The following is a 54,935-nucleotide window of genomic DNA, read 5'->3' as shown; positions in this document are numbered from 1 at the left end:
AGCTCCAGTCGCCCCTCGCGGGCCATCGGGTGGGTGCGGGCCACCTCGATCGCCTCGTCCAGGTCGGCGCACTCGAGCAGGTCGAAGCCCACGATCACCTCGGCGGTCTCCGCGAACGGCCCCTCGGAGACCAGCAGCTCGCCGGCACGGACACGGACGGTGGTGGCCGCGCTGGTCGGCGCCAGCACGTTGCCGGTCAGGCGGCGGCCACGGGAGTCGTTCTCCGCCACCCACTTGTGGATGTCGGGCAGCTCGGTGGGGTCGGTGTCCGGCTCGCTGTCGCTGCACACGAACATCAGGTACTTCATCTGGTCGCTCCCTCGGTTTCTCGGGGTATCACCAGCATGACGATCGGCCGGAGCCGTTCCGGACACCCTCTCCCGAGAAACCCCTGTCAGTTTCCCCCGGCGGCGCGGCGGCGGGCCTCGCGGGTCTTCATGGCGTGCTCCATGAGCGTCACGAGGACCTCCTTGCTGGACTCGCGCTGCCGGGCGTCGCAGAGCAGCACCGGCACACCCGGGTCCAGGTTCAACGCGGCCTGCACCTCGTCCAACCGGTACGTGCGGGCGCCTTCGAAGCAGTTCACGGCGACCACGAACGGGGTGCCCCGACCCTCGAAGTAGTCGATGGACGGGAAGCAGTCGGCCAGCCTGCGGGTGTCGGCAAGCACCACCGCGCCGATAGCGCCGAGCGCCAGCTCGTCCCAGACGAACCAGAACCGGTCCTGCCCAGGCGTGCCGAACAGGTAGAGCACCAGGTCGTCGCTGATGGTGATCCGACCGAAGTCCATCGCCACGGTGGTGGTGGTCTTACCCTCCACGCCGGACAGGTCGTCGATGCCGACACCGGACTCGGTCAGCACCTCCTCGGTGCGCAACGGCCGGGTCTCGCTCACCGCGCCGACCATTGTGGTCTTGCCCACGCCGAACCCACCGGCGACCAGGATCTTGATCGCGGTGGGCAGTGGGGTCGCTCCCGCCGGCCGGTCAGAGTGCCCGTAGTCCATTGATTACCGCCTCGAAGATGCTGTTGTCGGGAAGACCGGCCGTGGTCTGCGGCTCGCGGACCTGCACCAGGCTGCGGGCCGCCAGGTCGCCGAGGAGCACCCGGATGGTGCCCACCGGAAGGTCGAGATGGGCGGCGATCTCGGCGACGGACTGTATGCGTTGGCACAGCCCGACGATCGCCAGGTGTTCCGGGCCGAGGCCGACCTCCGGCGTGACCTCGGCCCGGGTCGCGGTGACAAGGGAGATCAGGTCGAACGTGCCGGTGACCGGGCGTGCCCGGCCACGCGTCACCGCGTACGGGCGCACCACCGGGCCCGCATGGTCGTCCACCCACTGATGGTCTGCGGAGTCTCCCTGCACCGTCATGGGCCCTACTTCTCGCCGGCCGGCTGCTCGACGCCTCGGGACGGGGAGGCCACGTACTTGCCGACCCGGGTGACAAGCATCGCCATCTCGTAGGCGATGAGGCCGACGTCGGCGTCCTCGGTGGCCAGGACCGCGAGGCAGGCGTTGCGGCCGGCGGCGGTGACGAACAGGAACGACGACTGCATCTCGATGATGGTCTGCTGCACCTGCCCACCACCGAAGCGCTTCCCCGCGCCCCGGGCCAGGCTCTGGATGCCGGCAGCCATCGCCGCGAGGTGTTCGCCGTCGTCCCGGCTCAATCCCTGGGAGGAGGCCATCAACAGTCCGTCGGTGGAGAGCGCGACCGCGTGCTCGGCCTGCTTGACCCGGCCCACCAGATCATCCAGCAACCACGTCAGGTCGGCACTCGAAGCCGTCTTCTGCGCCACTTCGTCGTCCTCTTCTCGCCCGGCTGTTGCGCCGTATTCGTCTGGGGCTGACCGTCACACCGTGCGGAGATCCGCATCCTCGGCGGCCGGTCAGGTAGCTTGCTGGTCCTCGTCACCCGGCTCGGGCGTCGCGCTCGGCGGGGTGCCGGCTCCGCCGCCGAGCAGTCGCGCCGCGTCGGTACGACCGCGACGGGTGCCGGTCTGGTAGGAGCTCATCATCCGACGCACCTGCTCCGGGGGGCGTGCCACGTCCTCGTCGTCGGTGTCTGTCGCCGCCGGGTCGTCACGCAGCTCGGGCACGATGTTCGCCTGTCGCACCCGGACCGGCAGGCCCGAGTCGGTGCGGTCGGCCTCGGAGCGGGCCGGCAGCGGTCCAGCCTCGGCAGACGGCTCGCTGGCGCTGTCCGTCGGGCGGGAGGGGTCGACCGCGGGCAGTCCGGTGGGCACCGTGGGGGCCTCCAGGGCGGGCTGGCCCAGAACGCGCCGGGCCCGGGTGGGCAGGTCCGGCGTGCCGGTGGCCTGCGGGGTGCGCTGACGGGTGGGCAGGGCGGCGTCCACGTCGACGCCATCGGCCTGCGCTGTCACGGTGGTGGTGTCGGGCACCGGCGGCCCGTCCGGGGTGACGGGCGCCGGCGGGGCTGTCGTTCCCGGTGCCGCCGGCTCGGCCGCCACCGCGACCGGCGCGAGGACGGACGGACGGCCGGTGTCGCCGCTCGCGCCGGAGGGCAGGGCGATGGCTGGCGAGCCGGTCCGCATCGCGCCGGAGTCCTCCGGGGACGGGCCGTTGTCGGTGACCAGGTCCAGCGGGATCAGCACCACGGCTGTGGTGCCGCCGTACGCCGACTCCTTGAGCCGCACCCGTACGCCGTGCCGCTCGGTCAGCCGGCTCACCACGTAGAGACCGAGCCGGGCGGCGTTGGCGAGGTTCAGCTCGGACTGGTCGACGATGCGGTGGTTCGCCGCGGCCAGGTCCTCCTCGCTCATGCCGAGGCCCCGGTCCTCGATCTCGATGGCGAACCCGTTGGCCACCAGCTGACCGCGTACCTCAACAGTGGTGTGTGGCGGTGAGAACGACAGGCCGTTCTCGATCAGTTCGGCGAGCAGGTGGATGATGTCGCCGACCGCGCGGCCGGCGAGGGAGACCGGCCCGAGCGGCAGGACGTTGACCCGGGTGTAGTCCTCCACCTCGGCCACCGCGCCACGGACCACGTCGACCATCGGCACGTTGCGCCGCCAGGCCCGGCCGGGCGTGGAGCCGGAGAGCACGATCAGGTTTTCCGCGTTGCGCCGCATGCGGGTGGCCAGGTGGTCGACCCGGAAAAGGTCCTCCAGCTCCTCCGCGTCGTGCTCACGCCGTTCCATGGCGTCGAGCAGCGTGAGCTGGCGGTGCACGAGCGCCTGGGTGCGTCGGGCCAGGCTGAGGAAGACCTCGCGGACGTTGCGGCGCAGGTCGGCCTGCTCGACGGCGGTGCGCAGCGCGGTCTCCTGGACGGCGTTGAACGCCTTGCCGACCTGACCGATCTCGTCGGTGCCGAACTCCAGCGGGGGCGCCTCTGTCGCGACGTCCACCTCCTCGCCGCGGCCGAGTCGTTCCACCACGCGCGGCAGCCGCTCGTCGGCGAGCTGCCAGGCGGCCTGGCGGAGCCGTTCGAGCTGGCGCAGCAGGTTCCGGGCCGTGGAGATGGAGATGACGACGGAGGCGATGACGGCGAGCAGACCCAGACCGGTGGCGAGCACCAGCCGGACGACGACCATCACGGCGACGCCTGTGGCCCGGCCAACGATGCCCTCACCGCCGTCGGCCACCACGTCGTTCACCCCGGCCAGCGCCGGTTCCACAGTGCCGCGCCACTGCTCGGCGCTGATCGGCAGCTGGGTCGCCGGGCGGCCCTCGCGGATGATGCTGTCCTGTACGGCGCGCAGCCGGGTGAACGCCTCCCCCTCGACGAGCTGCTGGTAGCGGCGCTCGTCGGCGTCGGCGAGCCGGGCCCGGGTCTCCTCGCCGAGGAACCGCTCGGCACCGACCAGGCTGACGTAGCGGGCGTATTCCGGGCCGCTCATCCGGCCGTTGCCGAAGAGGCCGCTGAGCAGCGCGTCCTCCTGGGAGATCAGCTCCTTCATCCGGTTCAGCTGGATCAGGGCGGCCGCGTCGGCGGCGATCGCCTTGTCGTCCAGGCTGCCCGTGACGTCGTAGATCTGGAAGATCGACTCGATGGCTTCGGTGTAGGCGTCGGCGGCGGCGACCCGGTCGACGGAGCGGCCGAGCACCTGGGCGCGGGTCTGCTCCAACGCGTTGATCCGCGTGATCGACGCGTTCAGCTGGGCGTCGAGCGCCGAACTGCCGGCCACGTCGACCTGCCAGTTGTCGACCGAGCCGGCGAAGTCCGCCGCCAGCTTCGCGGTCTCGCGCTGCTTGGCCTCCAGCGCGGCACGCTGCTCGGCGTCGGGTTTGCTCAGGTACGCCTGGGTCAGCCGCCGCTCCAACTGGAGCTCCTGCAACAGCGGCTCACTGGGCGCGTAGACCTTGCTGTTGAGCAACTGGACACCGAGCAGGTTGAAGCCGTCGCGCAGGGTCACCCACGCCGCGAACATCCAGAGCGCGACAAGGGAGAGCAGCAGGGCGACAACCTTGGTGCGGATACTCGTACCGCGAGAACGCATTGAACCGTCCCAGGCCGGGCGTTGACTCAGCTCATCAACGGGTGATCATGAGGGCGACGTCGTCCCGCCACAGCGGGGCACACGGGGCTGAGGCTCTGCGTACGCTAGCAGTGTCCACACAACCCCTCAAGTTGTTGTTTTTGTTGCCTGGTAACCACAATCCACCACCGAACGGTCGACGCCCGCCAGGTGGACGGAGGACAGCCGGCAGGCGGCCAGCACCGCCGCGCGAACGATCGCCGTAGGACAGTACAACTCCTTGCCGTACCACAGTGGAGGGTGCTGCCGGCCCGACTGTTGGTGCAGGTAGGCGTGGCCGCGAGCCACCGCGTCGGCGACCCGCGGCGCACCCGTCGGCGCGGCCAGCAGCACCTGCAGGGCGTACGCGGTCTCCTCGGCCGTGCCGCCCCAGCGCCCCCACGAACCGTCGGCGCGTTGACTCTCCAGCACCCAGCGGGCCGCCCGGTCCACCGCCTCGGCCGCCGCGCCGCCACGGCCGAACTCCGCCAGGGCCAGCACGCAGCAGGCGGTCGCGTAGTACGGCGAGGCGTGCCACCGGTCCTGCCAGGGGCCCTCGGCGAGCTGGTGGGCCGGCAGCACGACGCTGAGCCGTTCGACGGTCCGGTGGTACCTCGCGTCCACGTCGGCCCGCGCGGCCACGTGCTGGCCGAACGCGTCGAGCACGTGGGCGTTCGTGGTGACCGAGAAGCCGTCCTCGCTCCCCGGCCAGGTGCAGAAACCGTCCGCCGTCTCGTACGCCCACAGGCCGGCCGGGTCCGCGGGGCGGCCGAGACGGGCCAGCGCGTCGAGCGTGACCGAGGTGGTGTCGGCGTCGGTCGGCAGGCCCTCGCCTGTGGCGACACCCTCGGCTCCGGTGGCGGCGGCCAGGGTGCGCAGCACGGTGGCCGGCGGGTCGACCGCGACGCCGGCACGACCAAGCCCGCTGAGCACCCAGGCCCGCTCGAACACGGTGATGGGGGTCGGGCAGGGCACCGGCCCGTCGCCCTCGCGGATCAGCTCCCGCAGGAAGGCGTGCGCGGCGGGGCCGGCGGCCGGACCGGCGGCGGTCAGCCAGGCGGCGGTGGCGGCGGGCGACGCGCCCACGGCGGTGAGGGTCGGCCCGGCGTCGGCAGGTGTCGCGCCCAGCACCTCGTAGAAGTGGGCGAGCTTCGTCGGCAGCGCCGCCCCGGCGACCACCGCGGCCCGTACCGCACGCAGGCGGTCGGGGCCGAGCCCCGCGGGCAACGCCAGCGGCGGGCGGGGCAGCCGGTCGGCGACCGCCCGGTCCAGCCGGGCGATCCGGTCGTTGATCGACTCGACGAGCGCCGGGACGATGAGGTCCAGCGCCGGGGTGTCCGGCAGCGCCCGCGCCTGCGTGGCGAGCAGCCGGCCGGTGAGCGCGTCCAGCCCGCGCGCCACCGGGGCGATCAGATCCACCCCGGACCATCCGCCGTCGGCGAGCACGGCGAGCAGCGCGTCGGTGGCGCTGAGCGTGGGCACCAGGGCGTACCCCTCGGGTGGGCCCCACCCGCCGTCCGGGCGCTGCTCGCACAGCAGGAACCCGACGCGCTTGTGGTGTCCCGGCAGCCAGGACGCGCCGGCGACCAGCCGGGCGCTCTCGTACACCGAGGCGGCGACCTGCCCCCACGGCCGCAGCGCGAGGCCGGCGATCAGCTCGCGCGCGGCGGCGTCGGTGGCCGGCTGGGCCAGCACCCGGGGGGAACCCTCACTCATCGCGTGCTCCCCAGAAGTCCGACAGCTGGTAGAAGCCGCCGGTGAAGGAGATCTGCCGGTGCAGGTAGTCCGCCTGGCGGGGGCACCGCTCGGCGAGAGCGGCCAGGTCCCCCCGGGACCGGCTGGTCAGCTCGGTCAGCCGGGCGTGAACCTGCTCCGGCGCGGTGACCAGCTGCAACGCGTTCAGGTCGCCCCACTCGTCGTCCCGGCCGTGGGTGGCGAGGTCGTTGACCAGCCGCAGCACCCGCTGCACGCCGCGCCCGACGTCCAGCAGGTCGGTCAGCTGGGCGAGGGTCCTGTCGTCACCGGTGGCGATCCAGTGGGTGACGTTGACGAAGGAGCAGGCGAGGTTGTCGGCGTTGTCCAGGTAGCGGTCGAGGTCCGGCAGACGCCGACCGGTGGACGGGTCGGTGGGCAGGTTCTTCCAGTCCCACTCGCGGGACACGGCGGCGAGCATCCGCGCCAGCTCCTCGCGCCAGATCGGCCGGTACCTGGCGAACGCCGGCACCTCGGCCAGCGCGTCGCGCAGGTCGGCCAGGAGCCGGGCGAGATGGCGCTCCGGCGGCGGGGCGGCGCCGTCGGCCACCGCCAGGCAGTCGGTCACCACCTGGCGGACGTCGTCCGCCGACCGGGCAAGGTAGTCGACCTGCCAGTCGGCCGCGAAGACCCACAGCAGGGTACGGGTGGTGATGCGCAGTTCGGCGGCGGTGTGCCACGGCGCGGTGAAGGCGATCGCGGTGGCCACCGAGCTGAGCAGCGCCGGGTCGAACGGCGCGGCGTCGAACAGTTCCGGGTGGGCGGCGGTGACGTCCTGGAGGTCGCGGACGCCGCGCACGGCGAGCGCGCACACCCGGCCCTGCTCGGCGACGGCGTCCGGACCGGTCCGCACCGGCCACGGCGCCCCGGTCACGACGCGACCGGGCGTTCGACAGGGGTGAGGATCAGCTCGGCCCGCTGCTTGGGTTGCAGCGAGGCGCCGAGCCGGGGTGTCAGGTCGACGGGTTCGCGCAGCCGGAAGCGGTAGCGGCTCAGCACGGTGCTGACGATGAGCTGCGCCTCCAGGAGGAAGAGGTACTGCCCGAGGCACTGATGCGGGCCGCCGCCGAACGGGAAGTAGGAGTAGCGGTACCGCCGCCGGGGCAGCTCCGGGGCGAAGCGCTCCGGGTCGAACAGCGTCGGGTCGGTCCAGAACGTCGACATCCGCTGGGTGACGTACGGGCTGACCAGCACGGTGCCGCCGGCCCGGATCCGCACCCCGCCCAGCACGTCGTCGCCGACGGCGGTCCGCGGGATCATCCAGCCGGCCGGGTAGAGCCGCAGCATCTCGTCGAGCACCATCCGGCCGTAGCGCAGTTGGGGCAGGTGTTCGCGGCCGACCCGGTCGGCGCCGACCACCCGCTCGATCTCGTCGGTCATCCGCTCGGCCACGTCGGGGCGGGAGGACAGCACCGGCCAGAGCCAGGAGAGCAGCGCGATTGTGGTCTCGGTGGCGGTGGAGAACATGGCGACCACGTCGCCGCGGATGGCGTACTCGTCGGGTTCGGTTCCGTCGGCCCGGGGCCGGCAGAGGGTGGAGATGATGTCGTCGCCGTCGGTGGGCCGGGCACGCGCCTCCCGGATGATCGGCAGCACCACCTCGTCGATGGTTCGCACCGCGTCGTTGAAGGCGCGGTCGCCGGGCATCGGCACGGCGTACGGCACGAAGGGCACCAGCAGACGCGGGAGCATCGCGGTGGTGACCGTGTCCAGCGCGGCGCTGATGCGCAGCGCGTCCGGCACCGAGATCCGGTCGGCGAAGAGGACCCGCATGGTGGTGCGCAGGACGATCCGGGTCAGTTCGGCGCCGCCGTCGATGGGGCGGCCCTCGCGGGCCGGCTCCAGCCACTCGTCGACGGCCTCGTTGATCGCCTCGGCCATCCTGTCGACAAGCGTCTCGGCCCGTTTGGCGGTGAACAGCGGTTGCAGCGCGCCCCTGCTGGACTCCCAGATCTCGCCCTCGGCGACCAGGATGGCGTCGCCGACGATGCGGCGGACGGGTCGCCAGAGCAGCCCGTCTCCGTCGCGTGTGTAGTTGGCAACGTTGTCCCTCAGCACGCGTTGCAGATGCTCGGGATGACTCACCAGGTACGGGCGGAACGTGCCGAGGTTCAGGCGGACGACCTCGCCGGCGGCGGCGTCGGCGAAGTTGACAAGCGCGGCGAGTGGATCACGGACCAGCGCGGGCAGGGCGCGGTGCAGCGGGATCGTCCGCGGCTCGGTGCTGAGGGGGGCGGGGCCGGCATCGGACACCTGCGACATCGAAACCACGTCTCCTCGTTGTCCCACCGCGCGCAATTGTCCACTTGGCACGGTCAGGACTGTGGGACTTTCACCTTCTGGGCGTCGGAAGCATCTCACCAAACGCGAGCCACCTCCAGACCCCCAACCGGGCGAATTCCACAGCCGCACCGGGCCTGCCGTGGTGGTGGTGAGCCATATCACTCCTGAGTGGACAGTCAGGAGTGATCGCGGCGCAGGTCGGGACCGGCCACCGACGACGCGGACGGCCCGATCGGTGATCACTCCGGCCCGGTCGCCGGGAGGCGGGCCGGCGGCGAGGCAGGGCTCCGCGCGGCCCGGGAACGGGCCGCGATCCCAGGACGTGAGCGAGGACGCACCGGTACCCCCGAATCCGGGCGACGCCGGGCACCCTGTGCCAGGCTCTCAGGCATGGACGACAAGACCATCCTGAACCGGATCTCCGAACTGGTCGACGAGGAACACAAGCTGCGCGCCGAGGCCCAGGCCACCGAGTCGGGCACCGAGGGTGAGGCCAGCGCCCGGCTGCGCGACCTCGAGGAGTCCCTCGACCAGTGCTGGGACCTGCTGCGCCGCCGGCGGGCCGCCCGGGAGACCCACGGCGACCCGGACGCCCAGGGCGAGCGCCCCAAGCCGGAGGTGGAGCGCTACCTCCAGTGACCGACGCGGGTGGGTCGGACGGCCGGCCCGTCCGACCCACCCCGGTCAGCGGATACCCGCCTCGCGCAGCAGCTCCCCGGTCAGCGCGAGCGGATCGGCCTGCTCAACGGGCAGCCCCCGGGCCACGAACCAGGCGCTCACCACCCGCACGTCGCGGGCCAGGAAGTCGGGCCCCTGCGGGTTCGCCACCACGTCGACCACCTGCGGCAGGTCGATCACGACGAGCCGGCCGGAGTGCACGAGCAGGTTGTACGGCGACAGGTCGCCGTGCGCGTACCCGGCCCGGGCCAGCACGCGCAGCGCCTCCACCAGCTGCGCCCACAGGTCGCGTACCTCGGCCGGGCCGGGACGCAACTGGGCCAGCCGGGGCGCGGCCAGCCCCGACTCGGCGTCGCCGACGAACTCCAGCATCAGCTCGGTGCCGCGCAGCTGCACCGGGTACGGCACGGCGATCCGGTCGTGCCCGGCGCCGATCTCCCAGAGTCGGGCCAGGGCGGCGAATTCGGCGGCGGCCCACTGCCCGGCGATCATCTGTCGGCCGAAGGCCGTCCGGCCGGCCATCGCCCGGTTCTCCCGGGACCGGCGTACCCGACGGCCCTCCAGGTAGCCGGCGTCGCGGTGGAACAGCCGGTGCTGGGCGTCCCGGTACCGCTTGACCGCCAGCAGGCAGGACCGGTCCGTGTCCGGCACCGCCCGACGGACCAGGTGGACGTCCGCCTCCTTGCCGGTCTTCAGCACACCCAGTTCGGTGTCCTTGGCGGCCAGCTCGGTGACCAGCCAGTCCGGGTGCGGCCGCGGCCCGTGCACGGCGTCGTCCCAGGACGACCAGTGCTCGCCGGTGTCCGGGTCGGGCTCGGTGTCGGGGTCGGCGGGCGGCTCGGTGGGCCGCCCGCGCTTCAGGAACTGTGGTTCGTCGTCGTCGAAGCGGCGCTTGCCGCGGCTGCGGCGCTCGAGCGCCGGCAGGTCATGATCGCGCACTGTGGTGAGGTTCCCTTGGTCGAGGCTGAGATAGGCAGCTGGAAGCGACCTGCGAAGACGGCCATGACCGACCCCCTCTCCTCGACCGGGCGCACGCCCGGGGTGCACGTTGCGTCGACAATGCTCGCCGCAGCCCCGCCGGCCGGTCAACCGAATTACCGCCGCGGACCGGCGGGCGCGCGTCAGCTCGCGAGCACGGTGGCGACCGCGGCGATCAGCCCGTCCACGGTGCGACTGGGCGCGAACCGCACGTCCGACCAGGTACGCCCGCGATGCAGCCAGACGCTGGGCAGGCCGACCGCGGCGGCGCCGCCGATGTCCGCCTCCGGGCTGTCCCCGACGACCCAGGCGCCACGCAGGGGCATCCTGACCCGCTGCGCGGCGAGCGCGAAGATGCGCGGGTTGGGCTTGCTGACCCCGGCCTCCTCGGAGATCACCCAGTCCGCGACGTAGCGGTCCAGGCCGGTCCGGCGGATCTTGGCTTCCTCCACGCGTACCGTGCCGTTGCAGACTACTACCGGGATCCAGCCCGCGTCGTCGGCGATCCGCAGCGCGCACGCGGTGAGCGGATCCAGCCGGGTCTGCGCGACCACCCCGTCGTGCAGCTCCTCCACCAGGTCGATCGAGGGGATCCGCAGCTCGTAGCGGTCCCGGATCGCGTCGGCCAGGTCCCAGCGGTCGGTCAGACCGTCCGCGTCGATCGAGAGCAGCCACTCGATGTCGGTGGGGGGCGCGCCGATGCCGTCCAGGAAGCGCTCACCCCAGCGGCGGAACGGCCCGGCCCGATCCAGCAGGGTGTTGTCCAGGTCCAGCAGGAGCAGTGGCACTCGGGCACCCTACGGGACCGACGTGTCCGCCAACAGATCCGGCGGGTGTCGACCTGACGGGGTGCTCAACCGGACATCGACACCCGCTGGCCACCCTGGTCCGGGAGCCGATCGGCGAGCATCGAATGGGCCGCCCGGGTGTCGGCGAGCGCGGCCGGGTCCAGCGTGGCCACGAGCACCGCGGTGCCCTCGTCGGCGCCCCGGGCCAGCGCCCGTCCCTGCGGGTCGTAGATCGCCGCGCCGCCGTTGAACCGCCACGGGTCGGCTCCCCCGACAGCGTTCGCGAAGACCACGAACATCGTGTTGTCCAGTGCCCGGGCGGCGTAGTAGAGGTCCCGGCGGTGTTCCGAGCCGGCCAGGTACCCGCTGGGGCACAGGTAGCCGTGCGCGCCGTCGAGGGCAGCGGCCCGGGCGTGCTCGGGGAAGCAGCCGTCGTAGCAGATGCCCAACCCGAGCCGCCAGTCGTCGATGAGAAGCGTGGCGCCCCGTGCACCCTCGTCGAACAGCTCGCGTTCGTCGCCCCACAGTTGCTGCTTGTCGTACCCGACACGGACCGCGCCGGCGCGGTCGACCACCAGGGCGGCGATGGTCCGCCGCCCGTCCGGGTGGCGGGCGGCGGCGCCGACGAGCACTGTGACGCCGGCCTCGCGCGCCGCGACGCGCAGCGGGTCGAGCCGGGCGTCCGCGACCGCGCCTGTCGGGTCGGCCGCGACGTCGGTGCCGGCCGGGTCGGCGGCGAGGGTCGGCGGATGGTACGCGCAGAGGTACAACTCGGGCAGCACTGCCACCCGGGCGCCCTGCCCACCGGCGCGGCGGACCAGGTCGGCGGCGGCCAGCGCGTTGCCGGCGACGTCACCGGGTGTCGGCGTGGCCTGGACGGTGGCGACTGTCAGCGGGGCGGTCGGCACGGGGTGGGGCGGGGTCACCGGCCGATGGTAGACGCAAGCGCACCAAGCCGTACGTACGGTTTGCATGGCCCGCGGTGACCTGCGACGATCGACGCGTGCCCAGAGTAAGCCAGGATCAGCTCGACGCGCGCCGGCAGGAGATCCTCGCCGCCGCGCGGGCGTGTTTCGCCAGGCACGGCTACGAGGGGGCGACGGTACGCCGCCTCGAGGAGGCCACCGGCCTGTCCCGCGGCGCCATCTTCCACCACTTCCGGGACAAGGACTCGCTCTTTCTGGCCGTCGCCGAGGACGACGCCGCCGTCATGGTCGAGACGGTGGCCCGCAACGGCCTGGTCCAGGTCATGCGCGACCTGCTGGCCCGGGCGGTCTCCCCGGACACCACAGGCTGGCTGGGCAGCCAACTGGAGGTGTCCCGCCGGCTGCGCACCGACCCGGCGTTCGCCCGCCGCTGGGCGGAACGGTCCGCCGCGATCGCCGAGGCCACCCGTGACCGCCTGGCCCGCCAGCGCGACGCCGGCGTGCTGCGCGAGGACGTACCGATCGACGTGCTCGCCCAGTTCCTGGAGCTGGCGTACGACGGCCTGGTGCTGCACCTGGCGATGGGCCGGCCGGCCGGCGACCTCGGTCCCGTGCTCGACCTCGTCGAGGAGGCGGTCCGCCGCCACTGACCGCCCCGACACCGGTCCGCCGGACGTGGCGGCGCTGCTCCACAATGGGGCCGCCGATCCCTCCGGCGACAGGAGCAGCCGATGATCGTCCATGCCGCGTCGGGCGACACCTGGGGCATCCCCGGCCCGACCTTCCTCCGGTTCTACCTCCTGGCGAGCGCCGCAGTGGTGGCGGTCGCGGTGTACCACCGGGTCCGACTGCTGGCCGGCGCGAACACCGCAGGCGCCGGCCCGCTCGGCGCGCAGCAGCTCGCGTACCTCAACGGCGGGCCGGCGCTCGCCGTGCACGCCACCCTCGGTGGGCTGCGCGGCAGCGGCGCGATAGGTGTCGGACCGGACCGCCGGCTGCTCACCACCGGCCCGGCGCCGACCGGGCTCACCCCACTGGACCAGGCGATCCACTGGGCCGCCCACCAGCGGTCCCGCGCCCGCGACCTGCCCCGGGAACAGCGCGTACGCGACGCCCTCGACCAGCTGCGCGCCGACCTGGAGCAACGAGGCCTGCTGCTGAGCCCGGCGCAGCGGGCAGCCGTCCGGCGGTGGAGCCGGGTCCTCGCCGCCCTGCTGGTGCTGGGCGTGGTGCGGCTGTTCGCCGGCCTGACCAACGGGCGCCCGGTCGGCTACCTGCTGCTCACCCTGTTCGCGGTGCTGGCGGCGGTGCTGCTGCTGTGGCGCGCCCCGCAGACCACCCGGGCCGGCCGCGCCGCGCTGCGCGACCAGCGTCGGGCGCACACCCACCTGGCTCCCGGCTCGTCGCCCGCGTACGCCACCTACGGGGCGGCCGGCGCGGCGATGGGAGTGGCCCTGTACGGCACCGCGTCGCTCTGGGCGCTCGACCCGGGCTTCGCCGAGCAGGCCGAGGTGCAGCGCCAGGCCCTCGGCGGTGGCTGGTCGTCGGGCTCCAGCGGCACGTCGGGCGGTGGCAGCTCCTGCGGGGGCGGCAGCTCGTGCGGCGGCGGCAGCTCGTGCGGCGGCGGAGGCTGCGGCGGCGGGTGCGGCGGATGACGGGCCCGTCCGGGATCGGCATCGGCTGGCGCCCGGAGATCGCCGGTTTCGTGGCCGAGCTGCCCGGCCTGCGGTTCGTCGAGGTGGTGGCCGAGTCGGTGCCCGCGTCCGGGCCGCTCCCGCCGGGACTGGCGCAGCTGCGCGACCGCGCGGTGACAGTCGTACCGCACGGGGTGCGACTCTCGCTCGGCGGCGCCGAGCCGGTCGACCCGGCCCGGGTCGCCCACCTGGCGGCGGTGGCGCAGCGGGTCGACGCCCCGCTGGTCAGCGAACACATCGCGTTCGTCCGGGCCGGCGGGCTGGAGGCCGGACACCTGCTGCCGCTGCCCCGCAGCCGGGAGGCGGTCGACGCGGTCTGCGCCAACGTGGCCCGGGCGCAGGCCGAACTGCCGGTGCCGATCGCCCTGGAACCGATCGCCGCGCTCGTCGACTGGCCCGACGACGAGTTGGACGAGGCGGACTTCCTCACCGAGATCCTGGACCGCACGGGCGCTCTGCTGCTGCTCGACGTCGCAAACGTGTACGCCAACGCCCGCAACCGGGGCACCGACCCGTTCGCGCTGCTCGACCGCCTGCCCCTGGACCGGGTCGGGTACGCGCACGTGGCCGGCGGGGCGGAGCACGGCGGCTACTACCACGACACGCACACCGACCCGGTGCCGCCGGACGTGCTGGACCTGGTCGGCGCGCTCTGCGCCAGTCGGCGACCCCCGGCGCTGCTGCTGGAACGCGACGGGAGCTATCCACCGGCGGCCGAGCTGCGCGCCGAGCTGGACGCCCTGGCCGCCGCCGCCGGCTTCCCGGCCGTGACATGACGGGCGAACCTCGCCCCGGGCTCGCCGAACGGCAGGCCCAGCTGGTCGCGGCTCTGGTCGCCGGTGGCGCGCCGCCCGCAGGGTTCGCTCCGGGTCCGCTGGCCGCCGCCCGCGCGGCGCTGCTGCGCAAGCGGGCCGGCGAGGTGGCCCGGCACTGGCCGCTGCTCGCCGCCGGCCTGGGCCACGGGTGGCCTGCGACGTTCGCGCGCTGGGCGTCCGGCCGACCCACGACCGGTTCGCTGCGCGACGGCTGGGACCTGGCCCGGATGTTGCGCGAGCGGGGTGCGCTGCCCCCTGCCGGCGCGGAGGAGCTGGCCGTCCGCGAGGCGGGCCTGCGCTACGACGGACACACGGCGCCACGTCCGCGCCGGCTGCCGGCGGTGACCCGCGCCGGCGGGGCCGTGGCGGTGCAGATCGCCGGTCGGGTACGCCTGCTGCGCCCGGCCCCACGCCCGCCCGCGCCGGCCGTAGACGTTGGCGGGGGCCTGCCGGATGCGGCAGGATCGGCGGCATGGATCTCGGACTGACCGACCGCGTCTACGTGCTCACCGGCGCCTCCCGCGGCCTGGGTTACGCCACGGCGCAGTGCCTGGTCGCCGACGGGGCGCGGGTGGTGCTCTCGGCCCGGGACGCGGACGCGGTGGCCGCCGCCGCGGAGCAGCTCGGCGGGCCGCAGCGGGCGGTGGGTATCACCGCGGACCTGGCCGACCCGCAGACCCCGCAGCGGCTCGTCGCGGCGGCGCGGGAGCACTTCGGCCGACTGGACGGCGCGCTGATCTCGGTCGGCGGCCCGCCGGCCGGCAACGCGGCGTCGATAAGCGACGAGCAGTGGCGGACCTCCTTCGAGACCGTCTTCCTGGGCACCGTCCGCGCGGTACGCACGATCGCCGGCGCGCTCGACGAGGGCGGCGCGATAGGGCTCGTGCTCTCCACCTCGGCCCGTGGCCCGGTGCCCGGTCTCGGCATCTCCAACGGCCTGCGTCCGGGCCTGGTAGGCGTCGCCAAGGACGTGGCCGACGACTACGGCCCCCGCGGCGTACGGGTGGTCGGCCTGCTGCCGGGCCGGATCCTGACCGACCGCAACCGCGAACTGTTCGCCGCGACCGGTGACCCGGAGCGGGCCCGCGCCGAGGCGGAGGCGATCATCCCGCTGCGGCGCCTCGGCGATCCGGCCGAGTTCGGCAGGGTGGCCGCGTTCGTGCTCTCCCCCGCCGCCAGCTACCTGACCGGTCTCACCGTGCCGGTCGACGGCGGCGCGCTGCGCGGCCTGTGACAGCGGGCGCGGGCCGGCGAGCCGGCGAGGTGCCGCCAGACCTGGCCCGGCCCGGCGGTGCTGCCGCCGGCCATCCCCGGCCGACCAGGGCGGAGCTGGCCGCCGCAGCTGACCGGACCATCCCCGACGTGCTCGCGCCCGGCCTCGCGGTGCTCTTCGTCGGCATCAACCCCGGCCTCTGGTCGGCCGCGACCGGCTGGCACTTCGCCCGACCGGGGAACCGGTTCTGGCCGGCGTTGCACACGGGCGGGTTCACTCCCCGACTGCTGCACCCGAGCGAACAGGACGCGCTGCCCGCCCTCGGGCTCGGCATCACCAACATGGCCGAGCGGGCCAGCGCCCGAGCGGACGAGCTGACCGCCTCCGAACTCCTCGACGGCGCCACGATCCTCACCGACAAGGTGGCCCGGTACCGGCCGCGATGGGTGGCGGTGGTCGGGGTGACCGCGTACCGGATCGGTTTTCAGCGGCCGAAGGCCGCCTTCGGGCCGCAGCCGGAGTCGCTGGCCGGGGCGCGGCTGTGGGTGCTGCCCAACCCGAGTGGCCTGAACGCGCACTTCACGCCTGTCACGCTGGGCGCCGCGTTCGCCGAACTGCGGGTGGCGACGGGCCTGCCGGACCGCCGCACGGGCTGAGCCCGCCGCCGGTCAGTTGGCGGCGGCGGGCGGCATCGCCTCGTCGGCGACGTACGTGCCCAGCGGCATGACCACCGGCTCGGGGCCCGTCGCGTCCTCGAAGGGCCGGGGCGAGTCGGCGACGGCGAACTGCGTGCGGTACAGCTCGGCGTAGAGCCCGCCGACCGCCACCAGCTCGTCGTGGCGGCCCCGCTCGACGATCCGCCCGCCGTCGAGGACCAGGATCTGGTCGGCGTCGCGGACGGTGGAGAGCCGGTGCGCGATCACCAGGGCGGTACGCCCGGCCAGCGCCACCGACAGCGCCCGCTGCACGGCGGCCTCGCTCTCCGAGTCCAGATGTGCGGTGGCCTCGTCGAGGATCACGATCGACGGGGCCTTGAGCAGCAGCCGGGCGATGGCGATGCGTTGCTTCTCGCCGCCGGAGAACCGGTAGCCGCGCTCCCCCACGGTGGTGTCCAGCCCGTCGGGCAGCGACCGGACCAGGTCGGCGACCTGGGCACCGGCGAGGGCCGCCCAGATCTCGTCGTCGGTGGCGTCCGGCTTGGCGTAGCGCAGGTTCTCGGCGATCGTCTCGTGGAACAGGTGCGAATCCTGGGTGACCACGCCGATCTCGTCGCGCAGCGAGGCGAGTGTCGCGTCGCGGACGTCCACCCCGCCGACGAGCACCTGGCCGTCGGTGACGTCGTAGATCCGGGAGATGAGCATGGACAGCGTCGACTTGCCGGCGCCGGACGGGCCGACCAGGGCGACCATCTGCCCCGGCTCGACGCTGAACGAGACACCCCTGAGCACCGGCTCGTTGACCGTCCGGTCGAGGGTGGCGACCTCCTCCAGCGAGGCGAGGGAGATCTCGGCGGCGCTCGGGTAGCGGAACCGCACGTCCCGGAAGTCGACCCGGCCGTTGCCCCGGGGCACCGGCACCGCGTCGGGCCTCTCCACGATGCCGGGTTGGAGGTCGAGCACCTCGAAGACGCGGTCGAAGGAGACAAGCGCGCTCATCACGTCGACCCGGACGTTGGAGAGCGCGGTGAGCGGACCGTACAGGCGGGTCAGCAGCAGCGCGAGGGTCACGACTGTGCCCGCGCTGACGCCTCCGGTGACCGCGAGCCAGCCGCCGAGGCCGTACGTGAGGGCCTGCGCCAGCGACGCCACCAGCAGCATCGCCACGAAGAACGTGCGGGAGTACATGGCGGACTGGATGCCGATGTCGCGGACCCGTTCGGCCCGGTCGGCGAACCGGCGGGCCTCGATCTCGGGCTGGCCGAAGAGCTTCACCAGCAGCGCGCCGGCCACCCCGAACCGCTCGGTCATCGTCGCGCTCATCTTGGCGTCGAGGTTGTACGCCTCACGTGTGATGTCGGCCAGGCGCCGCCCGACCCGGCGGGCCGGGATGATGAAGATCGGCAGCAGGACCAGGGAGAGCGCGGTGATCTGCCACGACAGGGTGAACATGACCGCGGCGGTGAGCACGAGTTGGATGACGTTGCTGACCACGCCGGAGAGGGTGGAGGTGAACGCCCGCTGGGCGCCGAGCACGTCGTTGTTGAGTCGACTGACCAGGGCGCCGGTCTGGGTGCGGGTGAAGAACTGCAACGGCATCCGCTGCACGTGGTCGTAGACCCGGGTGCGCAGGTTGAGGATGATGCCCTCGCCGATGCGTGCCGAATACCAGCGTTGGGCCAGGGACAGCAGCGCGTCGGCGACGGCGAGCGCGGCGATGAACAGTGCCAGGCGGACCACCAGCCGGCCCGCCTCGGCGCCACCCCTGTTGATCGCGTTGATCACGTCGCCGGCGAGCACCGGGGTGGCCACGCCGATGATGGCGGCAAGCACCACGGTGGCCAGGAAGATGATGATGTCGCGGCGGTACGGCTGGGCGAAGGCGACGATCCGCCGGGCCACCCCACGCTTGAGCCGGTGGGCGGAGACCTCGTCGCGGTTGCGCATCGACCGGAGCATGCTCCATCCCGCCATGCCACCGCCGGACATCGGGTTGGACACCGTTCACCTCCGGGTCGTCGGGCGGACCGCACGTCAGGTCAATTCTCCCGACGACTCTGACAACCTCGGTCGTAACCCGGATCTTCCCGTGCGGTCCTTACTATTCTCCCCGACCGGCGAGGTCGCGCAGCCGGCGGGTCTGCGCCTCGCGTTCGGCTCGCTGCTGGTCGGCGGGCGAACGCCCGGCCGCGCCGGCGAGCAAAGCCTTGATCTCCACGACGGCGTCGCGGGCGCCCGCGAGCAGGCCCGCGCTCAGGTCGCGGACCGCGTCGTCCAGCTCACCCGGCGGTACGACGAGCGTGGCCAATCCGATCCGGTCCGCCTCGGCGGCGTCCAGCCGGCGGCCTGTCGCGCAGATCTCCAGCGCCCGGGAATAGCCGACCAGTTCCACGAGGCGCTTCGTGCCAGCCAGGTCGGGCACCAGCCCGAGGGTCACCTCGGCCATCGACAGCTTCGCGTCGGCGGCGAGGACGCGCAGGTCACAGGCGAGCGCCAGTTGGAAACCGGCGCCGATCGCGTGGCCCTGCACGGCGGCCACCGTGATGAGATCGGGGCGGTGCAGCCAGGTGAAACCCGTCTGGAACTCGGCGATCCGGTCCGCGCACTCCTGCTCGGGCAGCGTGGCCAGCTCGGCGAACGACCCCGGACCGGAGGCGCCGGCCACCGACAGGTCGAGGCCTGCGGAGAACGCGCGGCCCTCACCACGGACCACCACCACCCGTACATCGCCGGGCAGGTCCCGGGAGAAGTCGCTCATGGCGCGCCACATCGCGGGCGTCTGGGCGTTGAGCACGTCGGGCCGGCACAACGTCACCGTGGCAACCGGCCCGTCGCAGGTCAGCCGGACCCCGGTCGCCTCGGCGGTCACCGGGCGGCCCGGGGCGCGGCGCTGGTGAACGACGCTGAGGGGCGGGTCACGCCTTCTTGCGGCGCCGGGCACCGCCGCGCTGACGCAGCTGCACCCCGGACTCGGTGAGCACTCGGTGGATGAACCCGTAGGAACGGCCGGTCGAGGCCGCCAGCGCGCGGATGCTCTCCCCCGAGGTGTACCGCTTTACCAGGTCCTTGGCGAGCGTCTGACGCTCGGCTCCGATGATCCGGCGACCCTTCTCAGTGCTGGTGGCTGTGCCAGTGGCTGCCATGCTGTGTCCTCACGTCCCAGACTGTGCGGTTCGGATACGGTCCCACCTATTAGACCGCCTCGAACGATCATGCGCCAGATATCAACTCTTCGCCAACCGACACGCTATGCAATGTCAGCTTCCCGATAGAGTGATCCTGGCGATCCGTCCCGCCGCGCCGGCTGGGCGTACCATCGCGGCGCGGCGACACCCGCCGACGGCCGTACCCTTCGGTCATGATCGACCTCCTGGGCACCGCGGCCGGAGCGGCTGTGGTGTTCGCCGCCACCGACATCGACGACATCGTCATCCTGACGCTCTTCTTCGTCGCGGCCCGCACCGGCGGCCGACCCCGCCCCTGGCAGATCGTCACAGGTCAGTACCTGGGAATCGGCGCGCTGGCGCTGGCCAGCGCGGTCGTCGCGGCAGGCCTGCTGGTGGTGCCCGAGCCGTGGACCGGGCTGCTCGGTCTGCTGCCGATCGCCCTGGGAGTCCGTGCCCTGGCGCGCCGCGACGACGACGAGACGCCTGCGGTGGTGGCGTCCACCCTCGGTGTGGCAGGGGTGACCATCGCCAACGGCGCCGACAACGTGGCCGTCTACGTACCTGTGTTCCGGGCGCTCGGGCCGGCCGACAGTGCGATCTTCCTACTGATGTTCGTGCTGCTCATCGCGCTGTGGTGCGCCGCCGGCGCCTGGCTCGGCGGGCACCCCCGTGTGGTCCGGCTGGTCGAGCGCGCCGGCCACTGGCTGGTACCGGCGATCTTCATCGGCATCGGTGTGGTGATCCTGGCCGGTTCCGGCGTGCTCGGCGAACTGGTCGACCTGCTCGGCTGACCGGGCCGGGGCCGGTCAGGCCAGCTCGACCAGCTCGAGCAGGTCGTCGCTCCAGGCGTCCTCGTCGCCGTCGGGCAGCAGGATCGCGCGGTCCGGCTTGAGGGCCAGCACGGCGCCCGGGTCGTGCGTGACGAGCACGATGGCGCCCGGATAGTTGGCGATGGCGTCGAGCACCTGCTCGCGGCTGACCGGGTCGAGGTTGTTCGTCGGCTCGTCGAGCAGCAGCACGTTGGCACCGGAACAGACAAGGGTGGACAGGGCCAGCCGGGTCTTCTCGCCACCGGAGAGCACCCCGGCCGGCTTGTTCACGTCGTCTCCGGAGAAGAGGAACGCGCCGAGGATCTTGCGCAGGTCGGTGTCGGACTGCTCGACGGCGGCAGCCCGCATGTTCTCCAGCACCGTCCGCTCCACGTCCAGCGTCTCGTGCTCCTGGGCGTAGTAGCCCAACCGCAGCCCGTGCCCCGCGTGCACCTCACCGGTGTCCGGGGTCAGCAGCCCGCCGAGCATCCGCAGCAGTGTCGTCTTGCCGGCGCCGTTGAGCCCGAGGATGGCCACCCGGGAACCCCTGTCCACCGCCACGTTGACGTCGGTGAAGATCTCCAGCGAGCCGTACGACTTGGACAGGCCGGTCGCCGTGAGCGGGGTCTTGCCGCACGGCGCGGGGCTGGGGAAACGCACCTTGGCGACCCGGTCGGCGACCCGTACCTCCTCGAGGCCGGAGATCAGCTTCTCGGCCCGGCGGGCCATGTTCTGCGCGGCGACGGTCTTGGTGGCCTTGGCCCGCATCTTGTCGGCCTGCGCCATCAGCGCGCCGGCCTTCTTCTCCGCGTTGGCCCGCTCCCGGCGGCGACGCCGCTCGTCGGTCTCGCGGGCCTCCAGGTACGCCTTCCAGCCCAGGTTGTAGACGTCGATCACGGACCGGGTGGCGTCGAGGAACCAGACCTTGTTGACCACCGACTCCAGCAGCGCGCCATCGTGGGAGATCACGATCAGGCCGCCCTTGTGGTTGGCGAGGAAGCCGCGCAGCCAGGTGATCGAGTCGGCGTCCAGGTGGTTCGTCGGCTCGTCGAGCAGCAGGATGCCGCCGCCGTTCTCACCCGCGTCCCGGAACAGGATCCGGGCCAGCTCGATGCGCCGGCGCTGACCACCGGAGAGGGTGCCGATGGTCTGCGCGAGCGCCCGGTCCGGCAGGCCCAGGTTGGCGCAGATCCGGGCGGCCTCGGCCTCGGCCGCGTACCCGCCCAGGGCGGCGAACTGGTCCTCCAGCGCGCCGTAGCGGCGGACCAGCTTCTCGTTGGCGTCCTCGGCGAGCTGGGCCTCGATGTCCTTCATCTGGGACATCAGCACGTCCAGGCCGCGGGCGGAGAGGACCCGGTCGCGGCCGGTCACCTCCAGGTCGCCGGTGCGCGGGTCCTGCGGGAGGTAGCCGATGGCGCTGCGCTGGTCGATCTGGCCGCCGTACGGCTGCCCCTCGCCGGCGAGCACCTTCAGGGTGGTGGTCTTGCCGGCGCCGTTGCGACCGACCAGGCCGATCCGGTCACCTGGCTGCACGCGCAGGGTGGTGTCGGACAGCAGGATCCGGGAGCCGGCACGCAGCTCCAGGCCGGTGGCAGTGATCATCTCGTGGGACTCGCTCTCGGGGTCTGGAAGGCTGACTCAGGGCACGCGAAAGCGCCGGCGGGCGGTGGGCCCGTCGGCGCGGGGCGGTTCAGCCTTCGCAGCGCGGCACGGGGACAAGTGTACCGGGCGCCCCGAGGCGGGCCGCCCGGATTAGCGATCAAGATCATCGGGTACCGGAACGCCTGTCCGGACCCCGTCCGGCACCTTTATGACGAACCGATACAGAAGCGACATTCACCGGCATACGGCGATCGGGGTCAGTATGGAACTCAACGAGCGGGCCGAGCTCGACACCTCCCAGGCCAACGACCTGGGCCGGGGCGGCGGCGGGTCGGGTGGCGGCATCGGCATCCCCATCCCGGGAGGCGGCGGCCGGGGCGGCATCATCGGCATCGTGGTGGCCGTGCTCGTCGCCCTGCTCGGCGGCGGGTTCGGTCTCAACGCCATGACCAACGGCGACGAGGGCGGCCAGGCCGGCGGCAGCGACCTGGATCAGGTGTGCTCCACCGCCAACGCCGACCGTCTCGACGACCCGCGCTGCCGCAACCTGCTCTACGTCAACAGCATCCAGGCCTACTGGCAGAAGGCGTACCCGGAGTTGGGCAACGGCAGGTACGAGCCCACCACCACGAACTTCTTCCAGGCCGCCGTGAACACCGGCTGCGGTCAGGCCGACTCGGGCGTCGGGCCGTTCTACTGCCCGGCCGACCGCAAGGTGTACATCGACCTGAGCTTCTACGACGAGCTGGCTTCCCGCTTCGGCGCCAAGGGCGAGTTCGCCCAGCCGTACGTGCTCGCCCACGAGTACGGCCACCACATCCAGAACCTGCTCGGCACCAACGCCAAGGCCGGCCAGGGCGACCAGAGCGGCCCCCGCTCCGCCTCCGTGCGGTTGGAGTTGCAGGCCGACTGCTACGCCGGCGCCTGGGCCAAGCACGCGACCGAGAGCAAGGACAAGACCGGACAGCAGCCGCTCTTCACGTCGATCACCGAGGCCGACATCAACCAGGCCGTCGACGCCGCCGAGGCGATCGGTGACGACAGCATCCAGGAGCGCTCCGGCGGGCGGGTCAACCCGGACCAGTTCACCCACGGCACGTCCGAGCAGCGCAAGCGCTGGTTCACCCAGGGCTACGACAAGGGCGACCCGAAGACCTGCGACACCTTCGCCACCGACCAGCTCTGACCTGACACGCCCACCGTCGAGGATGGAGTGGTGGTGCGACGGGCCCTCGCCCGCCACCACACTCCGTCCTCGACGCGATCGGGCGGTCAGGGCAGTTTCGAGACCTGGTAGTGGCCGATCAGCCAGTCGTCGTCGATCCGGCGAAGGAGCACGCCGAGGTTCACTGTCAATGCCGGCCGGTCGGTGAACCCGAACTCCACCTCCAGGTAGCCGAGGACCAGGTCGTCGGCGAGCCGGCGGGCCTCCCGGACGTCGTACGTGGCGGTCAGGCCGAGCGGCTGGGCGGCGTAGTAGGCAGCCACGCCGTTCCGGCCCACCGTGTACGGGCGCAGCCCCTGGAAGATCGTGTCCTCGGTGAAGCACGACGCGACGCGATCAGGGCCGTGGGCGTCGACCGCCGACCGCCACCGGTCGAGGACGGTACGCAGGATCTGGACCTCGGACATGGCAGCTTTCCGGGAGCGGCTCAACGGGGCGGCTGACCCGGGTCGTTCGGGTGCGGCGTCAACGGCGTCACCGCCTCCCGCCGCCAGGCGCGCAGCGGCATCGACGCCAGTACCGCCTCCAACTCATCCGCGTCGGCGGCCTGGAACAGCCCCCACGTACGCCACTCCCCCGGCGCCAGCGGCGGCCGCCACAGCCGCAGGAGACTGCCCCGCGCCGTCAGCTCGGCCGAGCGCGCCGCCTCTCGGGCACGCATGTCGGCCACCTCGTCGTCGGACGTGCCCGCCGGCACCGTCGTCACCATGTCAACCAGAAACTCCACGTGCCCATCCTCCGACCACCTGGGGACCAGCACGCCGGGAACCCCGGTCTTCGGCAGTCGCCGTCGACGTCCCGGTCAGTCGGGTGCGGGGTCGCGCAGCCGGATCCGTACCGCCCGGGCAGCGGCGACCGCCGACACCAGCACCGCGTGGCGGGGCTCCGGCACGTCGAGCAGCCGCTCGGCCCGCAGCGGCACCAGCGGGGACAGCCGCCGGTCGGCAAGCACCGTGTCCACCGCCCGCCGGTCACCGCCGCACACCACAGCGGTGAGCCTCGCCGCCTGCGGCAACAGCAGTCGTACGGCCAGGTCCGCCGCATCGCCGAGCGCCGCCCTGGCCTGGTTGTCGCGCCGCCTGGCGAACCGGTGCTGCGACCAGCCCCCCGCCGCCGTGCGCCCCTGCACGTACCGGGTGTCGACCTTGGAGACGACGAGGTCGGGGCCGTCGGCCACACCGATCGCCACCGCGCCCTTGCGGGCCAACAGCAGGCCGATCCGGCGGGGCGCGACGGCGGACGCCACGAACCCGGGCACGTCGACGCCGGCCGGTGCTCCCGGCGGGGCGTACAACTCGGCGGTTGTCCCGTCGGCCGCGGTGAGCAGCAGGCCGTACTCCCGGGCGGTGGTGGTGTGCGGGCCGTGCCGGTCGGCGAAGCCCTCGACCCAGCGGCCGACGCGGGCCGGGTCGACCTCGACCCACCGGCCTCCCCCGGCTGCGGGTCGACTGGTCACCGCCCGACCGTACGGCACCGCGTGCCCTCCTGGGCGGCCGGGCGGCTACCGCTCAACCCGGCAGCAGCGCCGCCACCGCCAGCGCGGCGATGAGCGCGCTGGAGACCAGGCCGGTGACCAGCCGGCCGCGCGGCCCGGTCAACGCCCGACCGACCACCGAACCGCCGCCGGCGACGAGCAGCTGCCAGCTCGCCGACGCCAGGAACACACCCGCCACGAACAGCGCCGCGGGGACGGCGCCCGGGTCGGCCGAGTCCCGACGGCCGAGCACCAGGGCGGTGAAGTAGAGCACCGTCGTCGGGTTCAGCAGTGTCAACCCGAGCAGCGCCGCGTAGGCACGCCCGGGGGTGCCCAGGCCGGCGCCGGCGCGCGCCGCCTGCGGTCGCCCGGAACGGTGGGTCGACCAGGTGCGCCAGAGACCGTGCGCGGCGAGACCGAGCAGCACCACGGCCGCGAGGATCCGCAGCGGACCGGCGACCGGCGCGATGAGCCCGGCCAGACCGGCGCCGCCGAGCGTGGCGACGGCCGCGTAGAGCCCGTCGGCGGTCGCCACGGCGAGCGCCGCCGCGGCCCCGACCCGGAACGAGGTACGGGCACTGAGCCCCAGGATCAGGATGGCGATCGCGCCGACCGGGATGGCGACGCCGTAGCCGGCCACCAGGCCGGCCAGGAACGCCCCGCTCACTGCCGTCGAAGCCGGATCGAGGCCCGCCCGTGGACCGGCCGCTGTCGACGCACGGCAGTCGCCGCACGGACAGGGACCTGCATCGGGTACGCCTCAGTCACCGCCGCATCCTGCGCCCCGCAGCCGCACCTCCGCCACCACATTTCCCACCGGGCGCGCCGTTGTCAGGGGCGGAACGCGTCGAGCGCGGCACCCCGGTGGGGTGCCACGCTCGACGGGCAGAGCCGACCGGGGTCGACTCAGACGTTGAAGCCGAGGGAACGGAGCTGGTCCCGACCCTCGTCAGTGATCTTGTCAGGGCCCCACGGCGGGAGCCACACCCAGTTGATCCGGATGTCGTTGACCAGACCGCCGCCGGGGCCGGTGGTCAGCGCCTGCCGGGCCTGGTCCTCGATGACGTCGGTCAGCGGGCAGGCCGCCGAGGTGAGCGTCATGTCCAGGGTGGCGATGTTCTCGTCGTCGACGTGCACGCCGTACACCAGGCCGAGGTCGACCACGTTGATGCCGAGCTCCGGGTCGACGACGTCCTTCATCGCCTCCTCGATGTCGGCGATCATGGCCTTGCTGACGCCCGCCGTCGGGGTGGCGGCATCGCCGGCACCCGCCGTCGCGGCACTGTCGGTCGTCACGGCGTCGGTCTGCGGCGCCGCGGTGGCGTCACCGGCCTCCGGCGTCGCCGCGGTAGCGGTGTTCTCGCTGCTCATGCCTTCACCTCCGGGCTCACGCCCACACCGGCGCGTGCCGCCGCGTCCTTGAACGCCATCCACGGCAGCAGCGCGCACTTGACCCGGGCGGGGTAGCGGGCGACACCCGCGAAAGCAACCCCGTCACCGAGTACGTCCTCGTCCGGCGTGACCTGGCCACGTCCGGACATCAACTCCACGAACGCCTCGTGCACCTCGAATGCTTCCCCGGCGCCCCGGCCGCGCAGCAACTCGTGCAGGACACTCGCCGAGGCCTGGCTGATCGAACAGCCCATCCCGTCGTACGAGATGTCGTGCAGCACGGCGCCGTCGGTGGCCACCCGGACGGTGACCTCGTCACCGCAGGTCGGGTTGACGTGGTGCGCTTCGGCGACCTGGTCGCCCGGGTCGTCGGCGTCGCGCAGGCCACGCCCGTGCGGATGCTTGTAGTGATCCAGGATGATCTCCTGGTAGAGCTGGTCGAGCTGCACCATCAGTCGAACACCTTCCGCACCTGCTCCAGACCGGCCACCAGAGCGTCGATCTCCCCGGTGGTGGTGTAGAGGTAGAACGAGGCCCGGGTCATGGCCGGGACGCCGAACCGGCTGCACACCGGCTTGGCACAGTGGTGACCCACCCGCACCTGCACGCCGAGCGAGTCGAGCACCTGACCCACGTCGTGCGGGTGGACGTCACCAAGCGCGAACGAGATGGTGCCGCCGCGACCCACCGGCACTGTCGGGCCGAAGATCCGCAGGTCGGGCACCGAGCCGAGAGCGTCGAGCGCGTATGCCGTCAGCTCCTTCTCGTGCCACTGGATCGACGCCATGCCGATCCCGGTGAGGTAGTCCACCGCAGCACCGAGCGCTACCGCCTCGGCGATCGGCGGGGTGCCCGCCTCGAACCGGGCCGGCGGTGCCGCGAACGTCGACCCGGCCATGGTGACCGTCTCGATCATCGAACCGCCACCGAACACCGGCGGCATGGCCGCCAGCAGCTCACCCCGGCCCCAGAGCACACCGATGCCGGTCGGGCCGCACATCTTGTGCCCGGTGAACACGATGTAGTCGGCGTCCAGGTCGACCACGTCGATGGGCAGGTGCGGCACCGACTGCGAGCAGTCCAGCAGCAGCAGGGCACCCACCTCGCGGACCCGCGCGGTGATCCGGGAGGTCGCGTTGACGGTGCCGAGGATGTTCGACATGTGCACCAGCGAGACGATCTTCGTCCGTTCGGTGACCAGGTCGTCCAGGCCCGACTCGTCGAGCCGGCCCTGGTCGGTGACGGGGAACCAGCGCAGGGTCGCGCCGGTGCGCTCGCACAGCAGCTGCCACGGGACGATGTTCGAGTGGTGCTCCATCTCGGAGATCACCACCTCGTCGCCCGGCCCCAGCCGGAACCGGGGGTCGCCGTCGGGGCGCAGCGAGGCGTTGGAGAAGGCGTACGCCACCACGTTGATCGCCTCGGTGGAGTTCTTCGTGAACACCACCTCGTCCACGCTCGGCGCGTTGATGAACGCGGCGACCTTCGCCCGCGCCCCCTCGTACGCCTCGGTGGCCTCGGTGCCCAGGGTGTGCACCGAGCGCGACACGTTCGCGTTGTGCAGCGCGTAGTGCTCGGCGAGCACGTCGAGCACCACCCGCGGCTTGTGCGAGGTGTTGGCGCTGTCGAGGTAGACCAGCGGGTGCCCGTTGATCTCCCGATCGAGGATCGGGAAGTCGGCGCGCACCCGGGCCACGTCGAAACGCGGCACGTCGTCGTACTGCGGCATCCCCTCAGGGATCGCGATGCTGGTCATCTCGGCAGCGCCTCTCTCGGTCAGGCCCTGGCCGTGCCGGCCCCGGCGGCGTACCGCTCGTAGCCCTCGGCCTCGAGCTTGTCGGCCAGCTCCGGGCCGCCCTGCTCGACGATCCGGCCGGCCACGAAGACGTGCACGAAGTCCGGCTTGATGTAGCGCAGGATCCGCGTGTAGTGGGTGATCAGCAGCACGCCGGTGTCGCCGTTGTCGCGGACCCGGTTGACGCCCTCGCTGACCACGCGCAGCGCGTCCACGTCGAGGCCGGAGTCGGTCTCGTCGAGGACGGCGATCTTCGGCTTGAGAAGCTCCAGCTGGACGATCTCGTGCCGCTTCTTCTCACCACCGGAGAAGCCCTCGTTGACGTTGCGCTGGGCGAACGCCGGGTCCATCTGGAGGCGCTCCATCGCGCCGCGCAGCTCGCCACCCCAGGTGCGCAGCTTCGGGGCCTCGCCGTCGATGGCGGTCTTCGCGGTGCGCAGGAAGTTCGCCACCGAGACGCCGGGCACCTCGACCGGGTACTGCATGGCCAGGAAGAGGCCGGCGCGGGCGCGCTCGTCGACGGTCATGGCCAGCACGTCCTCGCCGTCGAGGGTGACCGTGCCGCCGGTGATCTCGTACTTGGGGTGGCCGGCGATCGAGTACGCCAGGGTGGACTTGCCGGAGCCGTTCGGGCCCATGATCGCGTGGGTCTCACCGGACCTCACGGTCAGGTCGACACCGGCCAGGATCGGCTTGAGCTCACCCTCGGGCAGCTTGACCGACACCTTCAGGTCGCGGATCTCCAGGGTGCTCATTATCGGGTCACTCCATTACTCGGCGTCAGGCTGAGGTAGATGTCGCCGTCGCGGACGTCGACGGGGTAGACGGGTACGGGTTCGGTGGCGGGCAGGCCGGTCGGCTCGCCGGTGCGCAGGTCGAAGCGCGAGCCGTGCAACCAGCACTCGAGCGTGCAGCCGTCGACCTCACCCTCGGAGAGGGCGACCGCGGCGTGCGAGCACTCGTCGTACGCGGCGTAGAAGTTGCCGTCCTCGGCGTGCACCAGGGCGATCGGAGTGCCGTCGACGTCCGCGCTGATGGCGGTGCCCTTCGGCACGTCCTCGGTGGAGCAGATCCGGATCATCAGGCGCCGGCCTTGGCGAGCCGGGCCTCGATCGCCTCGCCCAGGCGCTCGCGCAGCTCCTCCACCGGGATCTTGTTGATCAGCTCGGCGAAGAAGCCCCGGACCACCAGGCGTCGGGCCTCACCCTCCGGGATGCCCCGGGCCATCAGGTAGAACAACTGCTCGTCGTCGAAGCGGCCGGTCGCGCTGGCGTGGCCGGCGCCGGCGATCTCGCCGGTCTCGATCTCCAGATTGGGTACGGAGTCCGCACGCGCGCCGTCGCTGAGCAGCAGGTTCCTGTTGATCTCGTACGTGTCGGTGCCTGTCGCCTCGGCCTGGATCAGCACGTCACCCACCCAGACGGTGTGCGCGTCGTCGCCCTGCAGAGCGCCCCGGTAGCCGACGTAGCTGCGGCAGTCCGGCACGTTGTGGTCGACCAGCTGCCGGTGCTCCAGGTGCTGGCCGGAGTCGGCGAAGTAGACGCCGTACAGCTCCGCCTCGCCGCCCCGGCCGGTGTACTCCACAGAGGTGAACTGCCGGACCAGGTCACCGCCGAGGGTGACCTGGATGTGGATGACCTTGGCGTCCCGACCCAGCTTGATCTTGAGATGCTGCGCCTGGACCGCGTCGTCGGCCCAGTCGGCCACCGTGACCAGGGTCAGCTTCGCGCCGTCGGCCACCGTGACCTCGACGTTGTCGGCAAGGGTGGCCGACCCGACGTGCTCCAGCACCACTGTCACCTCGGCGAAGCGGCCCACCTCGACGAAGGTGTGACCGAACGCCGGCTGCCCGGCGCCGTTGCCGACCACGCGCAGGCGCACCGGAGCGCCGAGCACCACGTCGGGGTCGACACGCACCAGCAGGGCGTCGGTGGCCGCGCCGTACGCCAGCGCGCTCACCCGGTCGACGGGCGTGAGCACGCTGCCGATCCGCTTGTCGTCACGGCCGACCCGTCCGACGGCCACGCCCTCGGGCAGGTCGCCGTACTCGTGCCGGACGGCGCCGGACGCGGCCGACGCCTCGTCCGACGACGCCGGCCCGTCGCCGACCAGGCCGCGGAGGCGCTTGAGCGGGGTGAAACGCCACTCCTCCTCCAGGCCGGTGAGGGCCGGGAAGTCGGCGACGTCGAACGAGCGCAGCGCCTGCGACTTGGTGCTGGGCGGCGGCGCGGAAGCCTGGGTAGTCATTTCTTCCTTGGTCTGTCATGAATCGGAGGGTCAAAGCGGGCCGGACCGGACCCGGCGTACCGGGTCCGGGCCCGTCCGAGGCCGGGCGGAGGCGGCGTCAGCCGACCGCGCCCTCCATCTGAAGCTCGATCAGGCGGTTGAGCTCCAGGGCGTACTCCATCGGGAGCTCCTTGGCGATCGGCTCGATGAAGCCGCGCACGATCATGGCCATCGCCTCGTCCTCGCTCAGGCCCCGGCTCATCAGGTAGAAGAGCTGGTCGTCGCTGATCTTGGAGACGGTCGCCTCGTGCCCCATCGACACGTCGTCCTCGCGGATGTCGACGTACGGGTAGGTGTCCGAGCGGGAGATGGTGTCGACCAGCAGCGCGTCGCACTTGACCGTGCTGCGGCTGTGGTGCGAACCCTCCAGCACCTGCACCAGACCCCGGTACGAGGTGCGGCCGCCGCCCCGGGCGATCGACTTCGACACGATCGTCGAGGACGTGTGCGGCGCGGCGTGCACCATCTTGGCGCCGGCGTCCTGGTGCTGACCCTCGCCGGCCATCGCCACCGAGAGCACCTCGCCCTTGGCGTGCTCGCCTGTCATGTAGACCGCCGGGTACTTCATGGTGACCTTGGAGCCGATGTTGCCGTCGACCCACTCCATGGTCGCGCCCTCGTGGCAGACGGCGCGCTTGGTCACCAGGTTGTAGACGTTGTTCGACCAGTTCTGGATGGTCGTGTACCGGCAGCGCGCGTTCTTCTTCACGATGATCTCCACGACCGCGCTGTGCAGCGAGTCGGAGGAGTACAGCGGCGCGGTGCAGCCCTCGACGTAGTGCACGTACGCACCCTCGTCGACGATGATCAGCGTCCGCTCGAACTGGCCCATGTTCTCCGTGTTGATCCGGAAGTAGGCCTGCAGCGGGATCTCCACGTGCACGCCCTTCGGCACGTAGATGAACGAGCCACCGGACCACACGGAGGTGTTCAGGGCGGCGAACTTGTTGTCGCCGACCGGGATCACCGTGCCGAAGTACTCCTTGAAGACGTCCTCGTGCTCGCGCAGCGCCGTGTCGGTGTCCAGGAAGAGGACGCCCTGCTCCTCAAGGTCCTCACGGATCTTGTGGTAGACGACCTCCGACTCGTACTGCGCCGCGACACCGGCGACCAGGCGCTGCTTCTCCGCCTCCGGGATGCCCAGCCGGTCGTAGGTGTTCTTGATGTCCTCGGGCAGGTCCTCCCAGCTGGTGGCCTGCTTCTCGGTGGACCGCACGAAGTACTTGATGTTGTCGAAGTCGATCCCGGTGAGGTCCGCGCCCCAGGCCGGCATCGGCTTACGGCCGAACAGCCGCAGGCCCTTCAGGCGCAGGTCGAGCATCCAGGCCGGCTCGTTCTTCTTGGCCGAGATGTCCCGCACCACCGCCTCGTTGATGCCGCGCTGGGCGACCGCCCCGGCGGCGTCCGGGTCGGACCAGCCGTACTCGTAGCGACCCAGGGCGGCGAGCTGCTCTTCCTGAGTCAGGGGCTGGACGATCTGCTCGGTCATCTATCTGTCCTCACAGTGGTGACGGGATTACCGGATTGGGCGCGGGTCGGCTGGGTCGGAATGTGCGTGGTGCACACCCCGTCGCCGTGCGCGATGGTGGCCAGGCGCTGCACGTGGGTGCCGACCAGACGGGAGATCACCGCGGTCTCGGCCTCGCACAGCTGGGGAAACTCGGCGGCCACGTGCGCCACCGGGCAGTGGTGCTGACAGAGCTGCCCGCCGGAGGCGATCGTGGTCGCGTTGGCAGCGTATCCCTCGGCGGTGAGCGCTCCGGCGAGTGCCTCAGCCCGCGCGAGGGGGTCGTCGCCGGCGTCCTCCATGGCGGCCCGGCAGCGCGACTCCAGGGCGGACACCTGCTCGGTGGCGAACGCCTCGACGGCGTCCGAACCACCGCTGCGGGCGATCCAGCGCAGCGCCGCGGTGGCCATGTTGTCGTAGTGATGGGTGCCACAGCGGACCCGGGCGGCCTCGGTCAACAGGAACACCTTCGCCGGGCGGCCCCGACCACGACTGCCCTGCACGGTCTGCTCCCGGGCGAAGACATCACCGTCGGCGAGCATCGCGTCCAGGTGCCGGCGGATCGCCGCCGGGCTCAGACCGAGCGCCTGACCGAGCTGCGCGGCGGTGGTGGCCCCCCGCTCCAGCAGCAGCTGGGTGACCCGGTCCCGGGTGGAGACCTCGGCCGCGGCGGCACCGGAGAGGCCGGTCGGCGTGGTCACGACGGGCGCGCAGGCGGAAGCACCGACGGCCGGATCGGCCGCCGACCGCTGCCCGGAGAGCGCCGCCGCGTTTTTCACAACGCCAACGTTACGTAATTACCCGGACTGTCGCAAACCCGGGTCCCGGTGATCCGAACCACCGACCCGGCGGAGTCGGACGAACCTCGATCACTACGGTGCGTAGGATTTGCGCCGTGAACCGAATCGTCCGTCCGGTCTCCGGCACCCTGCTGAGCCGCCTCGCGCTCGCCTCGATCATCGCGAACGTGGGCATCGTCGTGACCGGCGGGGCCGTCCGGTTGACCGCCTCCGGCCTCGGCTGCCCCACCTGGCCCCGGTGCACCGACGATTCGTACGTCACCACACCCGAGATGGGCATCTACGGGGTGATCGAGTTCGGCAACCGGATGCTGACCTTCGCGGTGGGCCTCATCGCGCTTGCCACAGTGCTGGCCGTACTGGCCCACCGGCCCCGCCGACCCGGGCTCCTCGCGCTTGCCGTCGCCGTCTTCCTGGGAATCCCCGCCCAGGCGGTGCTCGGTGGCATCACCGTGCTCACCAATCTCAACCCGTGGGTGGTCGGGCTGCACTTCCTCGCCTCGATGGCGGTGATCGCCGCCGCGTACGCCCTCTGGCGGCGGATCGACGAACCGGACGGCCCCACGGTGGCAGTGGTGCCCACGCCTCTGCGCGCGCTGGCCCGGATCACCACAGGCGTCAGCGTCGCGGTGCTGGTGATCGGCACCTGGGTCACCGGCAGCGGCCCGCACGCCGGCGACCAGGGCGCGGCCCGCAACGGGCTCGACCCGGAGTCGATCTCGCAGGTACACGCCGACGCGGTCTTCCTGCTGATCGGGCTCTCGGTGGCGTTGATCTTCGCGTTCCGGGCGGTGGGCGCCCGTCGGGCCACCAGGGCCGCGATCGTCCTGGTCGCCGTCGAGCTGAGCCAGGGCGTCATCGGCTTCGTGCAGTACTTCACCCACGTGCCCGCGCTCCTGGTCGGCGCGCACATGCTCGGCTCCTGCCTGGTGCTGCTCGCCACCCTCTCGGTGCAGTGGTCGACCCGGGAACGCCACCCGAACGCCCCGACCCCGCCGGCCGTCCCGGCGGACGCGCAGGCCGTCCCGGTCACCGCCTGACGCGTCCCCGCGCCCCGCGCCCCGCGCCCCGCGCCCCGCGCCCCGCGCCCCGCGCCCCGCGCCCCGCGCCCCGCGCCCCGCGCCCCGCGCCCCGCGCCCCGCGCCGAAGATCCTCACAACATCCCCGAAGTTGCCGCATCGGACGCGCCGGAGGCAGCAACTTCCCCGAAGTTGTGAGGATCTTGAGGGCGGACGGGAGCGCCGGCCCGGGGAGCGGGCGGCAACGGGGCCGAAGGCGGGCTTGGAACGCCTTCGCGGTCAAGATCGCGCTCGATCCTGGAAGTAGTGGCCTCACGGACGCGCGATGCCACTACTTCCTGGATGTTGCGTGATCTTGCCACAGCAGAGCCCGCCCCGGCGGCGGCATCACACCCCGGGGCGGCATCACACCCCCGGGGCGGCATCACACCCCGGGGCGGCATCACACCCAGAGGCGGTCAGGCGCGGCGGGCCAGGTGGGTGGTGATCGCCGTGGCGAGGCGGTCGGGGGCGCCGTCGGCGTACCCGATGAACAGCGACGGCTCGGTCAGCTCCAGCTCGACCAGGACGGGGTCGCCGTCCGGGCCCGGGATCAGGTCGACCCGGGCGTAGAGCAACTGACGCGTGCCGCCGGGAACCGTGGCGAGGGTGCGTTCGGCGACCGCCAGCTGGTCCGCTCGCGCGGTGCGGGCGCTGATCTCCTCGGCCTTGTAGAGCCCGTCCGGGCCGAGGTCCGGCCCGGTCAGCATCGGCCCCTTGCAGATCGCGTGGCTGAACGCGAGCCCGTCCGGGCCGGCCAGGAAGAGCAGCGCCGTCTCGCCCTCGGTGTCGACGGCGTCCAGGTACGGCTGGACCATTGTCGTCCGACCGGAGTCGGACAGCCGGCGTACGTGCGCCACGGCGAGGTCCCGGTGCTGCGGGTCGGCCAGGTCGTACCGGCCGGTGTCCTGGCTGCCCGCGCTGACCGCCGGCTTGATCACGTACTCGCCGGTGTCGGCGGGAGGCTGCCAGCTCTCCCCCGGCTCGACCCAGGAGGTCGGCACGGTGGGCACGCCCGCGGCGGTCAGCTCGGCGAGGTACCGCTTGTCGGTGTTCCAGCGGACCACGTCGGCCGGGTTGACGAGCGCCGGGACGGTGGCCGCCCAGGTGACGAACTCGTCGCGGCGCAGCGCGTAGTCCCACGGCGAGCGGAGCACGACCAGGTCGTACGAGGACCAGTCGACCCCGGGGTCGTCCCAGACGGGAGCCTCGACGGTGACGCCCCGGGCGGCGAGCGGGGCGAGGACGAGCCTGTCGTCCGGATCCAGCTCGGTCAGCTCGGTGCAGGTGACGAGAGCGACCCGGGGTTTCCCCCGGGTCGACTGGTGGTGGTCGGTCAATTCAACTATCTATCTCAGCGGGCCATCGTGCGCCGGGCCATCGACCGCCAGAGGTCGTTGCTCGGACGCATCTGGTCCATCAGTTCACGCTCCCAGGCGTTCTCGACGGTGACTCCCGCCTTGGCGCACGCCTCCCGGGCGGTGACGGTGTCGTCGGCGAACTGGTCGCCCCACTCACCGTCGGAGCCCACGAGGACGATCCGCGCTCCACGCTTGCCGACGTACTCGATGACCGCCTTCGCTCCACCGTGGCCGGCGGCGAACGCCTTGAGGCCGGCTACCAGGCCGTGCGAAGCCTGCCCACCGACGGTCTGCTCGTCCGTCAGCGTCGTATCGGAACCATCTGCCATGACGCGAAGCCTAAGCAGAGTTCCACTCGCCCGGGCGAGAACCATGAAGCTTTTGTGATGCCAATTACCTACAGGTTTAAGACAGAACACAGATTTTCTGTCCGGTTTTTTCCCGACTTATGGGCACACAATGCGCTGGCAAACCCGGATCGAGCCGGCGCAGGTTGAGCCCATCCGACTCATACGAAAGTTACCCTGATGTGACGTTAAACCCGGACAACTCATCCATGAGGATGATTGATCCACTCGAAGGAACGGGTTCCGGACGAGCCGGCAACCGTCAGATCAGCGCGTCGAGCGCGACGGCCACGAACACGATCGTCAGGTACGTGGTCGACCAGTGGAACAGCCGCATCGGCTTGACTGCCTCGCCCCGCGTCGCGCGACGGCACAGCCGGTGCGCCTCGACGATGAAGATGGCGCCCACCACAAGCGTCGGTACGCCGTAGATCGCGCTCAGGCCCAGCGGCCACACCGCCAGGGAGGTCAGCACGGTGAGCCAGGCGAAGATCAGGATCTCGGCGTTCACCCGGCGGGTGGAGGCCACCACCGGCAGCATCGGGATCCCGGCCCGCGCGTAGTCGTCCTTGTACTTCATGGCGAGCGGGTAGAAGTGCGGCATCTGCCAGAAGAAGACCACCGCGAACAGCCCCCACGCGGCAGGCGCCAGCGAACCGGTGACCGCCGCCCAGCCGATGAGCACCGGAGCGGCCCCGCAGGCGCCACCCCAGAACGTGTTCGTCGGGGTGGAGCGCTTGAGCCACAGCGTGTAGACGACGTCGTAGTAGACGATCGCGGCGAGGGTGAGCGCGGCGGCGAGCAGGTTGGTGAACGCCGCCATCAGCACGATCGAGACCGCCGCCAGCACCAGACCGAAGATCAGGGCGCTGCGCGGTGACACCGTGTGTGCCGGCAGCGGCCGGCGCTTCGTCCGGCGCATCAGCTGGTCGATGTCCCGGTCGATGTAGCAGTTGAGGACGCTTGCCGCGCCGGCGGCGAGCGAGCCGCCGACAAGCACCACAGCCATCAGCCACAGCGACGGCAGACCACCCTCGGCGAGCATCATCGCCGGCACGGTGGTGACCAGCAGCAACTCGACGATGCGCGGCTTGGTGAGCGCCACGTACGCCGAGACGATCGCGCGGACGTCCCGCCGCGCCACCGGACCGTCGGCCGTCCGCGCCGAGGGCTGCCCCGCGGGGTTGCTCGCGGGGCGCTCGGTGATCATGCTCACGGATTGCCACCTTCCGGCATCGGCACGGGGAGATCGGTCGGCCCAACCTGTTCGGGGGCCGCACACCGACCCACACACTACGCGTTGTCGTTTTGGCTGCCCGGCCGACCCGACAACGGTGCGGGCCGTCACACCACCGGGTTGAACGACTCGATGCCCTGTCCCGTACCGCAGACCATGCAGAGATCCCCGGGCGGACGTTTAGTCACGCTCGATAGGGTCACCAGTGAGGGTTCCGCCCATCTGCCGAGGAGCACAACCATCGTGGCTGCCAACCGACCCGAGCACTCCGAACTCAACTGGTCCGACCTCGATCGCCGGGCTGTCGACACCGTCCGCGTCCTGGCCATGGATGCCGTGGAGAAATCCGGCAACGGCCACCCGGGTACCGCGATGAGCCTGGCGCCCGCGGCGTACCTCCTGTTCAACCGGGTCATGCGGCACAACCCGGCCGACCCGAACTGGCCCGGCCGGGACCGCTTCGTGCTCTCCGCCGGGCACTCCAGCCTGACGCTCTACATCCAGCTGTTCCTGTCCGGGTACCCGCTGAGCCTGTCCGACCTGAAGTCGCTGCGGCAGTGGGGATCGCTCACTCCGGGTCACCCCGAGCACGGGCACACCCCGGGCGTGGAGACCACCACCGGGCCGCTCGGGCAGGGCCTGGGCAACGCGGTAGGCATGGCCATGGCGGCCCGCCGCGAGCGCGGCCTGTTCGACCCGGAGGCCGAGCCGGGCGCGTCGATCTTCGACCACGACATCTGGTGCATCGTCTCCGACGGCGACATCGAGGAGGGCATCAGCCACGAGGCCAGTGCGCTCGCCGGGCACCAGCAGCTGGGCAACCTCACGGTGATCTACGACGACAACGAGATCTCGATCGAGGACGACACCCGCATCGCCAAGAGCGAGGACGTGGCGGCCCGCTACGAGGCGTACGGCTGGCACGTGCAGACCGTCGACTGGCGCAGCGGCGACGCCGACCAGGGTGACTACCACGAGGACGCCGAGGCGCTGTACGCGGCGCTGCTCGCCGCCAGGGCGGAGACCGGTCGTCCCTCCTTCATCGCGCTGCGCACCATCATCGGCTGGCCCGCGCCCAACAAGCAGAACACCGGCAAGATCCACGGCTCGGCGCTCGGCGCCGACGAGGTGAAGGCCACCAAGCGGATCCTCGGCTTCGACCCGGAGCAGACCTTCCAGGTCGACGAGGAGGTGCTCGCCCACGCCCGCACGGTGATGGGCCGCGGTTCCGACGCCCAGCAGGAGTGGACCACCGCGTTCGACGCCTGGAAGAAGGCCAACCCGGAGCGCACCGCGCTCTACGAGCGGATGGCCGGCCGGGTGCTCCCCGACGGCTGGACCAACGCGCTGCCGGTCTTCCCCGCCGACGCCAAGGGCGTTGCCACCCGGGCCGCGTCCGGCAAGGTGCTGGAGGCGCTCGCGCCGGTGCTGCCGGAGCTGTGGGGCGGCTCGGCCGACCTGGCCGAGAGCAACAACACCACGATGAAGGGCGAGCCGTCGTTCATCCCGGCCTCGCACGCCACCAAGGACTTCCCCGGTCACGAGTACGGCCGCACGCTGCACTTCGGCATCCGTGAGCACGCCATGGGAGCGATCCTCAACGGCATCGCCCTGCACGGCGGCACCCGCCCGTACGGCGGCACGTTCCTGGTGTTCAGCGACTACATGCGCCCGTCGGTGCGGCTGGCCGCGCTGATGAAGCTGCCGGTGACCTACGTGTGGACGCACGACTCGATCGGCCTGGGCGAGGACGGCCCGACCCACCAGCCGGTGGAGCACCTGACCGCGCTGCGCGCCATCCCGGGTCTGGACGTGGTCCGCCCGGCGGACGCCAACGAGACCGCCTGGGCCTGGCGGATGGCGCTGGAGCACACCGACCGGCCCACCGCCATGGCGCTGAGCCGCCAGCCGCTGCCGACCCTGGACCGGGACGTCCTGGGCAGCGCGGAGGGGGTCGCCAAGGGCGGCTACGTGCTGGCCGAGGCGTCCAACGGCAAGCCTCAGGTGATCATCGTCGGCACCGGCTCCGAGGTGCAGCTCTGCCTGACCGCGCGGGAGCGCCTGGAGGCCGACGGCACCCCCACCCGGGTGGTTTCGATGCCCTGCCAGGAGTGGTTCTACGAGCAGGACGAGGCGTACCGGGAGTCGGTGCTCCCGCGCGGGGTAAAGGCAAGGGTGAGCGTGGAGGCGGGCATCGCGATGTCCTGGCGCGGGATCGTCGGCGACCTCGGCGAGAGCGTGAGCCTGGAGCACTACGGAGCGAGCGCCCCGCACACCGTGCTCTTCGAGCAGTTCGGGTTCACCCCCGACCGGATCGTGGCGGCGGCACACGCCTCGCTGGCCCGGGTGGGCGACATCACCGGTTTCACGACCGGCAACTGAGGGAGCGTGGACGGCATGACCGACAAGCTGAATGAGCTCACCGCCGCGGGTGTGGCGGTCTGGCTCGACGATCTCTCCCGGGTGCGTCTGAGCTCCGGCGGGCTGGACCAGCTGCGCCGCGAGAAGCACGTGGCCGGGGTCACCACCAACCCGACGATCTTCGCCAAGGCGCTGAGCGACGCCGACGAGTACAACTGGCAGCTGCGCGACCTCGCCGCCCGTGGGGTGGACGTGGAAGAGGCGGTACGGATGCTCACCACGTACGACGTGCGGTGGGCCTGCGACGTGATGCGCCCCTCGTACGACGGCAGCGACGGTGTCGACGGCCGGGTCTCCATCGAGGTGGACCCCCGGGTGGCGCACGACAGCGACAAGACCGTGGCCGAGGCCAAGGCCCTGTGGTGGCTCGTCGACCGCCCCAACCTCTACATCAAGATCCCGGCCACCGAGGAGGGCCTGTCGGCGATCACCGACACGCTGGCCGAGGGGATCAGCGTCAACGTGACGCTGATCTTCGGTCTGGACCGCTACTCGGCGGTCATGGAGGCGTTCCTCGCCGGTCTGGAGCAGGCCAAGGCCAACGGCCACGACCTGTCCACCATCGGCTCGGTCGCGTCGTTCTTCGTCTCCCGCGTCGACTCCGAGGTCGACAAGCGGCTTGAGAAGATCGGCTCGGACGAGGCCAAGGCGTTGAAGGGCAAGGCCGCAATCGCCAACGCCCAGCTGGCGTACGAGCGCTACTCCGAGGTGTTCTCCTCGGACCGCTGGAAGGCACTCGCCGACGCCGGCGCGCACCCGCAGCGGCCGCTGTGGGCGTCGACCTCGACGAAGAACCCGGACTACCGCGACGTCATCTACGTGGAGGAACTGATCGCTCCCGGCACTGTCAACACCATGCCGGAGGCGGTCATCCACGCGTACGCCGATCATGGCGAGACCCGCGGCGACACGGTGACCGGCGCGTACGACGCGGCCCGGAAGGTCTTCGCGGACCTGGAGTCGGTAGGGGTGGACATGGACGACGTGATCGTCACCCTGGAGCGCGAGGGCGTGGAGAAGTTCGAGGCCAGCTGGCAGGAGCTGCTCGACGGGGTCCGCAAGTCGCTGGAGGCGGCGGCGAAGGGCAAGGGCTCTCCGAACAAGGCCGCCGAGGGCAACGCCAAGGGCGCCGAGAAGGCCGGTGGCGCATGAGCGACCTACTCGCAGGGCCGGCGGAGTCCGCCGCCGGGCTCGTCGTGCACGGCGCTGACGCGATCGACAGGTCCGCACCCGCCTCGACCCGGGACGCGCTGGTCAAGGCCGGCGTCCCGGGCAAGCTGGCCGCGAAGGACCCGGGCCTGTGGGGTCCGGACGCCGAGGCCGAGGCGAAGATCCGGCTCGGCTGGGTGGACACCCACAGGCGCAGCCGGGAGCTGCTGGTGCAGCTCGCCGAGCTGACCACCGAGCTGGCCGACCTGGACCACGTGGTGCTCGCCGGCATGGGCGGCTCGTCGCTGGCCCCCGAGGTGATCACCAGGACCCTGGGCCGGCCGCTGACCGTGCTGGACACCACCGACCCCGGCCAGGTCCGCGCGGCCCTCGGTGACCGGCTGGAGCGCACCGTCGTGGTGGTGGCCAGCAAGTCCGGCTCGACGGTGGAGACCGACAGCCACCGGCGCGCGTACTGGCAGGCGTTCCTGGACGCCGGGATGACCGAGGCGGAGGCCGGCCGGCACTTCGTCATCGTCACCGACCCGGGCTCGCCGCTGGAGACGACAGCTACCGAGATGGGCGCGTTCACCGTGCTTGCCGACCCGAACGTGGGCGGCCGGTACTCGGCGCTCACCGCGTTCGGCCTGGTGCCGTCGGCCCTTGCCGGCGTCGAGGTGTCCGAGCTGATCGACCAGGCCGACGCGCTGGCCGAGTCGCTCGCCGGGGACCGGGACAACCCGGCGTTGGCGCTGGGCGCCGCGCTGGGCGCCGCCGCCACCCTGGCCCGGGACAAGGTCGCCCTGATCTCCGACGGCACCGGCATCGACGGGCTGGGCGACTGGGCCGAGCAGCTGATCGCCGAGTCGACAGGCAAGGCCGGCGTGGGCATCCTGCCGGTGGTGGTGGAGTCCCCGAACAGCCCCGGCGCCACCGGCTCCGACGTGCTGACCGTCACCTACGGCGGCGCGCTGGCCCCCGGCGACGTGCCCGGTGGCGGCACCGACCCGGACGTGGCGGTGAACGGCCCGCTCGGCGCGCAGTTCCTGGCCTGGGAGTACGCCACGGCGGTGGCGGGTGTGGTGCTCGGCATCGACCCGTTCAACCAGCCGAACGTCACCGAGTCCAAGGAGAACACCAACAAGATCCTGGCCTCGGGTCTGCCGACGGAGACGCCGTCGTTCACCGAGGGCGCGATCGAGGTGTACGCGCCGCCTGGCGCACCCGGCGACCTGGCGGGTGTGCTGCGGTGGCTGCTGGACGGGCTGGGCGACGACGGCTACCTGGCGGTCATGGCGTACCTCGACCGGTTCGCCGACTCGGACACGGCCCGGCTGCGTCCGTTGCTGGCCGAGGCGTCCGGCCGGCCCGTCACCTTCGGGTGGGGGCCGCGGTTCCTGCACTCGACCGGCCAGTACCACAAGGGTGGTCCGCAGGTCGGCAGCTACCTCCAGGTGACCGGCGCGGTCGCCGAGGACCTGGACGTGCCGGGCAAGCCGTACACGTTCGGTGAGTTGCAGGCGGCGCAGGCCGCCGGCGACCGGCAGGCCCTCGCCGGTCGGGAACGGCCCGTGCTGCGACTGCACCTGACCGACCGGGCGGCAGGCGTCGCCCAACTGCTCGACGCGGCCGGTCAGCTGCGCACGTGAGGATGGACGACGTGACCCAAGGCGTGAACCCGCTACGCGACCCGCAGGACCGCCGGTTGCCCCGGATCCCGGAGCCGTGCGCTCTGGTGATCTTCGGGGTGACCGGCGACCTGGCCCGCAAGAAGCTGCTCCCCGCGGTCTACGACCTGGCCAACCGGGGCCTGCTGCCGCCCGGTTTCGTGGTGCTCGGCTTCGCGCGCCGCGACTGGGGTGACGGCGACTTCGAGACCCTCGCCTGCGAGGCGGCCCGCAAGCACGCCCGTACCCCGTGGCGGGACGAGGTGTGGGCGCGTCTGGCCGGCAACATCAAGTTCGTCGGCGGGTCGTTCGACGACGACGCGGCGTTCGACACCCTCGCCGAGACGCTCGACGACCTGCGCCAGACCCACGGCATCACCGGCAACGCGGCGTTCTACTTCTCGATCCCCCCGGCCGCGTTCCCCGTCGTGCTCAAGCAGCTGGCCCGCACCGGGATGGCAGACAACGAGAAGTCCGGCGGTTGGCGCCGGGTGGTGGTGGAGAAGCCGTTCGGCAACGACCTGCCGTCGGCGAAGGCGCTCAACGACCTGGTCGACGACGTCTTCACCCGGCAGGACGTTTTCCGCATCGACCACTACCTGGGCAAGGAGACGGTCCAGAACATCCTGGCCCTGCGGTTCGCCAACAACCTGTTCGAGCCACTGTGGAACTCCAAGTACGTCGACTCGGTGCAGATCACCATGGCCGAGGACGTCGGCATCGGCACCCGCGCCGGGTTCTACGACACGGTAGGCACCGCCCGTGACGTCCTGCAGAACCACCTGCTCCAACTCCTCGCCCTGGTGGCCATGGAGGAGCCGACAAGCTTCGACGCCGACGAGATCCGCGCCGAGAAGCTCAAGGTGCTCAAGGCGATCACCCTGCCGAAGGACGTGGCCCGGGACACCGTCCGCGGCCAGTACCTGCCCGGCTGGGTGGGCGGCGAACGCGCGGTCGGCTACCTGGAGGAGCAGGACGTCCCCGCCGACTCCACCACCGAGACGTACGTGGCGGTGCGCCTCGGCATCCAGAACCGTCGCTGGGCCGAGGTGCCGTTCTACATCCGGGCCGGCAAGCGGCTGCCCCGACGGGTCACCGAGGTCGCCATCATGTTCAAGAAGGCCCCGCACCTGCCGTTCAACGACGCCGACATGGAATCGCTGGGCAACAACCAGCTGGTCATCCGGGTGCAGCCGGACGAGGGCGTGGTGCTCAAGTTCGGCTCGAAGGTGCCCGGCACCACGATGGAGGTCCGCGACATCGCGATGGACTTCCAGTACGGCGAGGCGTTCACCGAGTCCAGCCCGGAAGCGTACGAGCGTCTGGTGCTGGACGTGCTGATCGGCGACCGCACCCTGTTCCCCGACGCCGCCGAGGTCGAGCAGAGCTGGCAGGTGATCGACCCGTTGGAGCACGCCTGGGAGGGCACCACGCCGGAGCCGTACCGCGCCGGTGAGTGGGGGCCGCGGGCGGCCGACGAGATGCTGGCCCGCGAGGGCCGCGCTTGGAGAAGAGCATGATCGGGCTGTGGGACACCACCGGCAACGAGGTGGTCAAGGCGCTCGCCGCCGAGCGGCGCAGCGCCGGTGGCGTGGCCAGCGGCATGGCGCTCACCCTCATCGTCGTGGTGGACGAGCGGCGGGTCCGCGAGGCGGAGGCGGCGGCCACCATCGCCGCCGCCGCCCACCCGTGCCGGCTCGTGGTGGTGGTCCGCTCCGAGATCGAGCGGGACCGCAACCGGCTGGACGCGGAGATCGTGGTAGGTGGCCGGCTCGGCCCGTGCGAGGCGGTGGTCACCCGGATGTACGGGCGGCTGGCCCTGCACGCCGAGTCGGTGGTGATGCCGCTGCTCGTTCCGGACGTGCCGGTGGTCACCTGGTGGCACGGCGAACCGCCGGCGGAGATCGCCACCGACTTCCTCGGTGTGGTCGCCGACCGGCGGATCACCGACTCGGCGCAGGCCGCCGACCCGCAGGAGGCGCTGCGGCAGCGGGCCCGGGACTACGCCCCGGGTGACACCGACCTGGCGTGGACCCGGATCACCCCGTGGCGGACCCTCGTCGCGGGAGCGTTCGACACCACCGAGGCGAAGGTCACCGAGGCGACAGTCGTCGCGCCGCCCAGCGATCCGACGGCGACGCTGATGATCGGCTGGTTGTCCAGCCGGCTGGGCATCACTCCCCGCCGGGTGGACGACACCGAGTTCCCCCGGATGCGGGAGGTGCAGTTGACCTGCGCCAACGGTGACCAGCTGACGTTGACCCGGGAGGACAGCCTGGCCGTCTTCCGCCGGACCGGTCAGGACGACCGGACCCTGCCGCTGGTCCGTCGCCCACTCGGCGACGAACTGGCCGAGGAACTGCGCCGCCTCGACGCCGACCAGGTGTACGCGGAGGCGCTCGGCGCGACAGTCGGGCTGCGCGGCCTGGAGCAGCGTCCACCGCAGCGGGTGCACGTCTGGAAGGACCCGGCCACCGCACAGCGCGCCGAGGCCGGGGTCACCGCGCACGCCGGCACGAGCGGCGAGAGCTGAGCCGCACCGGGGCAGGGCCGGGCACCGTCCCCGCTCTGCCCCGGTCCCGGGGCAGCCCGCCCCACCCCCTCCTCCCCGGGCGTACGTCCGGGCACGACGACGCGACAGCGACCGCTCAGCGGTCGGGAAGGCACAACCCATGAGTGAGGCGAGTGTCGCCGTCCACGCCGACGCCGACCTGCTGGCGCAGGCCGTGGCAGCCCGGCTGCTTGTGAAACTGCTCGACGCGCAGGCCGACCGTGGTGAGGCGTCGGTGGTCCTCACCGGCGGCCGGGTCGCCGCGGCCGTGTACCGGGCTGTCGCCACGCTGCCGGCCCGCGACGCGGTGGACTGGTCCCGCGTCGACGTGTGGTGGGGCGACGAACGGTTCCTGCCCGCCGGCGACCCGGAGCGCAACGAGACCCAGGCGCGGGCCGCCCTGCTTGACGTGGTGCCGCTGAACCCGGACCGGGTACACCCGATGCCGACGTCCGACGGCCCGACCGGCAACGACCCCGAGGCGGCCGCCGCCGCGTACGCCGAGGAGTTGGCGCGCGCCGCCCGGCCGGGGCACGCCGCGCTGCCGCACTTCGACGTGCTGATGCTCGGCGTCGGCGAGGACGGCCACGTCGCGTCGGTCTTCCCCGGGCATCCGGTGCACTACGACACCCGTCCGGTAAGCGCGGTGCGGGGCAGCCCGAAGCCCCCGCCGGTGCGGACCACCCTCACCCTCGCCGCGATCAACACGGCCGAGGAGGTCTGGTTGGTCGCCGGCGGCACCGACAAGGCCCGTGCCGTGGGCATGGCGCTGGCCGGCGCCGGGCCGGTGCAGCTGCCGGCGGCGGGCGTACACGGCGTGGACCGTACCCGCTGGCTGCTGGACCGGGCCGCGGCCGCCGACGTGCCCACCAGGCTGCGCAGCCTGCGCTGACCCGCTACTCGCCTCGGCGGCGGCGCAGCGCGGCCAACGCCTCGTTCAACAGCGCCTCCCCCTCCTCGGCGGTGCGCCGCTCCTTCACGTACGCCAGATGGCTCTTGTACGGTTCGGCGCGGACCCGGCCGGGCGGGTTCTGCTCGTCCTGGCCGGCGGGCAGCCCGCACCGGGGGCAGTCCCACAGCGGCGGCGGCGCGACGTCCGCGGCCATCCGGATGCTGGTCCGATGGTCGTTGCGGCACCAGTAGGTGACGTCCTGTCGGGGCGCGGGTTGGTGTCGCTCGTCCGGGCGGACGGGCGCCGACCCGACCCGGGCGCCGCGGATAACGTTGCCACTAGGCACGGCTGCTCGCTCCTGTCGTCGGAGGGGACCCGCCGCCTTCGGGGGTGGACGGCGGGCGACGCGGTGCAGCGGAGAAAAGCCTGCGCGCGGCCCGTCGAGTGACGGACCGCGCGCAGATTGTACGACTTTACGAGCCTGCTCAGGCGCCGCTGTTCATCTGGAGGCGGAGCCAGAGGCCGAGCCCGACGATGGCGGCGAACCAGACGACGCCCACCAGAACGGTGTAACGATCCAGGTTCTTCTCCGCCACCGAGGAGCCGGCGAGGCTGGAGCTGACACCACCGCCGAACATGCTCGACAGTCCGCCGCCCTTACCGCGGTGCAGCAGGATCAGCAGGGTGAGCAGAACGCTCGTGATGACCAGCAACACGATCAACGTGTATGCGAACCAGATCGGCATGGCTGGGGGCAGTCCTCTCGTAGCGATCCTCGCCCGGACAGGTCGGGCACGATGGCACCGGCCGGTGGACGGGCGGTGTCAAGGATAGCGAGCGATCAGCGGGCGATGTGCTCGGGGAACCGGCAGATCTGCGCGAATTCCTCCGCGTCCAGGCTGGCGCCCCCCACGAGACCCCCGTCCACGTCCGGCTGGGCCATGATCGAGGCGACGTTCGACGCCTTGACCGAGCCGCCGTACAGGACGCGGACCGCGTCGGCGGTCTCGGCGTCGAAGCGCTCCGCCAACCGCTGCCGGACCGCGCCGCAGACCTCCTGGGCGTCCTCCGGCGTCGCGGTCTTGCCGGTGCCGATCGCCCAGACCGGCTCGTACGCGATGACCACCTGCTTGACCTGCTCGGCCGTGAGCCCCGCGAGACCACCGTCGAGCTGGTCGGCGCAGTGCGCCACGTGGGTGCCCTGCTCGCGCACGTCCAGCCCCTCCCCCACGCAGAGGATCGGGGTCAGGTTGTGCGTCAACGCCGCCTTCACCTTGGCGTTGACCTGGGCGTCGTCCTCGTGGTGGTAGGCCCGCCGCTCGGAGTGCCCGACCACCACGTACGTGCAGCCCAGCTTGGCAAGCATCGCGCCGGAGATGTCACCCGTGTACGCGCCGGAGGCGTGCGGGGAGAGGTCCTGCCCGCCGTAGCCGATCAGCAGCCTGTCCCCGTCCACAGCCGTCTGCACGGTGCGCAGATCGGTGAAGGGGGGCAGCACGACCGTCTCGACCTCGGTGAGCTGCTTCTCGGTGAGGCTCGCGGCCAGCTTCTGCACAAGCAGGTTGGCCTCGAGGTGGTTGAGGTTCATCTTCCAGTTGCCGGCCATCAACGGCCGGCGGGTCGTGCTCGCCATGTTCACTTCTCCAGGGCCGCGATGCCGGGGAGGGTCTTGCCCTCGAGGTATTCCAGGGAGGCGCCACCGCCCGTGGAGATGTGCCCGAAGGACGACTCGTCAAGACCGAGCGCACGGACCGCGGCCGCCGAGTCGCCGCCGCCGACGACGCTGAACGCGTCGGCCTTGGTGATCGCCTCGGCGACCCCTCGGGTGCCGGCCGCGAACGCGGCCATCTCGAACACGCCCATCGGGCCGTTCCAGAAGATGGTCTTCGCCTGGGACAGCGCGGCGGCGAAACCGGCGACCGTCTCCGGGCCGATGTCCAGACCCAGCCGGTGACTCGGGATGCCGTCGACCCGGACCGTGTCGTGCGCGGCGTCCGGGGCGAACGCGTCCGCCGCCACCACGTCGACCGGCAGCATGATCTTGCCGTCGGACCGCTCCAGCAGGTTGCGGCAGGTCTCGACCATGTCCTTCTCCAGCAGCGAGGTGCCCACCTCCAGGCCCTGGGCCTTGAGGAACGTGAAGCACATCCCGCCGCCGATGAGCAGCCTGTCGACGGTCGGCAGCAGCGCCTCGATCACCGCCAGCTTGTCGGACACCTTCGAACCACCGAGCACCACCACGTACGGCCGCTCCGGGCTGCCGGTGAGCTTCGACAGCACCTCGACCTCGCGCAGCACCAGACGGCCCGCGACGTGCGGCAACCGGGCCGGCACGTCGTACACGCTCGCGTGCTTGCGGTGCACGGCGCCGAACGCGTCGTCCACGTACGCGTCACCGAACGCGGCGAGCTGGTCGGCGAAGGCGCCCCGCTCGGCCTCGTCCTTGCTGGTCTCCCCCGCGTTGAAGCGCAGGTTCTCCAGCAGGGCGACCTGGCCGTCGGCCAGGCCGGCGACTGTGGAGCGGGCCGAGTCACCAACGGTGTCCTCGGCGAAGTGCACTGGCGCGCCGAGCAGCTCACCGAGCCGCCCCGCGACCGGACGGAGGCTGAACTGCGGGTCCGGCGTGCCCTTCGGGCGGCCCAGGTGCGAGCAGACGACCACCTTCGCGCCGGCCTCGACCAGGGCGCCGAGCGTCGGCAGCACCGCGCGGATGCGCCCGTCATCCGTGATGTCACCGGTCTGCTTGTCGAGCGGGACGTTCAGGTCGGCGCGCACCAGCACGCGCCGACCCGACACCCCCTCGGCGAGCAGGTCGTCGAGGGTCCGGATGCTCACAGCGAGGAACCCACCAGCTTGACCAGGTCCACCAGGCGGTTGGAGTAGCCCCACTCGTTGTCGTACCAGCCGACGACCTTGACCTGGTTGCCGACGACCTTGGTCAGCGGCGCGTCGAAGATGCACGACGCCGGGTCGGTGACGATGTCGGTGGAGACGATCGGGTCCTCGTTGTAGACCAGGATGCCCTTGAGCGGGCCGTCCGCGGCGGCCTTCAGCGCGGCGTTGACCTCGTCCACGGTGGTCTCGCGACCCACGTTGACGGTGAGGTCGGTGACCGAGCCGGTCGGGATCGGCACCCGCAGCGCGTACCCGTCGAGCTTGCCCTTGAGGTCCGGCAGCACCAGGCCGATGGCCTTGGCCGCACCGGTCGAGGTCGGGACGATGTTCAGCGCGGCGGCCCGGGCCCGACGCAGGTCCTTGTGCGGCGCGTCCTGCAGGTTCTGGTCCTGGGTGTACGCGTGGATCGTCGTCATCAGACCGTGCTGGATGCCGAACGTGTCGTGCAGAACCTTCGCCATCGGGGCGAGGCAGTTCGTGGTGCACGAGGCGTTCGAGATGATCGTGTGCTTCGCCGGGTCGTACTGGTCGTGGTTCACGCCCATGACGACCGTGACGTCCTCGTTCTTCGCCGGAGCGGAGATGATGACCTTCTTGGCGCCGCCGTCGACGTGCGCCTTGGCCTTGGTGCCGTCGGTGAAGAAGCCCGTCGACTCGATGACGACGTCGGCGCCGACCTCGCCCCACGGCAGCGCCGACGGGTCCTTCTCGGCGAACGCCTTGATGGTCTTGCCACCGACGGTGATCTCGTCGGCGGTGGCCTTCACCTCGTACGGGAGGCGACCCAGGATGCTGTCGTACTTGAGCAGGTGGGCGAGCGTGGCGTTGTCGGTCAGGTCGTTCACCGCCACGACCTCGATGTCGGCGTCGGACGCCAGCACTGCCCGGAAGAAGTTACGGCCGATCCGGCCGAAGCCGTTGATGCCAACCCGGATGGTCACAGGTCCCATCTCCTCGCGTTCTGGTCCGCCGGCTTCAGACAACGGGCCGGCGAAGTGATGTGCGCCGACCGTTGGAGCCGGCCGTTGACGGTTCATCTCGGCACCCCGCCGCGGTCTGAGGACCTGACCGCCCGAGGCGGTGGGCACGGCGAGGGGTGCCTGTGTCGGCCCCCTTGCCGTACGCAGCGACCTTATCCGAGCGTGCGACGCCACGCTGCGCCGGGTCGCGTCCCGGGCGCACCGCGCGGCCTCACCGTCCTATCAGACCACGAGCATGTCGGGCGTGACGGCTGCTTCGGTATCCGGGATGCCCAGGTCTCGGGCCCGCTTGTCGGCGAGCGCCAGCAGCCGGCGGATCCGCCCGGCGATGGCGTCCTTCGTCAGCGGCGGCTCGGCGAGCGCTCCCAACTCCTCCAGCGACGCCTGCCGGTGCTCCAGCCGCAGGCGGCCGGCATCGGTGAGGTGGTTGGGCGCCTCGTCAGCGAGGATCTCCAGGGCGCGGGTCACCCGCGCGGCGGCGGCCACCGCCGCCCGGGCGGAGCGGCGCAGGTTCGCGTCGTCGAAGTTCGCCAGCCGGTTGGCGGTGGCCCGCACCTCGCGGCGCACCCGCCGCTCCTCCCACGCCAGCACGCTGGAGTGTGCGCCGATGCGGGTGAGCAGCGCGGCGATCGCGTCACCGTCCTTGACCACCACCCGGTCCACCCCGCGTACCTCGCGGTTCTTCGCGGTGATGCCGATGCGCCGGGCCGCGCCGACGAGCGCCAGCGCCGACTCCGGCCCCGGGCAGGTGATCTCCAGTGCGCTGGAGCGGCCGGGCTCGGTGAGCGAGCCGTGCGCCATGAACGCGCCCCGCCAGGCGGACACCGCGCAGCACACGTTCGCGGCCACGACGTGCGGGGGCAGCCCTCGCACCGGGCGTCCGCGTACGTCCAGCAGGCCGGTCTGGCGGGCAAGGGCCTCGCCGTCCTTGACCACCCGAACGATGAAGTGGCTGCCCTTGCGCAGGCCGCCGGAGGCCAGCACGTGGATCTCGCTGGGGTAGCCGTAGACCTCGGCGATCTCCCGCCGCAGCCGGCGGGCCACCGCCCCGGTGTCCAGCTCAGCCTCCACCACCACGCGGCCGGAGACGATGTGCAGCCCACCGGCGAAGCGCAGCAGCGCAGCCATCTCCGCCCGCCGACAGCAGGGCTTGGGCACGTCGACCCGACTCAGCTCGTCCTTGACCGCAGCCGTCATCGCCATTGTGCGTCCCCTCACGGACCTGTTCCGGCGTGTCGCCGGAGATTACGTACGTGTCTAACGATCGGCGCCCAGGACAGGCACCAGCGCGGCGCCCAGGGCAGCCGGATCATGGCGGGGAGTGCCGTCGGTGACGGCGACGGGGGCGAGGACCAGGCGGGCACCAAGCGATTCTGCCGCACGTTCGACCGGTTCGGGGTCACCCACCGCCTTGGCGTCGGCCAGCACGAGATCCACCTTGAGCTCGGGAAGATACCAGCGCAGCGCCGCGAGGTGGTCGGCGACGGAGAGCCCGAGGGTCTCCTTCTCGGCGGCGAGGTTCAGGGTGACCAGCCGCCGGGCCGGGCTGGACACGATCGCGTCGGCGAGCTGCGGCACCAGCAGGTGCGGCAGCACGCTCGTGTACCAACTGCCCGGTCCGAAGATCAACCAGTCCGCCGCGCCGATCGCCGCGAGGGCCTCCGCGCAGGCTGCCGGGGCCGCCGGGGTGAGCCGCAGCGACTCGACCCGCCCGGTGGTGACCGCCACCTGGTGCTGGCCGCGTACCGTGCGCACCTCGTCGGGGGCCGCCGGGTCCGCCCCACGCACCCGGGCCTCGATGCCCACCGGCTGGCGGGACATCGGCAGCACCCGACCGACCGCGCCGAGCATCGCTCCGGCGTGCTCCAGCGCCGCCACCGGGTCACCGAGCAGCTCCATGAGGCCGCAGAGCACCAGGTTGCCCACCGCGTGCCCGGCCAGCCCGTCCGCGCGGGCCGCCGCCGGGTCCGCGTCGGCCCGCGCGAGCGGGGGTACGTCGTTCGCGGGCGTGCGGTGCCCGGGTCCGGCGTTCGCGGGTTTGTCGTTCGCGGGTACGCCGTTCCCGGGCGCGGCGTTCGCGGGGGGCACGTCGTCCGCGGGTGCGTCGTTCGCGGGTGCGTCGGTCGCGGGCACGGCGGCGAAGCGGTGCTGGAACAGTCCGGCGCTGCGGCGGGTGGCCGGGTGGTCACCGGCCAGCGCGACCAGGGCCTGCCGCAGGTCACCCGGGGGCAGGCCACCCCGCTCGGCGCGCAGCCGACCGCTGGACCCACCGTCGTCGCCGACCGTGACCACCGCGGTGATGTCCAGGTCGAGTTCGGGAGCGCAGTGGCGAAGCGCCCGCAGCGACGCGGACAGCCCGTGTCCGCCACCGAACGCCACCACCCGACGCGCCGTCATTCCCGCCCCAGGTCGCGGTGCTGCGCGTTGGCCGCCAACCCGGACTGGCGCAGCCGCCCGGCCAACTCCTCGGCGATGGCCACGCTGCGGTGCTTGCCGCCGGTGCAGCCCACGGCGACCGTCAGGTACCGCTTGCCCTCCCGTTCGAAGCCCGTGGTGGTGGCGTTGACCAGGTCGGCGTACGAGGCGACGAAGGCGTCCGCACCCTCCTGACCCAGCACGTACGCGCTGACCGCCTCCTCCCGCCCGGTGTGCTCCCGCAGCTCCGGCACCCAGTACGGGTTGGGCAGGAACCGGGCGTCAAGCACGAAGTCGGCGTCCGGCGGCAGGCCGTACTTGAAGCCGAACGACAGCACGGTGACCCGCAGCCGGCGGGCGTCCTCGCCGCCGAACAGCTCCTCGATGCGCCGGCGCAGCTGGTTGACGTTCAGGTGGCTGGTGTCGATGATCACGTCGGCCTGGTCGCGGGCCTCCTCCAACAGCCCGCGCTCCACGGCGATGCCGTCGGCCAGCCGCCCGTCGCCCTGCAACGGGTGCGACCGGCGCACACTCTCGAACCGCCGGATCAGCACCTCGTCATCGGCGTCGACGAAGACCACCCGGGGCGAGAAGCCGCGCTCCTTGAGCTCGCGGATCGCCCCGGCCAGGTCCGTGGAGAAGGCCCGCGACCGTACGTCCAGCACCATGGCCGTACGCCGGGCCGCTCCCCCTGCCTTGAACGCCAACTCGGCCATGTCGAGCATCAACGCCTGAGGCAGGTTGTCCACCACGTAGTAGCCGACGTTCTCCAACGCGCGGGCGACGGTGCTGCGGCCGCCGCCGGAGAGCCCCGTGACCACCACCAGGGTGGTCTCCGACTCGGCCGTCGGCTGCCCGTCACCGGCTGTGTGCGCCTCGCTCACCCGTACCCCCAAGCCGTGGCGCCGCGGCCGCCATCGGCCGCGATTGGTCAATCAGCGACTCTATCCCGCCGGCCGGCGCCGGGCCGGGCGCGTCCGCACCCGGGGACCGCGGGTCGCCCTCCCGACAGCGTCCGCCCTTGATGACGATCAGTAAGCATCTATACGCTCCTCGTGATCGCCGCAGGTCAAGACCGACATCTGGGAGGGTGCGATGCACGATCTGGCAGACAAGAACAAGTACGTCGGTTTCCTGTTCATGCGGATCAGTCCGGAGTATTTCGCCCTCGGCCGGGAGGGCATCCACGAGGTCTCCGCCGAGCACGCCCGGGATCTGGGCCGCTTCGCCAAGCAGCTCACCCACGTCGTCTGCACCGGGGTCAACGGGAAGTACGACCAGGTGACGATGGTGGAGGCCGACACCCTCGAGGAGATCAACGCCGCCGCCACCGCGTTCCGGATGGGGGCCAAGGCCCGCTACATCGAGATCGTCGACATCGTCGTCGGGATGAAGGCCCCGCCACGCGGCCTGGCCAACCGGTCCAGCTGACCGCACGCTCGTCCGGTGTGCCCGGGTGCGCCGGGCGAGCGGTGTCGGGGTCGGCTCGTAGACTCCGCGAATGGCTTCCCCCACCGACCTGCGTACCGCTGACGCGCTGCCGGTGCTGCGCCGGGTGTTCGGCTACGACGCCTTCCGCGGCTTCCAGCAGGAGGTGATCGACCATGTGGTCGGCGGCGGCGACGCGCTGGTGCTGATGCCCACAGGTGGCGGCAAGTCGTTGTGCTACCAGATCCCGGCGCTGGTCCGCGAGGGCGTCGCCGTCGTCGTGTCCCCGCTGATCGCGCTCATGCAGGACCAGGTCGACGCGCTCACCGCGGTCGGCGTCCGCGCCGGCTTCCTCAACTCGACCCAGACCCTGGACGCGCGACGCCGGGTCGAGGCCGCCTTCGTCGCCGGCGAGTTGGACCTGCTCTACCTGGCCCCGGAGGCCCTCGGCGTCCGCTCCACCCTCGCCCTGCTGGACCGGGGCCGCATCTCCCTGTTCGCGATCGACGAGGCGCACTGCGTGTCCCAGTGGGGGCACGACTTCCGCCCCGACTACCTCGCGCTGTCGATGCTCCACGAACGCTGGCCGCAGGTGCCCCGGATCGCCCTGACCGCCACCGCGACGAGCGCCACCCGCACCGAGATCGCCACCCGACTCAAGCTCGACGACGCACGGCACTTCGTGGCCAGCTTCGACCGGCCCAACATCCAGTACCGGATCGTGCCCAAGCGGGAGCCGCGCAAGCAACTGCTGGCCCTGCTGCGCGACGAGCACCCAGGCGACGCCGGCATCGTCTACTGCCTGTCCCGCGCCTCGGTGGACAAGACCGCCGAGTTCCTCGTCGCCAACGGCATCGCCGCGCTGCCGTACCACGCCGGCCTGGACGCGGCCACCCGCGCCGCCAACCAGCAACGCTTCCTGCGCGAGGACGGCCTGGTCATGGTGGCGACCATCGCCTTCGGCATGGGCATCGACAAGCCCGACGTCCGCTTCGTCGCCCACCTCGACCTGCCCAAGTCCGTGGAGGGCTACTACCAGGAGACCGGCCGCGCCGGCCGCGACGGGCTGCCGTCCACGGCCTGGCTGGCGTACGGGCTCCAGGACGTCGTCCAGCAACGCAAGATGATCGAGACGTCCGACGGCGACCTCGCGCACCGCCGCAACCTCGCCGCGCACCTGGACGCGATGCTCGCCCTCTGCGAGACGGTGCGCTGCCGCCGCGTCCAACTGCTCGAATACTTCGGCGAGACGACGACTGCCGCCTGCGGCAACTGCGACACCTGCCTCACCCCACCGGAGTCCTGGGACGGCACCGTCGCCGCCCAGAAGCTGCTCTCCACAGTCTTCCGCCTCGACCGCGAACGCAACCAGCGGTTCGGCGCCGGGCAGTGCATCGACATCCTGCTCGGCAGACAGACCGACAAGATCAGCCAGTACGGTCACGAGACGCTTACCGTGTTCGGCATCGGCTCGGAGCTGAGCGAGGCCGAATGGCGGGGCGTGGTCCGGCAACTGCTCGCCGAAGGGCTGCTCGCCGTGGAGGGCGACTACGGCACCCTGGCCCTGACCGAGGCGAGCGCCGACGTGCTGGGCCGCCGCCGTACCGTCACGATGCGCCGCGAGCCGGAGAGGCAGGCATCGAGCCGGTCGTCGAAGCCCCGCGGCTCGGCCACCGTCGTCGCCGAACTGGCCCCGGCCGCCGTACCGGTCTTCGAGCGCCTGCGCGCCTGGCGGGCCGCCACCGCCAAGGAGCAGGGCGTCCCCGCGTACGTGATCTTTCACGACGCCACACTCCGGCAGATCGCCAGCGACGCGCCGGGGACCCTCGCCGAGCTGTCCCGGGTCAGCGGGGTCGGCGAGAACAAACTCGCCAAGTACGGCGAACAGATCCTGGCCGTCCTCGCCGAGGACTGAGGACGCGACGAAGGGCCGGACCCTTTCGGGTCCGGCCCTTCGTTGTGGTGTGGGGGTCAGCTGGTGGCGTAGCCGCGGGTGGCGATCCAGTCGGCGAGGTGCTCGACGGTGACCTCGTACGAGGCGGTGTTCGGGTCGGCGGAGTCGGCGATCTTGACGATGGTGCCGTTGTCGCGGTAGCCGACGACGCTGATGTAGTGCCCACCCTCGAAGGAGTGCACGCCGCCGTCGGTGTCGGTGGTGGTGCCGGCGATGTTGGCGACCACGGCCCGACCCTGGTCGACGGTCTTGACGATGTC

The 54,935-nt window shown here is 72.0% G+C and carries 58 protein-coding genes (1 of these 58 running past the window's edge); 19 read left to right on the top strand and 39 right to left on the bottom strand.

Going from position 1 to position 54,935, the window contains the following annotated elements; genetic code table 11:
• From ACZ6N8_RS29980 to ACZ6N8_RS29945, 8 genes are all read right to left on the bottom strand, one after another.
• A protein-coding gene (locus tag ACZ6N8_RS29980) for a YciI family protein (protein WP_364362761.1) crosses the window boundary here: on the bottom strand, nt 1-308 show its 5' portion. The gene continues 28 nt to the left of window position 1, outside the view; only the first 308 of its 336 coding nucleotides appear in the window; it begins with the start codon at nt 306-308; the stop codon falls past the left edge of the window.
• Nucleotides 309-394: 86 nt separating this feature from the next.
• Nucleotides 395-1,006 carry a GTP-binding protein gene (locus ACZ6N8_RS29975; RefSeq protein WP_357993370.1) on the bottom strand — a complete coding sequence of 204 codons (612 nt, stop codon included), beginning with the start codon at nt 1,004-1,006 and terminating at the stop codon, nt 395-397.
• Nucleotides 987-1,373: a DUF742 domain-containing protein gene (locus tag ACZ6N8_RS29970; RefSeq protein WP_357355436.1), complete on the bottom strand. Its 387-nt coding sequence runs from the start codon at nt 1,371-1,373 to the stop codon at nt 987-989. Before ACZ6N8_RS29970 ends, ACZ6N8_RS29975 begins: the two co-directional genes overlap by 20 nt.
• 5 nt (nt 1,374-1,378) lie before the next feature.
• Nucleotides 1,379-1,801 carry a roadblock/LC7 domain-containing protein gene (locus ACZ6N8_RS29965; RefSeq protein WP_139586819.1) on the bottom strand — a complete coding sequence of 141 codons (423 nt, stop codon included), beginning with the start codon at nt 1,799-1,801 and terminating at the stop codon, nt 1,379-1,381.
• Nucleotides 1,802-1,891: 90 nt separating this feature from the next.
• A complete protein-coding gene (locus ACZ6N8_RS29960) occupies nt 1,892-4,462 on the bottom strand; it encodes a nitrate- and nitrite sensing domain-containing protein (protein WP_466014251.1) in 2,571 nt (856 codons plus the stop codon).
• A 126-nt stretch (nt 4,463-4,588) separates the two neighbouring features.
• Nucleotides 4,589-6,196 carry a prenyltransferase/squalene oxidase repeat-containing protein gene (locus ACZ6N8_RS29955; RefSeq protein ID WP_466014250.1) on the bottom strand — a complete coding sequence of 536 codons (1,608 nt, stop codon included), beginning with the start codon at nt 6,194-6,196 and terminating at the stop codon, nt 4,589-4,591.
• On the bottom strand, nt 6,189-7,106 hold the full coding sequence (locus tag ACZ6N8_RS29950) for a terpene synthase family protein (protein WP_466014249.1): 918 nt from the start codon (nt 7,104-7,106) through the stop codon (nt 6,189-6,191). The genes ACZ6N8_RS29955 and ACZ6N8_RS29950 overlap by 8 nt, the downstream gene beginning before the upstream one ends.
• Entirely contained in the window at nt 7,103-8,440 is a 1,338-nt protein-coding gene (locus ACZ6N8_RS29945) for a cytochrome P450 (protein WP_466014268.1), read from the bottom strand. The genes ACZ6N8_RS29950 and ACZ6N8_RS29945 overlap by 4 nt, the downstream gene beginning before the upstream one ends.
• 465 nt (nt 8,441-8,905) lie before the next feature.
• Between ACZ6N8_RS29945 and ACZ6N8_RS29940 the strand changes: the two genes are divergently transcribed.
• Nucleotides 8,906-9,154: a DUF2630 family protein gene (locus ACZ6N8_RS29940; RefSeq protein WP_387124108.1), complete on the top strand. Its 249-nt coding sequence runs from the start codon at nt 8,906-8,908 to the stop codon at nt 9,152-9,154.
• A gap of 45 nt (nt 9,155-9,199) precedes the next feature.
• Here the strand turns inward: ACZ6N8_RS29940 and ACZ6N8_RS29935 are convergent, their stop codons facing one another.
• From ACZ6N8_RS29935 to ACZ6N8_RS29925, 3 genes are all read right to left on the bottom strand, one after another.
• A complete protein-coding gene (locus ACZ6N8_RS29935) occupies nt 9,200-10,132 on the bottom strand; it encodes an RIO1 family regulatory kinase/ATPase domain-containing protein (RefSeq protein ID WP_466014248.1) in 933 nt (310 codons plus the stop codon).
• A 182-nt stretch (nt 10,133-10,314) separates the two neighbouring features.
• Nucleotides 10,315-10,959, bottom strand: coding sequence for an HAD family hydrolase (locus tag ACZ6N8_RS29930; protein ID WP_466014247.1), 645 nt, complete (start codon nt 10,957-10,959; stop codon nt 10,315-10,317).
• 65 nt (nt 10,960-11,024) lie between these two features.
• Nucleotides 11,025-11,885, bottom strand: a complete 861-nt coding sequence (locus tag ACZ6N8_RS29925; protein WP_466014246.1) for a carbon-nitrogen hydrolase family protein — start codon at nt 11,883-11,885, stop codon at nt 11,025-11,027.
• Nucleotides 11,886-11,962: 77 nt separating this feature from the next.
• On the opposite strand from ACZ6N8_RS29925, the gene ACZ6N8_RS29920 reads away from it, so the two are divergent.
• The 6 genes from ACZ6N8_RS29920 (at nt 11,963) to mug (ending at nt 16,263) form a co-directional block, all read left to right on the top strand.
• A complete protein-coding gene (locus ACZ6N8_RS29920) occupies nt 11,963-12,535 on the top strand; it encodes a TetR/AcrR family transcriptional regulator (RefSeq protein WP_139586810.1) in 573 nt (190 codons plus the stop codon).
• An 81-nt stretch (nt 12,536-12,616) separates the two neighbouring features.
• Nucleotides 12,617-13,540, top strand: coding sequence for a TIGR04222 domain-containing membrane protein (locus ACZ6N8_RS29915; protein WP_466014245.1), 924 nt, complete (start codon nt 12,617-12,619; stop codon nt 13,538-13,540).
• Nucleotides 13,537-14,355, top strand: a complete 819-nt coding sequence (locus ACZ6N8_RS29910; protein WP_466014244.1) for an MbnB/TglH/ChrH family RiPP precursor modification enzyme — start codon at nt 13,537-13,539, stop codon at nt 14,353-14,355. Before ACZ6N8_RS29915 ends, ACZ6N8_RS29910 begins: the two co-directional genes overlap by 4 nt.
• Nucleotides 14,352-14,882 (top strand): SCO6045 C-terminal-like domain-containing protein, encoded by a 531-nt coding sequence (locus tag ACZ6N8_RS29905; protein ID WP_466014243.1) that lies wholly within the window; start codon nt 14,352-14,354, stop codon nt 14,880-14,882. Before ACZ6N8_RS29910 ends, ACZ6N8_RS29905 begins: the two co-directional genes overlap by 4 nt.
• Complete coding sequence (locus ACZ6N8_RS29900) at nt 14,867-15,628, top strand: SDR family oxidoreductase (RefSeq protein WP_466014241.1); 762 nt, start codon at nt 14,867-14,869, stop codon at nt 15,626-15,628. The genes ACZ6N8_RS29905 and ACZ6N8_RS29900 overlap by 16 nt, the downstream gene beginning before the upstream one ends.
• 29 nt (nt 15,629-15,657) lie before the next feature.
• On the top strand, nt 15,658-16,263 hold the full coding sequence (gene mug / locus ACZ6N8_RS29895) for a G/U mismatch-specific DNA glycosylase (RefSeq protein WP_466014239.1): 606 nt from the start codon (nt 15,658-15,660) through the stop codon (nt 16,261-16,263).
• 12 nt (nt 16,264-16,275) lie between these two features.
• Here the strand turns inward: mug and ACZ6N8_RS29890 are convergent, their stop codons facing one another.
• The gene (locus tag ACZ6N8_RS29890) at nt 16,276-18,252 is read right to left on the bottom strand and encodes an ABC transporter ATP-binding protein (protein ID WP_466014266.1); all 1,977 of its coding nucleotides are present in this window, start codon (nt 18,250-18,252) and stop codon (nt 16,276-16,278) included.
• A gap of 112 nt (nt 18,253-18,364) precedes the next feature.
• Nucleotides 18,365-19,078 (bottom strand): enoyl-CoA hydratase/isomerase family protein, encoded by a 714-nt coding sequence (locus ACZ6N8_RS29885; RefSeq protein WP_466014264.1) that lies wholly within the window; start codon nt 19,076-19,078, stop codon nt 18,365-18,367.
• On the opposite strand from ACZ6N8_RS29885, the gene ACZ6N8_RS29880 reads away from it, so the two are divergent.
• Nucleotides 19,020-19,160 carry a hypothetical protein gene (locus tag ACZ6N8_RS29880; protein WP_244295905.1) on the top strand — a complete coding sequence of 47 codons (141 nt, stop codon included), beginning with the start codon at nt 19,020-19,022 and terminating at the stop codon, nt 19,158-19,160. The genes ACZ6N8_RS29885 and ACZ6N8_RS29880 overlap by 59 nt on opposite strands.
• Nucleotides 19,161-19,178: 18 nt before the next feature.
• Here ACZ6N8_RS29880 and ACZ6N8_RS29875 read toward each other — a convergent pair whose 3' ends face one another.
• On the bottom strand, nt 19,179-19,406 hold the full coding sequence (locus ACZ6N8_RS29875; protein WP_074312753.1) for a helix-turn-helix domain-containing protein: 228 nt from the start codon (nt 19,404-19,406) through the stop codon (nt 19,179-19,181).
• 215 nt (nt 19,407-19,621) lie between these two features.
• Here ACZ6N8_RS29875 and ACZ6N8_RS29870 point away from each other — a divergent pair, with 215 nt between their 5' ends.
• Complete coding sequence (locus ACZ6N8_RS29870) at nt 19,622-20,221, top strand: cadmium resistance transporter (protein WP_364362747.1); 600 nt, start codon at nt 19,622-19,624, stop codon at nt 20,219-20,221.
• Between the two features lie 15 nt (nt 20,222-20,236).
• Here ACZ6N8_RS29870 and ACZ6N8_RS29865 read toward each other — a convergent pair whose 3' ends face one another.
• Complete coding sequence (locus ACZ6N8_RS29865) at nt 20,237-21,841, bottom strand: ABC-F family ATP-binding cassette domain-containing protein (RefSeq protein ID WP_466014236.1); 1,605 nt, start codon at nt 21,839-21,841, stop codon at nt 20,237-20,239.
• Between the two features lie 262 nt (nt 21,842-22,103).
• Between ACZ6N8_RS29865 and ypfJ the strand changes: the two genes are divergently transcribed.
• The gene (ypfJ, locus tag ACZ6N8_RS29860; RefSeq protein WP_466014235.1) at nt 22,104-23,027 is read left to right on the top strand and encodes a KPN_02809 family neutral zinc metallopeptidase; all 924 of its coding nucleotides are present in this window, start codon (nt 22,104-22,106) and stop codon (nt 23,025-23,027) included.
• 86 nt (nt 23,028-23,113) lie between these two features.
• Here ypfJ and ACZ6N8_RS29855 read toward each other — a convergent pair whose 3' ends face one another.
• From ACZ6N8_RS29855 to ACZ6N8_RS29800, 12 genes are all read right to left on the bottom strand, one after another.
• Nucleotides 23,114-23,473 (bottom strand): SgcJ/EcaC family oxidoreductase, encoded by a 360-nt coding sequence (locus tag ACZ6N8_RS29855; RefSeq protein ID WP_466014233.1) that lies wholly within the window; start codon nt 23,471-23,473, stop codon nt 23,114-23,116.
• Nucleotides 23,474-23,493: 20 nt separating this feature from the next.
• Entirely contained in the window at nt 23,494-23,793 is a 300-nt protein-coding gene (locus ACZ6N8_RS29850) for a muconolactone Delta-isomerase family protein (RefSeq protein WP_357989383.1), read from the bottom strand.
• A gap of 75 nt (nt 23,794-23,868) precedes the next feature.
• Nucleotides 23,869-24,522: an acVLRF1 family peptidyl-tRNA hydrolase gene (locus tag ACZ6N8_RS29845; protein WP_466014231.1), complete on the bottom strand. Its 654-nt coding sequence runs from the start codon at nt 24,520-24,522 to the stop codon at nt 23,869-23,871.
• Between the two features lie 52 nt (nt 24,523-24,574).
• Nucleotides 24,575-25,207, bottom strand: a complete 633-nt coding sequence (locus ACZ6N8_RS29840; protein ID WP_466014229.1) for a LysE family transporter — start codon at nt 25,205-25,207, stop codon at nt 24,575-24,577.
• A gap of 239 nt (nt 25,208-25,446) precedes the next feature.
• Complete coding sequence (locus ACZ6N8_RS29835) at nt 25,447-25,911, bottom strand: metal-sulfur cluster assembly factor (RefSeq protein WP_139584647.1); 465 nt, start codon at nt 25,909-25,911, stop codon at nt 25,447-25,449.
• Nucleotides 25,908-26,381 (bottom strand): Fe-S cluster assembly sulfur transfer protein SufU, encoded by a 474-nt coding sequence (sufU, locus tag ACZ6N8_RS29830; protein WP_121653048.1) that lies wholly within the window; start codon nt 26,379-26,381, stop codon nt 25,908-25,910. Before sufU ends, ACZ6N8_RS29835 begins: the two co-directional genes overlap by 4 nt.
• Before the next feature lie 2 nt (nt 26,382-26,383).
• Nucleotides 26,384-27,688, bottom strand: a complete 1,305-nt coding sequence (locus ACZ6N8_RS29825; protein ID WP_466014227.1) for a cysteine desulfurase — start codon at nt 27,686-27,688, stop codon at nt 26,384-26,386.
• A gap of 20 nt (nt 27,689-27,708) precedes the next feature.
• On the bottom strand, nt 27,709-28,482 hold the full coding sequence (sufC, locus tag ACZ6N8_RS29820) for a Fe-S cluster assembly ATPase SufC (RefSeq protein WP_466014225.1): 774 nt from the start codon (nt 28,480-28,482) through the stop codon (nt 27,709-27,711).
• Nucleotides 28,482-28,808: a non-heme iron oxygenase ferredoxin subunit gene (locus tag ACZ6N8_RS29815; RefSeq protein ID WP_387124138.1), complete on the bottom strand. Its 327-nt coding sequence runs from the start codon at nt 28,806-28,808 to the stop codon at nt 28,482-28,484. The genes sufC and ACZ6N8_RS29815 overlap by 1 nt, the downstream gene beginning before the upstream one ends.
• Nucleotides 28,808-29,974, bottom strand: a complete 1,167-nt coding sequence (gene sufD, locus ACZ6N8_RS29810) for a Fe-S cluster assembly protein SufD (protein WP_466014223.1) — start codon at nt 29,972-29,974, stop codon at nt 28,808-28,810. The genes ACZ6N8_RS29815 and sufD overlap by 1 nt, the downstream gene beginning before the upstream one ends.
• A 97-nt stretch (nt 29,975-30,071) precedes the next feature.
• On the bottom strand, nt 30,072-31,502 hold the full coding sequence (gene sufB / locus ACZ6N8_RS29805; protein ID WP_074312771.1) for a Fe-S cluster assembly protein SufB: 1,431 nt from the start codon (nt 31,500-31,502) through the stop codon (nt 30,072-30,074).
• Entirely contained in the window at nt 31,499-32,299 is an 801-nt protein-coding gene (locus ACZ6N8_RS29800; protein WP_466014220.1) for a helix-turn-helix transcriptional regulator, read from the bottom strand. Before ACZ6N8_RS29800 ends, sufB begins: the two co-directional genes overlap by 4 nt.
• A gap of 98 nt (nt 32,300-32,397) precedes the next feature.
• On the opposite strand from ACZ6N8_RS29800, the gene ACZ6N8_RS29795 reads away from it, so the two are divergent.
• Complete coding sequence (locus ACZ6N8_RS29795; protein ID WP_466014218.1) at nt 32,398-33,360, top strand: COX15/CtaA family protein; 963 nt, start codon at nt 32,398-32,400, stop codon at nt 33,358-33,360.
• A gap of 437 nt (nt 33,361-33,797) precedes the next feature.
• On the opposite strand, the gene ACZ6N8_RS29790 is transcribed toward ACZ6N8_RS29795, so the two are convergent.
• The 3 genes from ACZ6N8_RS29790 to ACZ6N8_RS29780 all read right to left on the bottom strand — a co-directional run bounded on the left by ACZ6N8_RS29790 (nt 33,798) and on the right by ACZ6N8_RS29780 (nt 36,302).
• Entirely contained in the window at nt 33,798-34,718 is a 921-nt protein-coding gene (locus ACZ6N8_RS29790) for an ATP-grasp domain-containing protein (RefSeq protein WP_466014216.1), read from the bottom strand.
• A gap of 14 nt (nt 34,719-34,732) precedes the next feature.
• The gene (locus tag ACZ6N8_RS29785) at nt 34,733-35,068 is read right to left on the bottom strand and encodes a hypothetical protein (protein WP_364362734.1); all 336 of its coding nucleotides are present in this window, start codon (nt 35,066-35,068) and stop codon (nt 34,733-34,735) included.
• 280 nt (nt 35,069-35,348) lie between these two features.
• On the bottom strand, nt 35,349-36,302 hold the full coding sequence (locus tag ACZ6N8_RS29780; RefSeq protein ID WP_364362733.1) for a heme o synthase: 954 nt from the start codon (nt 36,300-36,302) through the stop codon (nt 35,349-35,351).
• Between the two features lie 264 nt (nt 36,303-36,566).
• On the opposite strand from ACZ6N8_RS29780, the gene tkt reads away from it, so the two are divergent.
• From tkt to pgl, 6 genes are all read left to right on the top strand, one after another.
• Entirely contained in the window at nt 36,567-38,705 is a 2,139-nt protein-coding gene (tkt, locus tag ACZ6N8_RS29775; RefSeq protein WP_466014213.1) for a transketolase, read from the top strand.
• A gap of 15 nt (nt 38,706-38,720) precedes the next feature.
• Nucleotides 38,721-39,896, top strand: a complete 1,176-nt coding sequence (tal, locus tag ACZ6N8_RS29770) for a transaldolase (RefSeq protein ID WP_466014211.1) — start codon at nt 38,721-38,723, stop codon at nt 39,894-39,896.
• The gene (locus ACZ6N8_RS29765) at nt 39,893-41,542 is read left to right on the top strand and encodes a glucose-6-phosphate isomerase (protein WP_466014209.1); all 1,650 of its coding nucleotides are present in this window, start codon (nt 39,893-39,895) and stop codon (nt 41,540-41,542) included. Before tal ends, ACZ6N8_RS29765 begins: the two co-directional genes overlap by 4 nt.
• A 23-nt stretch (nt 41,543-41,565) precedes the next feature.
• Nucleotides 41,566-43,080 (top strand): glucose-6-phosphate dehydrogenase, encoded by a 1,515-nt coding sequence (zwf, locus tag ACZ6N8_RS29760; RefSeq protein ID WP_364365996.1) that lies wholly within the window; start codon nt 41,566-41,568, stop codon nt 43,078-43,080.
• Nucleotides 43,077-44,093, top strand: a complete 1,017-nt coding sequence (locus ACZ6N8_RS29755; RefSeq protein ID WP_364362729.1) for a glucose-6-phosphate dehydrogenase assembly protein OpcA — start codon at nt 43,077-43,079, stop codon at nt 44,091-44,093. The genes zwf and ACZ6N8_RS29755 overlap by 4 nt, the downstream gene beginning before the upstream one ends.
• Nucleotides 44,094-44,232: 139 nt before the next feature.
• Nucleotides 44,233-45,003, top strand: coding sequence for a 6-phosphogluconolactonase (gene pgl / locus ACZ6N8_RS29750; protein ID WP_466014207.1), 771 nt, complete (start codon nt 44,233-44,235; stop codon nt 45,001-45,003).
• Nucleotides 45,004-45,007: 4 nt separating this feature from the next.
• Here the strand turns inward: pgl and ACZ6N8_RS29745 are convergent, their stop codons facing one another.
• The 8 genes from ACZ6N8_RS29745 to rapZ form a co-directional block, all read right to left on the bottom strand.
• Nucleotides 45,008-45,349 carry an RNA polymerase-binding protein RbpA gene (locus tag ACZ6N8_RS29745; RefSeq protein WP_387124156.1) on the bottom strand — a complete coding sequence of 114 codons (342 nt, stop codon included), beginning with the start codon at nt 45,347-45,349 and terminating at the stop codon, nt 45,008-45,010.
• A gap of 139 nt (nt 45,350-45,488) precedes the next feature.
• Complete coding sequence (secG, locus tag ACZ6N8_RS29740; RefSeq protein WP_109819549.1) at nt 45,489-45,749, bottom strand: preprotein translocase subunit SecG; 261 nt, start codon at nt 45,747-45,749, stop codon at nt 45,489-45,491.
• Between the two features lie 95 nt (nt 45,750-45,844).
• On the bottom strand, nt 45,845-46,636 hold the full coding sequence (gene tpiA / locus ACZ6N8_RS29735; RefSeq protein WP_466014205.1) for a triose-phosphate isomerase: 792 nt from the start codon (nt 46,634-46,636) through the stop codon (nt 45,845-45,847).
• Between the two features lie 2 nt (nt 46,637-46,638).
• The gene (locus ACZ6N8_RS29730) at nt 46,639-47,838 is read right to left on the bottom strand and encodes a phosphoglycerate kinase (RefSeq protein ID WP_466014203.1); all 1,200 of its coding nucleotides are present in this window, start codon (nt 47,836-47,838) and stop codon (nt 46,639-46,641) included.
• A complete protein-coding gene (gene gap, locus ACZ6N8_RS29725; protein ID WP_364362724.1) occupies nt 47,835-48,839 on the bottom strand; it encodes a type I glyceraldehyde-3-phosphate dehydrogenase in 1,005 nt (334 codons plus the stop codon). Before gap ends, ACZ6N8_RS29730 begins: the two co-directional genes overlap by 4 nt.
• A 261-nt stretch (nt 48,840-49,100) precedes the next feature.
• Nucleotides 49,101-50,081 (bottom strand): DNA-binding protein WhiA, encoded by a 981-nt coding sequence (gene whiA / locus ACZ6N8_RS29720; RefSeq protein ID WP_074312802.1) that lies wholly within the window; start codon nt 50,079-50,081, stop codon nt 49,101-49,103.
• Nucleotides 50,082-50,135: 54 nt separating this feature from the next.
• On the bottom strand, nt 50,136-51,275 hold the full coding sequence (locus ACZ6N8_RS29715; protein ID WP_466014201.1) for a gluconeogenesis factor YvcK family protein: 1,140 nt from the start codon (nt 51,273-51,275) through the stop codon (nt 50,136-50,138).
• Entirely contained in the window at nt 51,272-52,177 is a 906-nt protein-coding gene (gene rapZ / locus ACZ6N8_RS29710) for an RNase adapter RapZ (protein WP_355049588.1), read from the bottom strand. The genes ACZ6N8_RS29715 and rapZ overlap by 4 nt, the downstream gene beginning before the upstream one ends.
• 211 nt (nt 52,178-52,388) lie before the next feature.
• Between rapZ and ACZ6N8_RS29705 the strand changes: the two genes are divergently transcribed.
• Entirely contained in the window at nt 52,389-52,724 is a 336-nt protein-coding gene (locus ACZ6N8_RS29705) for a hypothetical protein (RefSeq protein WP_355134692.1), read from the top strand.
• A gap of 70 nt (nt 52,725-52,794) precedes the next feature.
• Nucleotides 52,795-54,636 carry a DNA helicase RecQ gene (recQ, locus tag ACZ6N8_RS29700; RefSeq protein ID WP_466014198.1) on the top strand — a complete coding sequence of 614 codons (1,842 nt, stop codon included), beginning with the start codon at nt 52,795-52,797 and terminating at the stop codon, nt 54,634-54,636.
• 56 nt (nt 54,637-54,692) lie between these two features.
• Here the strand turns inward: recQ and ACZ6N8_RS29695 are convergent.
• On the bottom strand, nt 54,693-54,935 hold a 243-nt coding region (locus ACZ6N8_RS29695; protein ID WP_466014196.1), incomplete at its 5' end, for a C39 family peptidase.

The sequence above is a fragment of the Micromonospora sp. NPDC047521 genome (genome assembly GCF_055587305.1).
The sequence above is the reverse complement of the archived record's forward strand: the minus strand, read 5'-3'. Positions and strand labels throughout refer to the sequence as shown.

Bases quoted from the DNA above. Each gene is read 5' to 3' on its own strand.
- ypfJ (WP_466014235.1), top strand. From the start codon at position 22,104: ATGGAACTCAACGAGCGGGCCGAGCTCGACACCTCCCAGGCCAACGAC.
- ACZ6N8_RS29815 (WP_387124138.1), bottom strand. From the start codon at position 28,808: ATGATCCGGATCTGCTCCACCGAGGACGTGCCGAAGGGCACCGCCATC.
- secG (WP_109819549.1), bottom strand. From the start codon at position 45,749: ATGCCGATCTGGTTCGCATACACGTTGATCGTGTTGCTGGTCATCACG.
- sufD (WP_466014223.1), bottom strand. From the start codon at position 29,974: ATGACTACCCAGGCTTCCGCGCCGCCGCCCAGCACCAAGTCGCAGGCG.
- ACZ6N8_RS29765 (WP_466014209.1), top strand. From the start codon at position 39,893: ATGAGCGACCTACTCGCAGGGCCGGCGGAGTCCGCCGCCGGGCTCGTC.
- ACZ6N8_RS29870 (WP_364362747.1), top strand. From the start codon at position 19,622: ATGATCGACCTCCTGGGCACCGCGGCCGGAGCGGCTGTGGTGTTCGCC.
- ACZ6N8_RS29905 (WP_466014243.1), top strand. From the start codon at position 14,352: ATGACGGGCGAACCTCGCCCCGGGCTCGCCGAACGGCAGGCCCAGCTG.
- ACZ6N8_RS29915 (WP_466014245.1), top strand. From the start codon at position 12,617: ATGATCGTCCATGCCGCGTCGGGCGACACCTGGGGCATCCCCGGCCCG.
- sufB (WP_074312771.1), bottom strand. From the start codon at position 31,502: ATGACCGAGCAGATCGTCCAGCCCCTGACTCAGGAAGAGCAGCTCGCC.
- ACZ6N8_RS29955 (WP_466014250.1), bottom strand. From the start codon at position 6,196: ATGAGTGAGGGTTCCCCCCGGGTGCTGGCCCAGCCGGCCACCGACGCC.
- ACZ6N8_RS29975 (WP_357993370.1), bottom strand. From the start codon at position 1,006: ATGGACTACGGGCACTCTGACCGGCCGGCGGGAGCGACCCCACTGCCC.
- ACZ6N8_RS29755 (WP_364362729.1), top strand. From the start codon at position 43,077: ATGATCGGGCTGTGGGACACCACCGGCAACGAGGTGGTCAAGGCGCTC.
- recQ (WP_466014198.1), top strand. From the start codon at position 52,795: ATGGCTTCCCCCACCGACCTGCGTACCGCTGACGCGCTGCCGGTGCTG.
- tal (WP_466014211.1), top strand. From the start codon at position 38,721: ATGACCGACAAGCTGAATGAGCTCACCGCCGCGGGTGTGGCGGTCTGG.
- ACZ6N8_RS29890 (WP_466014266.1), bottom strand. From the start codon at position 18,252: ATGTCCGGCGGTGGCATGGCGGGATGGAGCATGCTCCGGTCGATGCGC.
- tpiA (WP_466014205.1), bottom strand. From the start codon at position 46,636: ATGGCGAGCACGACCCGCCGGCCGTTGATGGCCGGCAACTGGAAGATG.
- ACZ6N8_RS29715 (WP_466014201.1), bottom strand. From the start codon at position 51,275: ATGACGGCGCGTCGGGTGGTGGCGTTCGGTGGCGGACACGGGCTGTCC.
- sufC (WP_466014225.1), bottom strand. From the start codon at position 28,482: ATGAGCACCCTGGAGATCCGCGACCTGAAGGTGTCGGTCAAGCTGCCC.
- ACZ6N8_RS29835 (WP_139584647.1), bottom strand. From the start codon at position 25,911: ATGAGCAGCGAGAACACCGCTACCGCGGCGACGCCGGAGGCCGGTGAC.
- ACZ6N8_RS29825 (WP_466014227.1), bottom strand. From the start codon at position 27,688: ATGACCAGCATCGCGATCCCTGAGGGGATGCCGCAGTACGACGACGTG.
- ACZ6N8_RS29785 (WP_364362734.1), bottom strand. From the start codon at position 35,068: ATGGCAGATGGTTCCGATACGACGCTGACGGACGAGCAGACCGTCGGT.
- ACZ6N8_RS29910 (WP_466014244.1), top strand. From the start codon at position 13,537: ATGACGGGCCCGTCCGGGATCGGCATCGGCTGGCGCCCGGAGATCGCC.
- ACZ6N8_RS29970 (WP_357355436.1), bottom strand. From the start codon at position 1,373: ATGACGGTGCAGGGAGACTCCGCAGACCATCAGTGGGTGGACGACCAT.
- pgl (WP_466014207.1), top strand. From the start codon at position 44,233: ATGAGTGAGGCGAGTGTCGCCGTCCACGCCGACGCCGACCTGCTGGCG.
- ACZ6N8_RS29940 (WP_387124108.1), top strand. From the start codon at position 8,906: ATGGACGACAAGACCATCCTGAACCGGATCTCCGAACTGGTCGACGAG.
- ACZ6N8_RS29705 (WP_355134692.1), top strand. From the start codon at position 52,389: ATGCACGATCTGGCAGACAAGAACAAGTACGTCGGTTTCCTGTTCATG.
- ACZ6N8_RS29875 (WP_074312753.1), bottom strand. From the start codon at position 19,406: ATGGCAGCCACTGGCACAGCCACCAGCACTGAGAAGGGTCGCCGGATC.
- whiA (WP_074312802.1), bottom strand. From the start codon at position 50,081: ATGGCGATGACGGCTGCGGTCAAGGACGAGCTGAGTCGGGTCGACGTG.
- ACZ6N8_RS29960 (WP_466014251.1), bottom strand. From the start codon at position 4,462: ATGCGTTCTCGCGGTACGAGTATCCGCACCAAGGTTGTCGCCCTGCTG.
- ACZ6N8_RS29855 (WP_466014233.1), bottom strand. From the start codon at position 23,473: ATGTCCGAGGTCCAGATCCTGCGTACCGTCCTCGACCGGTGGCGGTCG.
- ACZ6N8_RS29880 (WP_244295905.1), top strand. From the start codon at position 19,020: ATGGCGCGCCACATCGCGGGCGTCTGGGCGTTGAGCACGTCGGGCCGG.
- ACZ6N8_RS29900 (WP_466014241.1), top strand. From the start codon at position 14,867: ATGGATCTCGGACTGACCGACCGCGTCTACGTGCTCACCGGCGCCTCC.
- ACZ6N8_RS29865 (WP_466014236.1), bottom strand. From the start codon at position 21,841: ATGATCACTGCCACCGGCCTGGAGCTGCGTGCCGGCTCCCGGATCCTG.